The sequence below is a fragment of the Tateyamaria sp. genome (assembly GCF_039945315.1).
Lineage (GTDB): Bacteria > Pseudomonadota > Alphaproteobacteria > Rhodobacterales > Rhodobacteraceae > Tateyamaria.
Genome location: NZ_JBDUXB010000031.1, coordinates 1 through 57020 on the forward strand (window position 1 = coordinate 1; position 57020 = coordinate 57020).

The following is a 57020-nucleotide window of genomic DNA, read 5'->3' on the forward strand; positions in this document are numbered from 1 at the left end:
TTGATATCTTTGACGATCTTCTCGCCTGGGCTCTTCGTTGTCTTTCTCATCGTCCACTCCTCGGTGGCTACGATGAGCAACAAACACTCTCTTAGCAAATAACCCTATTTGGACCCATAAGCGCTGACGTCAGACAACCTATGGCCTAGAGCGTGTGAAGATAGGTCACACAATCGGCCTAGACGACTCAGATAGTGAAATTGAACCACCAAACCCAAACCCCAGAGGTGTCACGTTGATCCGGAAAAAGACCTTCTGGATATGATCGTCGCTGCGTTCAACGACCGTTATTTCAATGGTTGGGATGCGACGCCGGAAGAGCAGAAAATCAAGCTAATCAACATCTTGAATCACGCGATGAGTGACCCTGAATTCCAAGAAAAAGTTGTATCTAATCAAGATCAACAAAACCGTCGGATTGCCAGTGAAGCACTGTTTGAAAAAGCTATGCGTAACGAGCGTCGGCGAGAAATCGACCTTTATAAAAAGTATGCTTCAGATGACGACTTCAAGTCGGGTCTGCACGAGGCTCTCATGCGCATGATGGAGCAAGTTCTGAAGTCAGGAGACCACAGGCCTGCGAGCTAGAGTCGCTGGCCTATCGAGCTCAGAGAAACGTAAAATTCATCGGCAACATAGAACGGCATCTCTGTTCTTGCCTGAAGTATAGAACCCAAGAGATCTACCTGTGGGAGATACTATAATAACTTAAAGCACCCTTGAGTTGAAAGGGTGCAGACTTTTGCGCAAATTGTGCAAACTTATGGGGTACGTGCAGCAATATGCGCGTCCCTACACATGATCAGAAATCCAGGTTTTCGACGCTCAGCGCATTCTGTTGGATGAATTCACGGCGCGGTTCCACAACGTCGCCCATCAGTTTCGTGAATAGGTCGTCTGCTTCGGCCATGTCTTCGACTCGCACTTGCAGCAGCGTGCGCGCATCCGGGTCCAGCGTGGTTTCCCAAAGCTGGTCAGGATTCATTTCGCCCAAACCTTTGTAGCGTTGCAGGGACAGGCCCTTTTCCCCTTCGGAGAGGATGGCATCGAGTAAGTCCATTGGCCCCATGATCTCGACGCTTTTGTCCTTGCGGTGCAACGTGGCTGGGGTTCCGTAAACGTCCTGCAAGGATTGCGTGAATGTGCCGGTCTTGCGCGCCTCACCCGAGCGCATCATGCGGCCGTCAAGCGTGCGTACCTCTTCGACACCGCGTAGGATACGGGCCAACCGCACACCTTGGTCTTGCGTGATCCGCCCGGCCCAGCCGCGTTCCCATTCGAGCGCGATGAGATTAAGCCGTTCGGCCACCTTGTCGGCAACGCCTTGCAGATCACCGTCAACAGCGCCGGGCACAAAGGCCCCCGCAATAGCCGCCTGTTCAAGGATGTGGCGCGGATAATGCGTTGGGAAGGCATTTAACACACGGCGCAATTGGCGCGCCTCATCGACGACACGGACAAGGTCTTGCCCCGCGATCTCTTCGCCATTGCCCTGACGCAGCATAGCTCCGTCGATGCCCTGCTGGATCAGGTAGTCCTGCATTTCGGCCTCGTCTTTGAGGTACACCTCGGACTTGCCCCGCGCGACTTTGTAGAGCGGCGGTTGCGCGATGTAGAGGTACCCGCCTTCTATCAACTCGGGCATCTGGCGATAGAAGAACGTCAGCAACAGCGTGCGGATGTGCGCGCCGTCTACGTCCGCGTCCGTCATGATGACGATCTTGTGGTAGCGCAGCTTTTCGATGTTGAACTCGTCCCGCCCGATCCCGGTGCCCAGCGCCATGACCATGTTGCCGATTTCCTGAGAGCCGAGCATACGGTCAAAGCGTGCCCGTTCTACGTTCAGGATTTTACCTTTGAGCGGCAGGATGGCTTGCGTCTTGCGGTCGCGCCCTGTCTGGGCAGAGCCGCCAGCGCTGTCCCCCTCCACCAGAAAGATTTCGGTATTGGCGGGGTTCTTGTCGGAACAGTCTTTGAGTTTCGAGGACAGGAAGTTCATGTCCATCGGGTTCTTGCGCCGGGTCAGATCGCGGGCCTTGCGCGCCGCCTCGCGGGCGAGGGCTGCTTCGACAATCTTCCCAACAATGATCCGGGCCTCGTTCGGGTTTTCCTCGAACCATTCGGATAGCTTTTCGTTCACCAATCCTTCGACTGCAGGACGGACTTCGGAGCTGACCAGTTTGTCCTTGGTCTGGCTGCTGAACTTGGGATCCGGGACCTTGACGGACAGCACACAAGTCAGCCCCTCGCGCGCGTCGTCGCCGGTAAAGCTGACTTTTTCCTTTTTGGCGATGCCGCTGGTCTGGGCATAGTTGTTGATCGTGCGTGTCAGCGCACCACGAAAGCCCGCCATGTGGGTGCCGCCGTCGCGCTGCGGGATGTTGTTGGTAAAGGGCAGGACGTTCTCGTGATAGCTGTCGTTCCACCACATGGCGACTTCGACACCGATGTCGTCTTTCTCTCCGGTGATAAAGATCGGTTCGGGCATCACGGATGCTTTGGAGCGGTCGAGGTATTTGACGAACTCTTTGACGCCTCCCTCGTAGTACAGCTCTGAGCGCAGCGTTTCCACTGGCCGCTCGTCCGTCAGAATGATGCGCACACCCGAGTTGAGGAACGCCAGTTCCCGCAGCCGCTTTTCCAGCGTTTCGAACGAGTATTCGAGATTGGAGAACGTGTCGGTGGACGCCATGAACCGCACCTCGGTGCCAGTCCGGTCGGTGTCGCCGACGACCTCAAGATGCTTGGCGGTAAATCCACCTTCAAACCGTGCCACATGTTCCTTGCCATCGCGCCAGATGCGGAGTTCGAGCCAATCCGACAGGGCGTTTACAACCGACACACCCACACCGTGCAGACCGCCCGACACTTTGTAGGAGTTGCTGTCAAACTTACCGCCTGCGTGCAGTTGGGTCATGATGACTTCGGCGGCAGACACGCCTTCTTCTTCGTGAATTCCGACTGGAATCCCACGGCCGTTGTCGCTGACCGATACGCTGGAATCCGCGTGAATTGTGACTGTGACGGCGTCCGCATGACCGGCCAAAGCCTCGTCAATGCCGTTGTCGACGACCTCGTACACCATGTGATGCAGACCGCTGCCATCGTCCGTGTCGCCAATGTACATCCCCGGACGTTTACGCACGGCTTCCAAGCCCTTGAGAACCTTGATGGAATCTGCGCCGTATTCTTCTGGGACTTGCCCGTTCTCTGCCATTACTGGGCCTCTTGTTCTGTTCCCCTAAATGTACCGTTTTTTGGGGGGAATGTCACGCCACTGACACAAGATTTTGCGTTTCAGGTCAGAGGGATGACGAGGCCAACGCAGATCAGCAAAACACCCGCTGTTATGTTCATGCGTCGCAGCGCCTCGGGGCGCTGCATGAGGCGGCGTGCACGGTCGACGAACAAGGCCAGAGCGAGGTTTCCAATCAGAGGGACAACCATTGAAAGCGCGGCGATCACGACGATATCGAGAGCTGTCAGACGCGTCAGATCAAAGAAGCCGGGCAGCATACCGGCATAGAACAGAATGGCTTTCGGATTGCTGAGGATTATCACCAGTCCGGCCAAAAACCCTGCCCACATGCCAGGTCGGGTCAGACGGTTGTCCGTGCCGATTTGTTTGTCCGCGGTGCGGATCACCAGCGCACCCATCACCACGAACATGATCGCTGCGACCCATTTCAGCGCTTCCAGAAACCCACCGTAGATGGACAGAACCCAAGTGATGCCAAAGATCGCCAGCAGCGACCACATCACGTCGCCGACAACCACGCCAAGGGCCAGCGGCCACGCGGCATGAAACCCGCCCGACAGGCTGCGCGCGATCAAACCGACCCAGATAGAGCCGGGGGTCAGGAACAGGATCGCCAGCGCGCCTGCATAAAGTGCGACGTCCCATGCATCCAGCGTCATGGCCCCGATACGGTGCTGGCACCGTCCTCTTCTGTCACTTCAAAGTATTGTGCACGCTCGCCCAGGTGTTCGAACAATTGCGTTTCGGTTCCTGTCATCCAGGCCTGTGCACCGAGTGCACAAATCTCATCATAAAGGGCCGCACGCCGGTCCGCATCCAAATGTGCGGCAACCTCGTCCAGCAACAAGAGCGGCGGCGCTCCGAAATCTTGGGCCAGTGCGCGCGCATTGGCAAGGATGAGTGAAACCAGCAGCGCCTTCTGTTCGCCCGTCGAACAGTCTTTGGCGGGTACGTCCTTGGCCGCATACACGCCGTACAAGTCTGCGCGGTGCGGTCCAATCAAGGTCCGCCCTGCCGCCAGATCACGGGCGCGCCCATCGGCAAGGGCTTCACGAAAGTCCTCGGCTGTGTCTGGGAGGCCCAACTCACCGGGTTGTAGGGTCAATGTGGCGGCTGGAAATGCGGTCTGCGCATCCCCTTGAGCCTCGGCCAAGGCAGCCAAAGCGTTCAGGCGGTTGGCATGTATGGCAGTCCCGGTTTCCGCCATGCGCGTCTCAAGCGCTGCGTACCAATGTGCATCGCGCACCATGTCCTTGAGCAACCGGTTCCGCTCACGCATGGCCTTTTCATACTCAAGCGACAGTTGCGCATGATCGGGAATGAAACTGAGCGTCATGCGATCGAGAAACCGGCGACGCCCCTCTGCCCCTTCGATCCACAGCCGGTCCATGGATGGGATCAGCCACAGCACACGAGCAATGCGTCCCAACGCCGTCTGTGCGGCGGACTTGTCATCAATGCGGACCTGACGTGCGTTACCATTCTCGGACCACGTCTCGACCTCATGCACCTGATGCAGAGAGTGCAGCACGCAAGACAGTTTCCACCCCAACGCTTCAGGACGGCGTGTCATATCCTCGGCAGAGGATCGGCGTAGCCCGCGTCCGGGGGAAAACAAAGACACGGCTTCCAGAATGTTTGTCTTGCCCGCACCGTTGGGTCCGTAAATCGCAACAGGTCGCGCATCTAGTGAAAGGCGCGCTATCTTGTGCGAACGGAAATGCGACAATGTCAAAGAGGATAGGGACAACATGTTTTACGCCCCCACGCTTCTTCTGACCAAAAATACCACCATCGGAGGCGCGATTTCTGTAGAAATCGTTATACCCGCATCGGCATGACGACATAGACTGCGGACAGGTCATTGCCTTCGCGCATCAGCGTGGGATCACCCGACGAGTTGAACAGGAACACCGCGTTTTCGCGATCGACTTGCGATGCGATCTCAAGCAGGTACTTGGCGTTAAAACCGATCTCGAGCTTTTCGTCGGCATAAGCGACGGCCAGTTCTTCTTCGGCGGCGCCGGAGTCTGGTGCGTTGACAGACAGGATCAGACGGTCTTCGTCCAGCTGTAGCTTGACTGCACGAGAGCGTTCGGAGCTGACGGTGGCCACACGGTCGACGGCCTTGGCGAAGTCTGACGCGTCGACTTCCATTTTGCGGGTGTTGCCAGCTGGGATTACCCGTGTGTAGTCGGGAAATGTTCCGTCGATCACCTTGGACGTCAGTGTGATGTCAGGCGTGGCAAAGCGTACTTTGGTTTCAGACACAGACACAGCGATCTGCATTTCGTCGTCATCCAGCAGCTTGCGCAATTCACCAACTGTCTTGCGAGGTACAATCACGCCCGCCATGTCAGCTGCGCCTTCGGGTAATTCGCTGTCGATACGTGCCAGACGGTGGCCGTCGGTTGCCACACAACGCAGCGCGCGGCCCTCATCCCCATCTGCAATGTGCATGTAGACGCCGTTCAGATAGTACCGCGTCTCTTCGGTCGAAATTGCAAACTTGGACTTGTCGAACAGGCGGCGCAGCTTGGGTGCGGGAACCGAAAAGTTCGAGGCGTATTCGGACGAGGCCATGACGGGAAAGTCTTCTTTTGGCAGTGTCGCCAGCGAGAAATTCGAGCGCCCGGCCTCGACTGTCAGACGGCCTGCTGCACTATCGGCTGTCAAAGACACCAACGCGCCATCGGGCAATTTCCGTACGATTTCATGGAGCGTCGTGGCCGAAACAGTTGTTGCCCCGGCGCGTTCGACTTGGGCAGGCGCCTTGTCGACCACCTCGATATCAAGGTCCGTCGCGCGAAAGGTCACATCAGAGCCTTCGGCCTCGATCAGCACATTGGCGAGGATCGGGATGGTATTGCGCCGTTCGACCACGGATTGAGCTTGGGCAACTGCCTTGAGCAGGACGCCGCGTTCGACACTGATTTTCATGGTCCGTCTCCCAGATATCCCCGACCGCAGTGCAGGGACGAGCACCCTAGCCCAAACACGCGGCATCACAAGCATTTTGTTGGTTTGTCCGCCGGATCGAAGGGGGCGTCAAGTCAACGCCGCCTCAGAGCGTGGCAATTTTGCGCAACAGCAGAGAAAGTGAAAACTATTTCGCACTTAGCAGGGGGAAAACCTGCAGGAATTCCCATTGTCTGTCTTATTGTGCGATCCATGCAGGGTTCATACATCATCAGGTATTGTTTTAGAGTTTCGATAAACAGGAGCAATTTTATGGATGTCACGGTTTCCGGCGGAATCTCAGCATGATCCGTTTTCTGGATGCGACCCTGGGGCGCTGGCTGCGCCACTTTTTGTTCGTCCTTGTGCGCAGCTATTATGCGCTTTTTTACAATGTCAGTTGTTCCGGTAAGCATCTGTTACAGGACCAGCCTGGCACGCTGATCCTTGCCACCCATGTCAGTCGCCATGACGGGCCGATGATTGCGGCGCTGTTGTACTCCACCAAGCGAATTCGGCCCACCGTGCACTACGACGAATACTACAATTGGGGTCAGTTTCTGCCGATGTACGTCGCCTCTGCCATTCCGATGAGCTCGCCCAAATCATGGCCTGATGAAAAGCGCAAAGAACGCAAGGCGACAATCCTCGAGATTGTGCACAAGGTTTTGGCCAAAGGAAATTCGGTCCTTCTGTTTCCAGCGGGAAGGGTCCGGCGAGAAGAACATGAACGTGTGCCCGCCTATCTGAGCGGCGTGCACGAAATTCTGCGCTTGGAACCCGACACGCCTGTCATGTTGCTGCGGCTTGACGGTTTGGGGCGGTTTCAGGAAGCTCAGTATGATGGCTTTTGGAGCTTTGTTGGGATCAAGAAGGGGCGGCGGCATGTGGCCATGGACCTGCGCCCTTTGAACGACCTTGATCCGGCGCAGGATTTGGAAGCATTCAATGCACAGCTTGAAGAGTTGTTGAACAAGCCGATTTCCTACGAGTTGTAAGCTCAGGTCAAACAAACAAACGGCGCCCTAGGGCGCCGCATTTTTTCAGAGATATTGCTTCGTCTTACGCTTCAAGCGCGCGGCGCAGCAGTTCCAGGTCCTCTGCGATCTGGCCATCCTGCTGGCGCAGCTCATCAATCCGTTTGACCCCGTGCATGACCGTTGTGTGATCGCGCCCGCCAAAACGGCGGCCAATCTCGGGCAGGCTGCGCGATGTCAGATGTTTGCACAAATACATCGCCACTTGCCGTGGTCGCGCATAGCTACGCAGCCGTTTGGGGCCGATCATGTCGCTGAGACGAATGTTGTAGTGCTCGGAAACCTTACGCTGGATTTCTTCCACAGTGATTTTGCGCTCGGAGGCGCGCAGCACATCCGCAAGGCAATCTTGTGTAAGGTCGAGATCGATCTTGCGACCAACAAGGCTGGCAAAAGCAAATAGACGTGTCAAAGCTCCTTCGAGCACACGAACGTTGTTGGAGATGCGCAGAGCGAGGAATTCAAGTACGCCGTCTTCGACCTTCAGATCGGGATAGACCAGCTGTTGCTGTTCCACTTTGGACTGAAGGATCCCCAGACGCAGTTCATAATCGGTGGGGTGCAGGTCAACGATCAGGCCGCATTGCAGGCGCGACTTCACACGCTCTTCGAGGTCTTTGATCTCGCCCGGGGCACGATCTGCGGAAATGATGATCTGTTTGTTTTGGTCCACGAGCGCATTGAAGGTGTGAAAGAACTCTTCTTGGGTGCTGTCTTTGCCGGCGATGAACTGTACGTCGTCCACCATCAGCACATCGACAGAGCGGAACATTTCTTTGAAGTCCATCATCTTGCGGTCGCGCAGGGCCTGCACGAAGCGATACATGAACTGTTCGGCAGACAGATAAAGGACGTTCATGCCGGGTTTCCGGGCGCGCAGTTCCCATGCGATGGCATGCATCAAGTGAGTTTTACCCAGACCTACGCCTCCGTACAGAAACAGCGGGTTGAAGGTGACGGGCCCACCTTCAGCTACACGGCGAGCGGCGGCATGGGCCAGTTCGTTGGGCTTGCCGACGACAAAACTGTCAAAGGTAAATCGCTTGTCCAGCGCCGCGGCCGCCAATCCTGATGTGGAGGATCGTGCGGCAGGTGCTGTCGGCGCAGGCATAGGTGTATCCAGTGCAGTTGGGCGGGATTGAGAGTTGGCAGCCACAGAGAAGCTCAGGCGTCGCACGGTATCATATTCGGATTTCAATTCGTGCAAAATCAGATCCGAAAAGTTCTGGCTGACATAGTTCCCCATGAAATTTGTCGGCACATCAAAGGTGACGATCCCGTCGCTCAGTCCCCGAAATTCAAGCGGTTCGATCCACGTTGTATAATTATTTTGACCTACAGTCTTCAGCAGCCGTTTTCTCAGCTGTCTCCATTCTTGTTGTGTCATATGTGCACTATTACCTTTCCGCCACCTCTGTCCGGCGATCATCGGCTCGCCGGGAATGCCCATCCCATGTTGTCACTCGAGGCAAACCGATTGTGTTGCGCTGTATTGTTACAGCACATCGGTCCGGTTGGAATTTACAGTCTTCGCCCGCAACTGGCCCCGATTTTTCGAGTGCCTTTCACGTGCTGCCTGCACACCAATCCATTTTCGACAGGTTCAGCAGCAGCACCACAGTGTGCACCAAAACACGAGGTATCCTCACAAAAGTATATCCCCGATCCAGTCACAGATGCACCGCAGCGTGCACCCGTTTCCAGCCTGTTCCCCCAAGGCGATTCCCGATCGCACCTTTGGTGGTATCAATTTCGTTTGCGGCCCGTCTACTGAACTTGAGACTTGACTCGAGCTTTCTCGAAAAAGAATCTGTCCGTGCCTTGTTTTCATAGGAAAAACGAAAAAGGCGCCGCAAATTGCGACGCCTTGTGTTTGCATGTTTTGGTTGTGTTAGCCCAGTGCTTTCACCCGAGCCGACAGTCGGGACATTTTCCGCGACACTGTATTCTTGTGGTAAACACCCTTGGTCACACCGCGCATCAACTCGGGCTGTGCCGCCTTGAGTGCGGCGCCTGCTGCGTCTTTGTCACCCGAGGCAATCGCCTCTTCGACATTGCGCAAGTAGGTGCGGATGCGCGACCGGCGCGCCTTGTTTACTGCAAAGCATTTTTCGTTTTGACGGGCCCGCTTTTTGGCCTGAGGCGAATTTGCCATATTATCTCGTCCCTATATAGGTGCGGTAGTTTCAGAAGAGGCGTCTTTAGGCGCGACTCGGCGACCAGTCAAGAGGGTAGAGGTGACTATGCCCCGGCTGTCGCTTCCCCGTGATATTTTCAGTCAGAAGAAACCTATTTGTCGCGAAACTGTGGCGTGCGCTTTTCGAGGAACGCTTCCATGCCTTCTTTCTGGTCTTCTGTGGAAAAGAGCGAGTGGAACACCCGCCGTTCGAACACCAGGCCTTCGTGCAGCGGCACCTCGAAGGATTTGTTGACCGCTTCTTTGATCGCCATGGTCGAGATCATCGACTTTTCCGCGATCTTGTGGGCCGCGGCCATTGCCTCTTCCAAAAGCTTTTTGGGTGGCACCACACGGCTGACCAGCCCGGATCGCTCAGCTTCGGCTGCATCCATGAAACGGCCCGTCAGATTCATATCCATCGCCTTGGCCTTGCCGACGGCTTGGGTCAGTCGTTGCGTACCACCGATCCCAGCCATAACGCCCAGATTCACTTCGGGCTGTCCAAACTTGGCAGTCTCAGATGCGATTATAAAATCGCACATCATCGCAAGTTCGCATCCACCGCCCAGCGCGTAACCTGATACGGCGGCGATGATCGGTTTGCGTACGCGATTGATGGCGTCAATTTCGGGGCCAAACAGATCTTCAGTAAAGACTTCGACGTAAGTCTTGTCCTTCATCATCGCGATGTCAGCTCCGGCGGCGAATGCTTTTTCCGACCCCGTCAGCACGATGCAGCGTACCTTGCTGTCGTTCTGGGCCGCTGCCATCGCGTCCGCGAGTTCCGTCATCAATTGATCGTTGATGGCATTCAGCGCGTCAGGCCTGTTCAGGGTGACTTTCGCGATGTGGTCTTCGACTTCGACGATAATCGTCTCGTAGGCCATAAGGGTCTATCCAGTTGTTGCCGTTGAGAGGGGAGCATTACCATGGGTGGCTCGTGTTTCAAGCTAAGTTTGGCAGGACCTGCAGTAGAACGAGGACCGGCCTGATTGCACGATCCGCAGGATCGCATTGCTGCAGTCCGGGGTGCGGCAAGCCTCGCCTTCGCGCCCGTAAACGTCGAAGCTGTGCTGAAAATATCCAAGTTCTCCATCGGCTTGGCGGAAATCACGCAGGGAAGAACCACCTGCCTCTATCGCTTCGCTCAGCACATCGCGGATGATCGGAACCAGCGCGGCGACGCGCGTTTTCGCGATCCGACCCGCTTTGCGTGTCGGAGAGATGCCGCCACGGAACAAAGCCTCACAGACATAGATATTGCCTAATCCTGCGACGATTCTCTGATCGAGAAGTGCGGATTTGATGGGTGAGTTCTTGCCATCGAAGGCGTCGATCAGGTGGGCCTCGTTGAATGCGTTACCCAGTGGTTCTGGCCCAAGAATTCTCAGCAACTTGTGTTGATCCGCAGTCGCCGTATCCATGAGGTCCATCGCCCCGAACCGGCGCGGGTCGTTGAAGGTGATGCGTGCGCCATTGTCCATGTGCAAGACCACATGGTCGTGTTTTTCGGCCCGTGGATGTTCGTGTGCGAATTGCCCCAATGGATCGCCCGATACCAGCATCCGCCCAGACATGCCCAAATGAATCAGCAGCGTTTCACCCCCACTGAGGTCCGCAAGGATGTATTTCGAGCGCCGCCGCAGGCCCAGAACGGTCTGCCCTGTTAGCCGCTCCGCCATACCAGTGGGGAACGGCCAGCGCAGATCGGGCCGGTTCACGTCGGCTTGGGAGATGACAGCTCCGGTCATGGCGGGTGCGAGGCCACGACGGACCGTTTCGACTTCGGGCAGTTCAGGCATGCTAGATTTAATCCATTGTCAGGCGCCCACAGATAGTGCGCCCGAACTGGGGGTGCAATCACTGCCCGTTGGTATCCAGTCGTGCGATGATCAGCGCTTTGAACGCGTCATGTCCTTCGATGAATCGAGGTACTGAAATCTTGCGGTTGTTTGTGAAGTACAATGTGTACCCGTCTCGGGTTGTTTTGGCAGCCGTTAGATCCCAAAGGTCAAACTGTCGTTGGGTGAGCAGCGCGGATGTGCAGGACATGTCGTCAACATCGATCTCAAGCCGGAAAATCCACATATACGCGCCGGCCCAGATCAAAAACCCCACCATGATCAGGTAGTAAATCGCCGGGGTCTGTCCGGCCAGATTCGTTCCCGTTTCCAGATAGACTATGAAGCCGATGACTAACGGAATCAGCGCCAGATATCCGTATCGCCACCCAACAGTCGCACGAAACACCAGAGTGTCGTCCACCTGCTGAGGTGTTTTGCGCCCAACTGAAAAGACATTGCCAATCGCCTCTTCGGGATTGCCAATGGGCGACCAGAAACCAACGAGCGCGTTCAAAAGCCGCATCAGCATCGTTCGGTCTTCGCGAATGTCGTGTGGTCCGGTCAGTTTTCTTGCCAGGCGCCTGCTCAACAGGAACACTCCCAAAGATGTGGCGACTACCAACAACGTAACGAGATTCATGCCTGCGACCTTTGCGCTGATTTGTCTGTTTGTCTCTTGTCCCCCGAGTCTTTAAGCACAAATGCGACACAACTGAGACGGACCCGGATCATTCGCATGACTGAAGCCTCTGAAAAGAAAACCCATTTTGGTTTCTCCGAAGTCCCAGAGGGTGAAAAAGCGGGCCGGGTGCAGGGTGTGTTCAACTCCGTTGCATCTAAATACGACATCATGAACGATGTGATGAGCGTCGGTATTCACCGCATCTGGAAAGAGGCGATGATGGATTGGCTGGCCCCACGCGCTGGGCAAAAGCTGCTCGATGTGGCTGGCGGGACCGGGGATATCTCGTTCAAGTTCCTCAAACGCGCGGGCCATGGCCATGCAACAGTTCTGGACCTGACCGAACCGATGCTGGTGGAAGGACGCAAGCGCGCCGAAGCGGACCAGATGGCCGACAGCCTCGACTGGGTTGTGGGTGATGCGATGGCACTACCGTTCGAAGACAACAGTTTTGATGTCTACACAATCAGCTTTGGCATCCGGAACGTTACTCGTCCTCAAGAGGCATTAAACGAAGCATACCGAGTTCTCAAACCCGGCGGGCGTTTGATGGTGCTTGAGTTCAGCCAGTTGCCCAATGAGGGCATGCAAAAGCTTTACGATCTCTACAGCTTCAATGTCATCCCACGTATGGGGCAGATGATCGCAAATGACCGGGAAAGCTATCAGTATCTTGTGGAATCCATCCGCAAATTTCCCGATCAGGAAACCTTTCTGTCCATGGTTCGCAACGCGGGGTTCGAACAGGCCAAGTACCGTAACCTGACCATGGGTGTGGCCTGCCTGCATTCGGGGTGGAAAATCTAAGGTGCGTGGTCCCCACAACATAATAAGGTTGATCCGCACTGGTGCGACCCTCGAACGCACTGGCGCGATGAATGTCGTGCTGGATGCGTTTGATGCCCCACCTGCCTTGCGGTTCGTCGCAAAGGCGCTGGGCAAACCGTTTCAATGGCTGGGCTATCAGGGTGATCCAAGCATGCCGCCCGCGACCCGCGCACTCACCGCCCTTGGACCTGCCTACATCAAATTTGGTCAGGTGCTGTCGACTCGGCCCGACGTGGTTGGCGACGAACTGGCCGTTCAATTGCGTGTGTTGCAGGACAAGCTGCCGCCATTTCCCGTCACGCAGGCCAAGGCCGAGGTGGAAAGGGAATTGGGTCAGCCAATAGACACTATCTTTTCCGAATTCAGCGAGCCCGTCGCCGCCGCGTCCATCGCGCAGGTGCACCAAGCCCGATTGGCCGATGGTGGAGACAGTGTGGCGGTCAAAGTGCTCCGCCCCGGTATCGAAAAGGCGTTTACCCGGGATGTCGATGCATTCTATCTCGCAGCCCGCATCGTAGACCTGTTTGCCCCCGGAGCGCGCAGACTGCGTCCGATGGAGGTGATCGAGCATTTTGACGGTGTGGTTCAGGGCGAGCTGGACTTGCGTCTTGAGTCCTCTGCCGCCGGTGAATTCGCAGCCAACACCAAGGATGACGCCGGTTTCACTCTGCCCAAAATGCGGTGGGAGTATTCAGCGCGCCGCGTCATGACGCTGGAATGGGCGGACGGCGTGAACATGGGTGACAATGCGGCTCTTGATGCCGCCGGCCACGACCGTGTCGATCTGTCTGAACGAGTGCTGAAGCTGTTCTTGCTGCACGCGCTGCGCGACGGGTATTTCCACGCAGATATGCATCAAGGCAACCTCAAGGTTGCGCCGAACGGTGACATCATCGCCTATGATTTCGGGATCATGGGGCACATCGACGAATACACGCGCCGGGTCTATGCCGAGATCCTGTTTGGGTTCATCCGCAAAGACTACAAACGCGTCGCCGAGGTGCACTTCGAGGCTGGGTACGTGCCTGCTGACAAGGATGTCGACGAATTCGCCCGCGCACTTCGTGCTGTTGGCGAGCCGATCTTTGGCATGGATGCCTCCAAAATCTCGATGGGTCGGCTACTGAGCTACTTGTTCGAAGTCACCGAACGGTTCGGTATGGAGACACGAACTGAACTGATCCTTCTGCAACGCACCATGGTTGTGGTTGAAGGCGTTGCGCGTTCGCTCAACGCCAATATCAACATCTGGCAGGTCGCATCTCCGATCGTGACCGACTACATCCAGAAATCGATTGGGCCCAAGGCGATTGTCACCGATCTATATAAAACTGCGCGCGTCCTGACCCGCTTTGGCCCACGCTTGCCTGGATTGGTCGAGGCTGCGCTGATCGCACAATCCAACCCCCAACCGGAAAAACGGCGTGGTTTCTGGCGATGGATTGCGCTTGCAGGTTTGGTTGGCCTGTTGGCTGGCGGTGGTGTGGCGCTTTTGATCGAAGCGCTGGCCTAGACTTCATATTGCCAGAAAAGCTGTGGGGTCTGAGGTCGAACCTTAGAGCGTTCGATCCTCAGCTCATGCGCTCAATAGCAAGTGCGATGCCCTGACCCCCGCCGATACACATAGTGATGAGAGCCTTCGAACCGCCGATCCGCTCCAATTCATAGAGCGCTTTGATCGTGATGATTGCACCTGTTGCCCCAACCGGATGGCCCAGCGCGATGGCGCCACCATTTGGGTTCACGCGGGCGGGATCGAGGCCAAGGTCTTTGGACACAGCGAGAGCTTGCGCCGCAAAGGCTTCGTTTGACTCCACAACGTCGAAATCCTCGGCCGACAAGCCCGTGCGCTCAAGCAGGTTACGCACCGCTGGGATCGGGCCGATCCCCATCACCTCGGGTCGTACCCCGGCATGGGCATAGCCAAGCACCCGGGCGCGGGGTTTGAGTCCGGCCTTTTGCGCCGCCTCAGCCGTCGCAAGCACAACAGCGCCTGCGCCGTCGTTTATGCCTGACGCGTTGCCTGCGGTGACTGAGCCATCTTTTTGAAAGACGGGTCGCAATCCGCCCAGCGCCTCAAGGCTCGTGGCCTTTGGATGTTCATCGACTTCAAAGGCAACGGTGTCGCGTTTCACGCGCACCTGTACAGGCGCGATCTGACTATCGAAACGCCCGTCTGCAATTGCCGCTGCCGCCCGTTCTTGGCTATGCATGGCAAAAGCGTCCTGATCTGCGCGTGTGATCTGATGCTCTGCGGCCACGTTTTCTGCAGTGACGCCCATATGCCCCGTTCCAAAGGGACAGTTGAGCGCTCCCAGCATCATATCAAGCGTGCGCACATCCCCCATCTTGGCACCCCAGCGCTGGTCCGGAATGATAAACGGCGAGCGGGACATATTTTCGGCCCCACCGGCAAGGCCAAATTCCGCATCGCCCAACATCAGTGACTGAATGACAGACACAATAGCCTGCACGCCCGACCCACACAGACGGTTCACGTTCATCGCCGGAACACTGTCGGGCACCCCGGCCTGCATTGCAGCGACGCGGCTGAGATACATGTCGCGCGGTTCGGTGTTAATGACATGGCCAAAAGCAACATGACCGATCTGGCCGCCGTCCACGCCTGAGCGTTCAAGCGCCGCCTTCGCGGCCACAGTGCCAAGGTCAATTGGTGTGGTCCCGGCAAGAGCGCCACCGAATGTGCCGATGGCTGTGCGCGCGCCGTCCAAAATGACGATATCTTGGGTCATGTTGATCCTCCTGAGTTGGGGCCATGATGACGGTGCGCGCAGGGCAAAGGAACCCCTGCACCTTGACACCGACGCAACGGCACGGGCATCTCTCTGTTATGACGGATGAAACCGACGCTATCTTATCCCTGTTGCCTGCCCGCCTGAAAGAGGCGCGGCGTGTCCAAGGTCTGTCTTTGGACGCGGTCGCTAAATTGTCTGGCGTCAGCCGGTCTATGGTCAGCCAGATTGAGCGAGGCGAGTCCTCGCCCACCATCGCGACACTCTGGAACCTGACAAAGGCATTGCAGGTGGATTTTGCCGGATTGCTCGAAGAGCAGGGCAGCGCGTTTATCGAAGTGTTGCGCGCGGCTGACGTACCGCAGATCGAAGCCTGCGGCACCGGGTGCGCCATTCGCATCCTCAGCGCCCCGGAAGACGCAGGCATGCACGAAGTCTACGAGCTACGCTTTGCGGATGGCGGTGTGCTGGACAGTCAGGCCCACAGACGTGGGGCCCGCGAACATTTGACGGTGATCGAAGGTGTGGTTGATGTCATGTCAGGAGAGTCTTCTGAACGGATTTCCGCAGGTGATACGGCGCGATATGCAGCGGATGTCGTGCATCGGATTAGTGCTGTGGGTGCGGCGAGGGCTTTTTTGATCGTGAAGAATGCCTAAGTATAGAAGATGTAGGCGGCTTTGATTGCAAAGGAGTTTACCCATGGCCGACGACCCAAACGGACTGGTTTTTCTTGACTTCAACGACCCGGATGCTGGCTTGCTCGCTTATGCGATTTACGGCGGTGATCTCGAACCGGAGTCGGTTCAACCCATATGGGATTGCATCGACGCAGCTCGGGAAAATGGCACCAAACTGCGCCTATATTGTGAATTACACGCTATGCCCAAACCGAACCTGAGCGTGATCGGCGACAAGCTGAAGCGACTGGGAACGATCTGGACACACATTGAACGAATGGCGATCGTCGGGGATCAGGGCTGGTTGGAATACTACGAAAAGATTGTCGATCCGATCACCCGTTTTGACGTTCGCTGGTTTCCGCTTGTCGATGCAGAAGAGGCGCGCGCCTGGGCGTCTGCGCCGCCTGCCATAGCTGCTGATCCGTAATCGCGGATTTTTGTGCGGTAAGATAGAAATCCTCTATTTAGGAATCATATCCGATATGTTAGAGATGCGGTAAAGGAGCCGCATCATGACCACTGCCTTTCTCTCTCAGATCACTGACACGCTTGCTCAGATCGAAGCAGACGGGATGACCAAGCGCGAGCGCATGATCACCTCGCCCCAAGGCGGAAAAATTGCGGTTGGGGATCGCGAAGTACTGAACCTCTGCGCCAACAATTATCTGGGTCTGGCAGATCACCCTGACCTTGTGGCGGCGGCGGGTGGTGCGATGCGAAGTCATGGGTTTGGTATGGCTTCTGTGCGATTCATTTGCGGCACGCAAGATCTGCACCGGCAACTGGAACAGAGGCTCGCTGGCTTTCTGGGCAAAGACGACGCTATCTTGTTTGCCGCCTGTTTTGACGCGAACGGAGGGCTGTTTGAACCCCTTTTGGGCCAAGAAGATGCGATCATATCGGATGCGCTGAATCACGCGTCGATCATCGATGGCATCCGTTTGTGCAAGGCGCAGCGGTTTCGCTATGCCAACAGTGATATGGACGACTTAGAGACACAATTGAAGGCCGCCCGTGCCGCTGGTGCGCGTCACATCATGATCGCTACGGACGGTGTGTTTTCGATGGATGGGTATCTGGCGAAGTTGCCTGAGATTACCGAACTCGCGGCGCGCTATGACGCTCTGGTCATGGTGGATGACTGCCACGCGACCGGGTTCATGGGACCAAAAGGAGCAGGCACCCCAGCCCATGCCAATGTCGATGTCGACATTCTGACGGGCACACTGGGCAAGGCTCTTGGCGGGTCCATCGGTGGTTACATTGCAGGACCCCAGCCGGTGATCGATCTGTTGCGTCAACGCGCACGACCCTACCTGTTTTCGAATTCCTTGCCGCCTGCAATTGTCGCTGCAGGGATCGAGGCGATCCGGTTGGTTGAAGAGGGCGACGCACTGCGCGCGCAATTATTTGACAACGCAGCCTACTGGCGCACTGGCCTGACGGACCTTGGGTTTGACCTGTTACCAGGCGAACACCCTATCATCCCCGTAATGTTGGGCGAAGCGCAGGTGGCGCAGGACATGGCGGCGCGGTTGTTTGAGGTAGGCGTGTATGTCTCCGGTTTTTTCTTTCCCGTGGTTCCGCGCGGGCAGGCCCGCATTCGCACGCAAATGAACGCCGCCTTGACCAGAGATGATCTGGACCGGGGACTTGCCGCGTTTAAGGCCGCGGGCAAAGCTGTGGGCGTGTTGTAATGACCAATGAAATGATCGCTCTTGAAAAAACGCATCCACGCGAAGGGCTGTGGCAAGTCACCGCTCCGGTGCCCGAGATTGGCCCAGATGACGTGCTGATCCGCGTGAATAAAACTGGGATTTGCGGCACGGATATACACATTTGGAACTGGGATGAGTGGGCGGCCGGTACGGTACCCACCCCGATGATCACCGGGCATGAGTTTGCCGGAGAAATTGTGGAAATCGGCTCTAATGTGCGGGATCTGGACCTTGGTCAGCGGTGTTCGGGAGAAGGGCATCTGATCGGAAAGACATCCCGCCAAAGCCGTGCGGGCAAATTCCACCTTGATCCGGCGACGCGCGGGATCGGGGTGAATGAACAAGGGGCGTTTGCAGAATATTTGCGGCTGCCTGCCTTTAACGTAGTGCCTCTGCCGGACGAGATCAGTGATGATATTGGCGCGATCCTCGACCCGCTTGGAAATGCCGTACACACTGCGCTCAGCTTTGATCTGGTGGGTGAGGATGTTCTGGTGACGGGTGCAGGCCCCATTGGAATCATGGCTGCCGCTGTTGCCCGCCATGTGGGTGCGCGCAATGTGGTAATCACCGATGTGAACCCTGATCGCCTCGCGCTGGCTGCACAGGTGGCTGATGTGGTCCCGGTGAACGTCACTGATACAGATCTCGCCAGCATCATGCCGGGCTTGAAGATGAAACAGGGCTTTGACGTTGGACTTGAGATGTCGGGCAATCAGATCGCACTGGATCCGATGGTCGAAGCTATGACGATGGGCGGACGAATCGCGATGCTGGGTATCCCGCCGGGCAAAAGCCCAGTGGATTGGGGCCGCATCGTATTCAAAGCCCTTACGATCAAAGGGGTCTACGGGCGCGAGATTTTTGAGACGTGGTACAAAATGATTGCCATGCTGCAAAACGGTTTGGATGTGTCAGGCGTGATCACGCACCGCTTCGCCGCGCGTGACTTTGCCAAAGGGTTTGAGGCGATGAAGTCTGGGTCCTCGGGCAAGGTCGTGCTGGACTGGACCTAAGCGACGGTTGCGACACTGTTAATGGGTTGGCGGCCCTGTTCGGTCAGGATCCACGCCTCTTTGCCCTCGAACACGGCGGCTGTCAGCGGTTCACCATACCCCGCAGCGATGTCCAGATTGACGCGATTTCCGTAGTGCGTGGCATGACGCACTGGCGTATGGCCGTGCACGATAAGCTTTGGGTGCGCACCGGTAAAATCGTGGAACTCGTTCCGGATCCAAAGCATGTCTTCTTCGGTTTGTTTCTTGAGCGGAACGCCGGGGCGGATACCGGCATGAACGAACAAAAGATCGCCGACCGTGTGAGACAGTTTGAGGTTTTCCAGGAATTTCACGTGTTCTTTAGGCACCGAGGCGCGCGCGTCGGCCTGCACGTCTTTCTCGCGCCTTTGGGGTCCGGCATCAACGCCATAGGACCCAAGCGTCGTATCCCCGCCCAACCGCGGGTGCAGCCAGTAGAGTTCGACCATCATATACGGATCATGAAGGAGCGGGTGCTGCATGAACCACTCAAACATGCGGTCATGATTGCCCTTGAGGAAAGTCCAGTTCCGCTTGGCCTGTTGCCCCGCCACTAGAGTTTCCAGAACGCCCTTACTGTCTGGTCCGCGATCCGCATAATCACCCAGGAAAACCACTTGTGCGTCGATACCCCCATCGTCCTCGATCAAGTCGAGGACGCGGTGCAGTTCTTCGGTTTGTCCGTGGATATCGCCGATGGCATAAATGGGGTCTGACATAATATTCCGGCAGCAAAATTGAATTGCTCATCGCCTACCGGGATTCGGTGGCAGATGTAAGGCGAAGGCATGGTCACAATTTAGTTGTCGTGGGCGTTGCCGTGAAATTGGGCAATCCCTGAGCCGGGTCCGGATCTTAATTTTGTTCTGACGTGAAGCACGCTGAAACGTAAAGCAGAGGTGTGCTCCGCCTTACGCACTTGCAGTTATCCCGCGACGTCGAAGGCCAGCGGTTTTACTTGGGTGAACATGCCAGTGTTTTCGAGTGTTTGCAGCACATCGTTCGGGATTGGATTGTCCACATACAATAGGGCAATCGCCTCGCCCCCGACGGAGTTCCGCCCGAGGGTAAAGTTCGCGATGTTGACGCCGTTCTTGCCCATCGTGTTGCCAAGCAGACCGATGATACCGGGCACGTCCTCGTTGGTCGTATACAGCATGTTTTCCCCGATCTCGGCGTCGATGTTGATGCCTTTGATCTGGATAAAGCGCGGCTTACCATCCGAGAACACGGTGCCCGCAACGGAGCGTTCGCGTTTGGAGGTCACGACGGTCACTTTGATGTAGCCATCAAAAGTGCCAGATTTGTCCTGATTGGTGGTCGAGATCTTGATCCCGCGTTCCTTGGCGACAACTGGCGCGCTGACCATGTTCACGTCCGGGTTGGCCCGCTTCATGATGCCTGCAATCACGCCACAATTAAGGGCCTCGAGGTTCATCTCGGAAACGACACCGTCATAGAGGATGTTGATCGCCTTGATCGGCTCGTCTGTCATCTGGCCGACAAAGCTGCCCAAATGCCCTGCCAATTTGACCCACGGACCCATCACTTTGGCCTCTTCGGCTGTGACCGACGGCATGTTGAGCGCGTTTTCGACAGCGCCCGTGAGCAGGTAGTTCGCCATTTGATCGGCCACCTGAAGGGCAACGTTCTCCTGTGCTTCGGTCGTCGCTGCGCCCAAGTGCGGTGTGACGACGACGTTGGGCAAGTTGAACAGCGCGTTTTCTTTGGCGGGTTCTTCGGCGAAAACGTCGAAGGCGGCACCCGCGACATGGCCGGATTTGAGGGCTTCGGCCAGCGCCGCCTCATCTACCAGACCGCCGCGCGCGCAGTTGATGATCCGCACGCCGGGCTTCATCATCGCGATGCGTTCGGCGGTGATCATGTTGGCGGTCTGCTCGGTCTTGGGTACGTGCAAGGTGATAAAGTCGGCGCGGGCAATCAGGTCATCCAGTTCGACCTTTTCCACGCCCATCTTGTTCGCCTTGTCAGTGCTCAAGAACGGATCAAAGGCCAGCACCTTCATCTTGAGGCCACGGGCGCGATCGCACACGATCCCGCCGATATTACCTGCACCGATCACACCCAAAGTTTTTCCGGTCAGTTCGGTGCCCATGAATTTCGACTTTTCCCATTTGCCAGCATGGGTCGATGCAGAGGCTTCGGGGATTTGACGCGCCACGGCGAACATCATCGCGATGGCGTGTTCCGCTGTCGTGATCATGTTGCCAAAGGGTGTGTTCATGACGATCACCCCTTTTTTTGAGGCGGCTTCCTTATCGATGTTGTCTGTGCCGATACCTGCGCGTCCGATGACTTTCAGGTTGGTCGCGTTTTTGAGTATCGTCGGCGTCACGCGCGTCGCTGAGCGGATCGCGAGGCCGTCATATTGGTCGATGATTTCGGCCAGTTTGTCCTTGTCTTTGCCAAGGTCGGGTTGGAAATCCACCTCGATCCCGCGGTCCTTAAAGATTTGGACGGCGGCAGGAGAGAGTTTGTCGGAGATGAGTACTTTGGGAGCCATATCTGTGGTCCTTTGATATCGGGGAGGGCGGACGATACGTCCGCCTTACAGGTGATGGGTGGGGATAAAGAGCAGGTCTACTGCGCCTCGATTTCGGCTTGGAAGGCCCAGTCGAGCCAGGGCAGCATTGCCTCGATGTCCGAGGTTTCGACGGTGCCACCACACCAGATGCGCAGGCCCGGAGGGGCGTCGCGATAGGCGCCGATGTCGAGGGCCACGTCTTCGTCTGCAAGCCGTTTGGCCACAGCTTTGGCAAATGCAGCACCGTCCTTGATCCGGTCGTCAGTGAATTTCAGGCACACGGACGTTGTCGATTGCGTTGCCGAGTCTGTGGCAAGGTTTGCGATCCAATCATGTGTCTCTACAAAGGCGGAAATGGCAGCAGCATTGGCACTCGCTCGTGTGATCAGACCCTGCAGACCACCAACCGAACGCGCCCATTCCAGCGAGAACAGGTAATCTTCAACCGCCAGCATAGAGGGCGTATTGATCGTCTCTCCGACAAAGATGCCTTCGATCAGCTTGCCACCTTTGGTGAGGCGGAAGATTTTGGGCATGGGCCATGGCGGCGTGTAATTTTCCAGCCGCTCAACGGCGCGAGGTGACAGGATCAGCATGCCGTGGGCTGCTTCTCCGCCAAGCACCTTTTGCCAGCTGAACGTGGTCACATCCAATTTGTCCCAAGGCAGGTCCATCGCGAAGGCGGCAGAGGTAGCATCGCACAGCGTCAGCCCAGCACGATCCGCCGGGATGGCGTCGCCGTTTGGCATGCGCACGCCGGACGTCGTACCGTTCCATGTGAAGCAAACATCGTTGTCGTAGTTCAGCGCGGCCATATCCACGATCTCGCCATATTCGGCGGTGTGGACGGTGTGATCGATCTTGAGTTGCTTGGCCACATCCGTGACCCAGCCTGCGCCAAAGCTTTCCCATGCGACCATTTCTGCGGGCCGTTCGCCCAGCAGTGACCACATCGCCATTTCGTAAGCGCCAGTGTCGGAAGCCGGGACGATCCCGATGCGGTAATCGTCCGGCACCCCAAGAATCACACGGGTGTCTTCGATCGCCTTTTTCAGCTTGGCCTTACCAACGGCGGCACGGTGCGAGCGCCCAAGGGGGGCGTCGGCCAGAGCGGTCAGGTCATGTGTGGGGGGTTTGGCACATGGGCCAGAAGAAAAGCGCGGATTTGCCGGGCGCGCGCCCGGTTGTGTCATAGTCATTTCTGCTATCCTTACAGATAATCGCCCTTCGTTGGGGAAGGGTGTCCCACGGACGCATCTACGGGTGTGGCCGGGGTGGTGCAAGCGGGGATTGGGGGCTATAGCGCCGCTTGGGCGTTTATTTGCGACAGGCCCGTCGCCTTTCGGAAACTCGGCTCATGTTCGTTTGCACCCTTTTGACTGATCCTGCTGGTCCACCTTTGGACCCTGCGTTGGTCGACAGTTTGCGTAATGCCTGGGGTGGCGGTGACGCTCAGTGGTTGGCGCCGGATGAGGCGGCAGCGTTTTCTCTGACGTCTATTCCGGACAATCGGTGGGATGTCTGGGCGGATGTTCAGGGTCTGGGTGTTGATCTGGTGATCTTGCCGCTGGCAGGGCGGCGCAAGGCCATGCTGCTGGCGGATATGGACAGCACGATGATCCAGCAGGAGTGCATTGACGAATTGGCGGATGTTGCTGGCGTGGGCGCGCGGGTCAAGGACATCACCGCGCGTGCGATGAACGGCGAGCTGGACTTTGAGGCCGCCATTCGCGAGCGCGTCGGGTTGCTGAAAGACCTGCCCGAGACTGTGATTGGCGACGTGCTGGCCACGCGCATCAGTTACATGCCGGGCGGCGCGACCTTGCTTGCCACGATGAAGGCGCATGGGGCCTATGCAGCCCTTGTGTCGGGTGGATTCACGGCCTTTACATCCTCGGTTGCGGACGAGCTGGGTTTTGATGAGAACCGGGCAAATACATTGTTGGCGGACGGTGGCGTTTTGACCGGAGAGGTCGGGATGCCAATCCTTGGGCAACAGGCCAAGGTGGATGCGCTGAATGAGATTACGGATCGCCTTGGGCTGGCAACGTCGGATGTGCTCGCGGTCGGTGACGGCGCCAATGATCTTGGCATGTTGCAGCGCGCCGGAATGGGGGTGGCCTTGCATGCCAAGCCAAGCGTGGCGGCCCAATGTGATGTGCGCATCAACTTTGGCGATCTGACGGCCCTCTTGTACTTGCAAGGCTATGCCCGGTCTGAATTTGTGAGCGTTTGAGGGGGCTCTGCCCCCGTCCTTCGGACTCCCCCGGGATTTTTTAAATCAGAGAAGTGGTGGATCTACGCGCTGTGGGGCCGCCGGGTAATGTGATATACTGCACATATTCAGCACGGAGAGGGAGCCTTGTTATGCCGAAATTCGTTTTTGCCTATCACGGGGGCGGGATGCCCGAGACGCCGGAAGAGGGTGCGCGGATGATGGCCGCGTGGAATGACTGGTATGCTGTGATGGGGGGCGCCGTCGTGGACGGGGGTGCACCGGTTGGTCAGTCCATGACAGTGTCGCAGGGCGGCGTGACAGGGGATGGGGGTGCCAACCCGCTGTCCGGATTACAGTCGTCCAAGCCGATACGATTGATGCCGCCTGCGAAATGGCCAACGGATGTCCAATGATTGCCGATGGGTCCGGCTCAGTCGAAGTGGCCCCTGTGATCGATATGTAAGGCGAACGCGTCGCCAACCATCATAGCAGTGCCGGGGCCGCCCGCAGGTATCCGGTTTCAAGGCCATCCCAGTTTTTGATCACACCGTTTGTGTAGGCCAGTGCCTCTGGGTGGTTGGGATTTAGCGCGCCGAGTTTCACGAGGATTTGCGCCATGGCGCATTCGCTGGCCCGCGTCGCACCATCGTTGATCTTGAGCGCGACGCCCAATTTCTGTTCGGGCAGAATGGCGATAAAGTACCCTTCGGCCCCAGTTTTTATCGCAACCTTTCCGCCCGCCGCGCGCATCAGGCGGGTACAAGCGCGCCCTTCTCCTGCCACCAGATCCGGATGCAGCGCCATGGCGTTGCGCAATTGGCCTTGTGGGCTGTCGTCGCCAGCGGAAGCATACGTTGCCATGGCCCGGGCCATGCCATGCATCGTGCAGGCAAAGTTCGGGGCAGAGCAGCCATCGATACCGTGCCCGGCGGACGACTCCTGCGTCATTCGCTCGAACGCTTCGAGGCAGGCAGTCTGTACCGGATGATCCAGTGCCACGTAGTTTGGGCCTGCGCCCAAATGCTTGGCCAAGGTGAGGAATCCGGCGTGTTTGCCTGAGCAGTTGTTGTGTATGCGGCACGGTTGTTCATGGGCCCGGATCATCGCAACCCGCAGATCGGCGTCGCGTGATGCTTGGGGTCCGCAACAGAAATCATCATCGTTGCGCCCGATATGATCCAGCCAAGCGCCGACTTTTTCGACGTGGATTGGCGCACCCTGATGGGAGGCGCAGGCCAGTGCCAGATGTTCCGTGTTCAGGTCAAAAGCCATTGCCGCGCCGCTTTCGATCAGAGGCAGCGCCTGTAGCATTTTGGAGGATGAACGCGGCAGCACGATCGCCTCGGGCACACCCCAAGCATGTACGATCTGACCTGTCTCGTCACAGACGACAGCATGGCCCTGATGGGCGCTTTCAAGAAACGGTCCACGCCACACTTCGGCCAGTGTGACAGCGCCATGGGCTGGATGCGTCATAATTTCCCTCACATCTGCGCGAAAACCTGCCAATTGCCCATTCCCGCGTCGCGCGTTTCGCGCTACTGTGCCACTTGTCGAGAAGAATTGCCGCCCTTGCAAGAGAATGCGCCGAAAATGGCGCGCCATGAGGAGCGGTGCAGTGATTGAGGTTTGGACAGCTTGGAGGCTGTAAAAATGGGATTAAAGTCTAAGATCGCAGTTGGACTGGGGGCACTGTCGCTTTTGGCCGGTGGTGCAATGGCTCAAGAGCAAAGCACGAACCGTGTGGCCGCCAAAACGGACTGGAGCGTCTTTGTCGAAGACGACCCAACGGAGTGCTGGGGCGTGGCCACTCCGAAAGAGACGGTGAACACCCGCGAAGGCCGCGTTGTCGCCGCCACGCGCGGACAGATTTTGCTGATGGTGTTTTATCGCCCCAGTGCTGAGGCCAAGGGGCAGGTTGCCTTTACTGGCGGATATCCGTTTCGCTCGGGATCTACGGTCAACATCAACATCTCGGGCAACGAGTTTGAACTGTTTACGGATGGCGAATGGGCATGGCCTGCGACTCCAACTGATGACAGCAAGATTGTAACTGCAATGAAGCGTGGTGCAGACGCAATTGTGACGGGTGTTTCAAGTCGCGGAACGACGACGAAGGACACGTTTTCCTTGCTTGGGTTTACCGCGGCCGTCGAGGATGCCGAGGCCCGCTGCAGCAGCTGAGCCTGGTCTGGCAAATCAAAAACGGGTGAGGGGTTGTGCAGATTTGCACGACCCCTTTCTGCTTTTGGAGAGTATGGAACTGATCAGTTCCATACTAGGTGGACTGTCATGCAACCCGAAAAGGAATCTGACATGGTTAACACCACAGTTCATACACTCGACACTGCCCCTGAAGCGTCAAAGCCACTTCTGGAAAACTCGATCAAAGCATTTGGGCGCCTGCCCAGCTTGCATGGCGTGATGGCGACAAGCCCTGGTTTGCTGGAAGGCTATCAGCATCTGCATCGCCTCGCGATCCACGGCACCGCCTTTACCCCGGAAGAGCGCACCGTCGTCTGGATGACCGTCAACGTGGCCAACCGTTGTCACTACTGTGTGCCCGCACACACGGGTATTGCGAAGATGGAAAAGATTGACGAAAGCATTGTGAATGCACTGCGTGATGAGACACCACTTCCGGAAAAGTTGGAAGCGTTGCGCACGTTCACTTTGGCCATTCGCGACACCCACGGCCGACCGGGTGCGGACGCAATTGCTGCGTTTGAGGCGGCCGGCTACGGCGAACGCGCGATTCTCGACACGATTTTGATTTACGGTCAAAAGGTTCTTTCGAACTTTACCAACGCGTTGTTTGACACGCCCACAGACGCGGCCTTTGCCCCTTTTGCATGGGAACCCAAGGCCATTGCAGCTGAGTAAGAGGTCGATGGGGCGCTGCTGCGCCTTTCGAACCTTGGCAGTAATTCTCGCTAAAAGAAGGCGCGGGCGAATCCTTTTGATCGCCCGCGCTTTTCCTATATAGGAGCCCATCACCTTATCTGTTTGGACCTCGCCATGGCTGACGCGCCGATTACACAAGATGTATTGACGATCCCTCGGAAGCTGCCGGAGGGACCTGTGAACCTTGTTGGTTTGACCCGTGCGGCCATGCGTGAGGCGTTGATCGCTCACGGAACCCCAGAAAAGCAGGCCAAGATGCGTGTGGGCCAGATCTGGCAGTGGATTTACCAGTGGGGTGTTCGCGATTTTGATGTGATGACGAACTTGTCCAAAGCCTATCGCGCCGAACTGGCCGAAAAGTTTGTGATCGAGATTCCTGAGGTTGTGTCCAAGCAGGTCAGCGAAGACGGCACCCGCAAGTGGCTGGTTCGCATAGCGGGCGGTCATGAGGTCGAGGTTGTCTATATTCCTGAAGAAGGGCGCGGCACGTTGTGTATTTCCTCTCAGGTCGGATGCACGCTCACTTGTTCATTCTGCCATACAGGCACGCAAAAACTGGTTCGTAACCTGACGGCCGGAGAGATTATCGGGCAGGTTATGATGGCGCGTGATGATCTGGAGGAGTGGCCCGTGCCGGGTGCGCCCAAGGATGAAACGCGGTTGCTTAGCAATATCGTTCTGATGGGCATGGGTGAGCCGCTTTACAACTTTGAAAATGTGCGTGACGCGATGAAGATCGCGATGGACGAGGAAGGCATTCAACTTAGCCGCCGCCGCATCACGCTCTCCACCAGTGGCGTCGTGCCCGAGATTGAGCGTACGGCGAACGAGATCGGATGTCAGTTGGCTGTGTCCTTTCACGCCACGACGGATGAGGTTCGCAATCGGTTGGTGCCAATCAACAAACGTTGGAACATTGAAACATTACTTGAGGCTTTGCGGGCCTATCCGCGTGGCCGCAACTCGGAACGCATCACGTTCGAATATGTGATGCTGCACGGGGTGAATGACAGCGACGAAGACGCCCACCGTCTGATCAAGCTGATTGAGGGCATCCCGGCCAAGATCAATCTGATCCCATTCAATGAATGGCCGGGCGCGCCTTATACCCGCAGTTCGAACAACCGCATCCGCGCCTTTGCCGACATCATCTACAAGGCCGGTTATGCCAGCCCGATCCGCAAACCTCGGGGCGAAGACATCATGGCAGCTTGCGGCCAGTTAAAGTCTGCGACTGAACGCGCGCGCAAAAGCCGTGCGCAAATTGCGGCAGATGCAGGCCTGGGTTGAATCCGTTCAGATACCGGCCACAATTGGTCCTAACAATTTCCAGATCGTGAACGATTGTCTCCATTCTGCGTTGCGATGATCATTACATAGAATTTGAAAATCTGGAGAAAACCCATGTCGATCATTGTTGACCAAGACCAATTTGCAGAAGCGCAAATTTTTGATTTTGTCATGAGCGAACGAAGCAAAGCGCTGTCGCGTCGCGAATGGAAACACCGTCTGGCCGGTTTTGGCTATAGTATCCGCGAAACGGAAGCCGGTGACATTGTCGAGACAATGCTGAACCGCGTCAAAGTGTGCGTTCTCCCTGCCAAAGCATTGGCCTAACGCATCAAGCCTCGGCGCTTTTGCTAGGCGCCTCGTTTGGAACCTGAAGTGACCCACGTCCCAGAACACGCATCAGCTTGATCGTTCTGTGAGTCGGTAAATCGAGTTTCTGTACCCGCGCCGCGTCCACGATAACAGTCGAACCGGACCATGCTGACGGCGCGCCGGGCAGGAAAATAACAACTTTGGTGCCTTCGCGCTCGATCTCGAATGCGATTTGCTCATAATCGTCGAACCGCACAACAACCGGGAGCAGCATGGCTGCCAAGTCTTCCTTTTTGGAAACACTGCCGAGTACGCCCTTGGCAACGGCATAGCCGGGGATTGTATCGGTCAGCAAACCATCAACCACTCCAACCTTTCCTGACAGGAACGCGGTTTTTGCCAGCAAGCCTGCGATATAGCAGACGGCAAGGATCACAATGATTGCAAGGAAGTTCACGAACGCGACGCCCGCAACGCTGCTGATCGGGATGATCTGGTCGATTGGTTCCGCCACAACCATGCTTAGCTGAAAAATCTTGGCAAGAAGGATCGCTATGACAGCGACTGGAATAAGAAAAATGATACCGCCAAGCATGGTCGTTTTCATTGTATGTTTCTCCGTAAGTTTTGCGTCCACCGACTTTGATCGGGTGAGGTATTAGCGCCCCGGCACTTCGCCGCATTTCTCGGTTGGACCCCAAGTGTCGATGATATCAATGGCCTGTTCGGCCGTTTCAACAAAGCGGAACAAGTCCAGATCGTCCGCCGATATGGTACCAGCATCGGATAGGGTTTCCCAATTGATAATCCCCTCCCAGAACGCGCGGCCAAACAGCAGGAAAGGCACACGTTCCATGCGCCCGGTCTGGATCAGGGTCAGTGATTCAAAGAGTTCGTCCAGCGTCCCAAACCCGCCAGGAAACACACAGATTGCACGGGCACGCATCAGAAAGTGCATCTTGCGAATGGCAAAGTAGTGGAAGTTGAACGCAAGATCGGGTGTGACGAAAGAATTCGGCGCCTGTTCGAATGGCAGAACGATATTTAGTCCTATGGAACGTCCACCGGCGTCGTACGCACCGCGGTTGCCTGCCTCCATTACGCCGGGGCCGCCTCCTGTCACGATGATGTTTTCGGTTCCACCAGTGGCCACGGATTTTTCGGTCATCAGGCGTGCAAATATACGCGCCTCGTCATAAAAGTGCGACAGATCTGCGAGCGTTTTAGTCCGCGCTGAATCCTTGTCTACAGGGTCCGGGATGCGCGCGCCGCCAAACATGACGATGGTGGATTCCACGCCAGCTTCGTTCATCATCAGTTCGGGTTTGAGCAATTCAAGCTGTAACCGGACCGGCCGCAATTCTTCCCGGCACATAAATTCCTCGTCCGCAAAGGCAAGCGCATAGGCGGGCGAACGGGTTTGGGGCGTGTCTGGAACCCCTTCGGCGGCAGTGCGGTCTGTATGGGCGTCCCGAAACGGGCTGTGTCGGTCGTCTTTCATCAAGGCGTGCTCCTGTGGCCAGTCCGCAGCGTACCCGGCGAACACGGGCTTGCCCAGATGTGATTGCAAGGTGCTTCGGATTGTTGTCTAAGCGCCGCGATCATTTGGGGAGACGACGCGATGTCCAACGCACAGCTTGAAACCGCCATCGAAGCCGCTTGGGAGGCCCGTGACACGATCACACCCGCGACCACCGGAGAAATGCGTGAGGCGATCGAAGACACATTGAACGCGCTGGATAGCGGTCAGTTGCGCGTAGCCGAACGGCAGGACAGCGGTGATTGGCACGTAAACCAGTGGGCCAAGAAGGCCGTGTTGCTGGGTTTCCGGATCAAGGACATGGAACAGCAGGATGGCGGTCCGCAGGGCGGAGGCTGGTGGGACAAGGTCGATTCCAAATTCAAAGGCTGGGGCGATAACCAGTGGCGGACCGCTGGTTTCCGGGCTGTGCCCAACTGCGTCGTGCGAAAGTCTGCCTTCATCGCGCCTGGCGTGGTGCTGATGCCGTCATTCGTGAACCTTGGCGCTTATGTCGACAGCGGGACCATGGTCGATACATGGGCTACGGTCGGTTCCTGCGCGCAGATTGGCAAGAATGTTCACCTGTCAGGCGGCGTTGGCATTGGCGGCGTGCTTGAGCCAATGCAGGCGGGTCCAACCATTATTGAAGACAACTGCTTTATCGGAGCCCGCTCTGAAGTGGTTGAAGGCTGCATCGTGCGCGAAGGCTCGGTTCTGGGCATGGGTGTATTCATTGGTCAGTCGACCAAGATCGTAGATCGCGAAACCGGTGAATTCACCTATGGCGAAGTACCCGCGGGATCGGTTGTTGTCGCTGGGTCCATGCCGTCCAAAAACGGCGTGAATCTGTATTGCGCGGTGATCGTGAAAAAGGTCGATGCACAAACGCGCTCAAAAACATCCATCAACGAGTTGCTGCGTGACTGACACGGGCAAAAAGCCCAAGAAACCGTCGCGCCAGCAGGTCTACACTCTTGTGGTGCAGATTGGCCGCAAGACTGGTGACGGCCTGCCCGAAGGCGCGACCGGGGCAGCATTGATTTGTTTTGCCAGTGGCGTGGACGAGGCGGAGGCTGTGCGCGAAACCGTGGCCCTGCTTAAGCAGGCGGACACTGCCCCTTTGGACGTGACGGGATATGGCACATTGGCTGATCGAGAAGCCGAGGGTCACGAGATTGGCGCGGATGAACGTGAATTGATGCAACGTACTCTGGACGAGAATTCAGTCATCGTGGCCCAAATGACCCCGTTCTTTGGCGATGAACCTGAGACGGACTAAGCGGCGCGCTGATCCAGCAATGTAATAGCTTCGAACGGGCGCAACACCTGGTGATATGGTTTGGCGTGTTCTGGAAGCAGTCGACTTGGTACATCGTGTAGCACACTGGCTGCCAACCGCGACTCATCCCGCCTGATCCGCCCTATATAGAGACTTTCTACCGCGCATCCGGCTGCAAACAGGACCTCATGCCCCGGCAGGACAACCTGCACATAATCTACAAGGGCTCCGCTGGTGGCCCAAGTTGCGGCATAGCCATTGACCACGTGACGTGCGGGAACCAGCACCGCTTCTTGTCCGAACATGTATTCAACCTCGGACCCTCGTAACACCAGCCGTTGTTCTGGAGCTACGATGATGTCTTGGGTAAGACCGAAGTAGGGCGCGCGGAGGCGCACAGGAGCAAAACTGCCTCGTGCGGGAACGCGCGTGCGTACTGCATTCAATACCGGCACGATGGCGCCGGTATCTGTGATTACTGTGTCGCCACGTTGCAGACGTCCTGCCTCTTTGTAACCGCCGGGCGTTGCGATAGGTGTTGCAGGATGCAGTGTCGGCATTGGTCCAATTGGTGTGATCTTGGTGGATAATCCGGCGAAGACCACATCCCGCGACAGAGTCCTCTCTGCCGTGCCCAACATCAAATCACGCGTGTCGTCGGTCAGCTGAGGGTGCGCGGCGTACATCGTGTTAGTGATCGTTTGCGCCCCCTCGGGTTTTTCCAGTGCCAGCCGGCCCCAATTCTGGCGCGTGTCCCATGAATAGGTCACACGCAAGGTATATGCCCTGCCATCACTCGACCATTTTAGCGCAGAATGGATCAGGTCGTCCTTGTGGCGGTGCACCATGGCGATGCCGCCGCCGGGGAGTGCGCTGAACATCAGAGCGCGTGGCCATGGAGAAAGGTGCGTGGTCCCGAAAAGGTCGTGCGGGCGCACCTGTCCGGGTACATGTGTCTCAAACATAAATGTCCCGCGTTCTAGCCGCTTCGGCAAGGTCGCCCCCGAATGATCGCGGTCCAAACCCGAACGGGCAAAACGGCCGTCCAGGTGATCTGTCAGCCCGACCCAACTCATGCAGCGGCCTGTGCTGTACGCCACAACGTGGCCTCATACCCTTTGAGCATACGGCGTGCTGCAGGGCTGTAACCATCGCCTGTATGTGGGTCTAATTCAGGGAAAATGGCACATATTTCATCGACCACTTCAGCTTCCATACTTTTCACCGTCTGCGGCCCTGGCAGAAAGCTCTCGGTCGCAAGCCCATCGGAGAAAACCACCTGATGCTTATCGAACATCAGATGGACGTAAGTAACTTCGCCGCCGTTGCGCCGGGTGACAGAATGATCATTCACAAGGTCTTTAGCGGCGATGAGCACTTCTGCCTCGCCAAACAACAACTCGGACAGGCTGTCGCGGATCAGAACACGGTGTAGCGGTGACACCATCACATCGTCATGCGGCCCAAAGGTACCAGCTCGTATCAGTATGGGTGCAAAGGCACCTACAGCGGCAACTGATCGCTTACCGATCCACCGCAAGGCTTGTGGGCCATCATCCTGCGTCAACACCAGATCGTCCGGGCGCAGATCCTCCACTGCCACATCACCGCGCGGGGTGGCAATGCGAGTTCCGGCCACAAAACAGGGAATGGACGTTGCGTTGACGAATCCGGTATCTGTATTCACTCCATCCGAAATGGCATAGGTGAAGTTGAATTCGTCTTCATCACCATCGCCCTCGATGGTGAGTTCACCGTTCTCGCCGACAATGACTTTCTGCCCGGTCGACAAAATAACTTCGCTGTTGAGGGTGACTGGTTGGCCGTTGATATGGGTTATGGTCAGTGTCGAATTTGACGGACTGAGATCGTTATCAAGGACATTGATGGTGTTGGACCCGTTCGGGTTCACGTTCAACGTGTCCGTTATGGCAACCAGTTCTGTTTGAACGGAATTGGCTGCAATCAGCAAGTTCGAGTCAAAAGAGCTGTCACCGACATCTGCAATCCCCAGCCGGATCGTATTCAACTCCCCTGGATTCACAACCATCGTCAGGCTGAGTGTCACGGTAAACCCGTCCATCTCTGTATTAAAACCATCGTTGGTGTTGTCGACGTAGAGATTTTCGTTTGTGGCGTTGTTGACGTTGCCCGGGTCGATGTCGCCATTGCCGACTTCCATTTCGACCAATTGCCCGTTGACCCAGACTCCGACAAGATCCTGAAAAATCGAATTCTGGAACTCGGGGAATTCATCCGAACTGAACGTGAATTGCATGGTCATCACGTCGTGATCGGGTATGAAGTCGACGTCAAGATAAGACGCATCATAGGTGCGCAGGCCCGCGGCAGCGTTGAAATCACTGTTGTTGTTTTGTCCGCGGGTGTTTGTAGAGGTGAAATTTGACTGGTTCGCCTCGCCGGAGGAATTGGTATAGTCCTCAGCATCGCCAGTAGACAGAATAACGCCGGTTCTTCCCGGTGTTGCGCCCAAGGCGTCATCGTTGTCCACGTTGAAGATACCAGCGCTGTCGATATCACCAGTGTAGGACGCAGACTCGACAGAGACGCCATTCCCGAAAATGGCGTTAGCCATATCTTCAGCGCTGGTGCCTTCTCGCACGGTTGTGACGGGGATTTCTATTGCTGAAACCATGTTCTGCCTGCTTCAAGACCGAACGCAGAACAGGCGCAGTGCACGCGGTTTTCCGCGTGTCATAACGTGCAGATATTGCACTTTGGTATGGTCGCACGTTGGCGACCGAACTGCTGTTACCCTGCCTCGGGCTGTACTATTATCCTAGGAGTCTAGCACAGGAGTTAACCTGTTGTTAACTGTGTTGTCGGACCAAAGCCCCGGAAACGCGACCTTTTCGCCACAACCTGCGGTAGGAGTGACCTATGTCAGATATTGATCCCGTCGCGCTGACAGCTGATCTTGTGCGCTGTCCGTCTGTGACCCCTGCAGATGGTGGGGCGCTGGATGTATTGCACGAACTTTTGGAGAATTCCGGTTTCGAGTGCGTTTGGGCTGATCGTGGCGGTATCCGCAATTTGTTCGCCCGATGGGGCCCCAAAGGACATGCACGCAGTCTCGGCTTCAACGGTCATACGGATGTTGTGCCGGTGGGTGACGCGGCCGCGTGGTCGATGGATCCGTTCGGGGCTACGATACAAGATGGCATTATGTACGGACGGGGCACGACGGATATGAAATCCGGTGTTGCCGCTTTTGCCGCAGCCGCCGTGGACTTTGTTTCAAACACACCTCCGGACGGGGCCATCATCCTTACTATCACTGGAGATGAGGAAGGTGATGCGACCGACGGGACCACGGCCTTGCTCGACCAGATGACTGAAACAGGCGAGGCGATGAGTGTCTGTCTGGTAGGGGAGCCAACCTGCCCTGAAACCATGGGTGAGATGATGAAGATCGGGCGACGTGGCTCAATGACCGCATGGTTTACGGTGACGGGTGTACAGGGCCATTCGGCCTACCCGCACCGTGCCAACAATCCTTTGCCGCCTCTGATCCGGTTGATGGATCAACTCGCCAGCCACGAGTTGGATCAAGGCACCGATCATTTTGATGCGTCGACGCTGGCGATCGTCACCGTGGACACGGGCAATCCGGCGACCAACGTGATCCCAGCCGAGGCCCGTGCTGCCTTGAACATCCGTTTCAATGATCTCCATAGTGGTGACAGTCTTTCTGCTTGGCTCAATGCACAGGCCGAAGCGATCGCGACCCAATATGGCGTCCAAGTTGACGTGCGCATCAAAGTGTCGGGCGAGAGCTTTCTGACACCACCCGGCCCATTGTCTGATCTTGTGGCCCGTGCGGTTGAGGCCGAGACAGGTGTCGTTCCAGTGCTCAGCACCAGTGGCGGGACATCGGATGCTCGTTTTGTCAAAAACCATTGCCCGGTCGTTGAATTTGGTCTTGTTGGCCAGTCGATGCACAAGGTTGATGAACATGTTCGTGTCGACCACATCCACCAGCTCAAGGCGATCTATGGGCGTATCTTGCGAGACTATTTCGCATGAATTGGACGATTTCGCAGACTGACGACGTGGCGGCCTGTCTTGCATTGCGCCGGACCGTGTTCATGGAGGAACAGGGCGTAAGTCTAGCGGACGAAATAGATGGTCGCGACGAAGAAGCGTTGCATGTTCTGGCTACTATGGACGGAGAACCTCTTGGCTGCGCACGGATACTGATCGCTGAAAATGTAGCGGCGATTGGGCGCGTTTGCGTTTTGAAGGACGCGCGGGGCACGGGCCTTGGTGCAGCGATCATAATGGCGTGTATTGAAATAGCGCGGCAGCAACCGGGACTAACACGTGCAAAGCTGGGTGCGCAGACCCACGCGATGGCATTCTATGAGAAACTGGGGTTTGCGGCATTTGGGCCCGTCTATGACGATGCAGGAATCCCACACCGGGACATGGAACGCGCTCTTTGAGATCCACTTTGGTGATCATGGTCAAGGTACCGCGTCCGGGTCGGGTCAAGACTCGACTGGGGCGCGACATTGGAATGGTTCCTGCAACGTGGTGGTTTCGTCATCAGGTTAGGCGTTTGTTGCGTCAGACTGAGGATCCGCGCTGGGATGTGGTTCTGGCGGTTGCGCCAGACATCGAAGGCGTTTCGTCGCGCTGTTGGCCTGCGCATTTCGCGCGTTGGCCGCAGGGTCGGGGCAATTTGGGAGACCGGATGGTACGCATGATGCGCAATGCGGGCGGCCCGGTTTGTGTGATCGGGGCCGACGTTCCAGGCATTACACGTGCACATATCGCTGACGGATTTGCAGCACTTGGGCGCCATGACGCAGTGTTCGGACCGGCCCCAGATGGGGGATACTGGCTCATCGGGGCCAAGTTAAGCTCTGTTTTGCATCCTCGTGCGTTGGATGGAGTGCGCTGGTCCAGCGAACACGCGCTGGCGGATAGCCGTGCGGCGCTTGCCGGGAAACGGATCGCGCTGATCTCAACGCTCGCCGATGTTGATACAGGCGACGATTTGCCATGACGTCATATGGCATGCGTGCTACCTGATCCGGCATGAGCCGCATCCCATCCAAGCCCGAGATCCTTGACTGGATCGCCGCAAATCCGACCCTCACAGCCAAGCGCGATATTGCCAAGGCCTTTGGCATAAAAGGGGCTGCGCGGATTGACCTCAAGCGTTTGCTCAAGGAACTGGCTGAAGAAGGCCATCTTGAAAAGCGCAAGAAAACCTATTCTGACCCAGACCGTCTGCCGCCAGTCAGCGTGCTGCTTGTGTCCGCCCCGGACGATGATGGCGATTTGTTCGCTCGGCCCATGGAATGGCACGGTACCGGGGTTGAACCCAAAGTGCTGGTGATACCCCGCGCTTCTGATCCTGCCCTTGGCGCTGGCGACCGCATCCTCGCGCGCTTGACGCTAGTACAGGCCGATGACCACCACTACGAAGCTCGCCTGATCCGCCGTATCGGGTCCAACCCAGCCCGTATTCTTGGTGTTTTTCGCCAAGGTGCCGAAGGCGGTCGGATCGTTCCGGTGAACAAGGGCAACCAGAACGAATGGTCTGTGCCAAGTGATGCGACGGGTGGGGCGAAGGACGGCGAATTGGTCGAGGCCGAGCAGGCTGGCCCCAAGTCGCGCATCGGGCTGCAACGCGCCCGCGTGGTTGAACGCCTCGGTAATCCGGGCGCACCTAAGGCCGTGTCGCTGATCGCCATCCATGAACACGGCATCCCGGATGCCTTTCCCGATGATGTGGTTGCCGAAGCAGATGCGCAAAAGTCAAAGGGGTTGAAAGGGCGCACCGATCTGCGCGACATGCCCCTGATCACCATTGATCCATGGGATGCGCGCGATCATGACGATGCCTGTTACGCACATGCTGATGACGATCCCAAGAATAAGGGCGGGCATGTCATCTGGGTGGCGATTGCGGATGTGGCGGCCTACGTCACGCCCGGTTCTGCGTTGGATCGCGAAGCGAAAAAGCGAGGAAATTCGACCTACTTCCCGGATCGTGTTGTGCCGATGCTGCCAGATCGATTGTCGGGTGATCTGTGCTCGCTGCACGAGGGCGTTCCGCGGGCATGTATCGCCGTGCGCATGCAGATCGATGCGCATGGGGAAAAGATTGGGCATGAATTCCACCGGGGCCTCATGCGTTCGCCTGCATCGCTAAATTATGAAGAGGTTCAGGCGGCCATAGACGGTACTCCGAACGCACGCACTTTGCCTTTGTTAGAGCCTGTTTTGAAACCACTCTACGCCGCCTACGCCGCGTTGCTTGATGCGCGTCACCGGCGACAACCGCTTGAGCTGGACCTGCCGGAACGTCAGATCGTGCTGGAGGAAGACGGCACGGTTTCATCTGTCGCGTTCAAGGATCGTCTGGATGCGCACCGCCTGATCGAAGAGTTCATGGTCTTGGCCAATGTCGCCGCGGCCGAGACGCTGAACGCGAAGAAATCACCCCTCCTGTTTCGCAACCACGAAGAGCCTGCGCCAGAAAAGCTGGAAGCCTTGCGTGAAACTGCGCAGGCGGCTGGCCTCAACCTTGCCAAAGGGCAGGTCCTGAAGACGGCACACCTGAACCGTCTGCTGGGACAGGCGCGCGATACGGATGATGCGGAGTTGATCAACCTGTCCACTTTGCGTTCGATGACGCAGGCCTACTACGGACCTACGAACTTTGGTCACTTCGGGCTGGCATTAAAGAACTATGCGCATTTCACCTCGCCCATCCGGCGTTACGCTGACCTGATCGTGCACCGCGCGCTGATTTCGGTGCATGGCTGGGGCAATGACGGGTTGCGCGCCGAGGATGCGGACACGCTGGAAAAAACGGGCACGCATATCTCGGACACCGAACGGCGGTCTATGGCCGCTGAACGGGACACGACAGACCGGTATCTGGCCGCGTACCTTAGCGAACGGGTTGGGGACGAGATGGAAGGGCGCGTGGCTGGCATCGCCAAGTTCGGCGTGTTTGTGAAGCTGGATGACAGTGGCGCAGATGGGTTGGTGCCCATGCGCTCCATCGGTGCAGAGTATTTCCACTTTGATCGTGAGGCGGGCACGCTGATGGGAGCAGACACCGGGTTGACCATCAGTGTGGGCCAACGCGCCACCGTCCGTCTGGCCGAAGCGGTGCCAGTCACGGGCGGCATTGCTCTCGAACTTTTGGCGCTGGATGGGCAATCGCTGCCCAAAGGCCGGACCAGCCCCGCGGGCCGCAGTCCGCGCCGCAAGGCCGTCAAGTCCAAGCGTCGCGGCGACAAGGTCAAGCGCAAGGTCAGCCGTAAGCGCTAGCGCATTCTTACTGCCATTTTCTGACAGGATGTATGGTAAGGTCATGTCATGACCCGTACCCATCGCCTGTTCCAATTGATGCAAACCCTGCGCCGCCTGACGCCACCTATTACGGCGCAGTCGCTGGCATATGAAATGGACGTGTCGCTGCGCACGATCTATCGCGACATCGACGAATTGCGCGGCCTTGGCGCGGTAATTGATGGCGAGGCTGGGTTTGGCTTCACCCTGATCGAAGATGCGACCCTGCCGCCGCTTGGATTTGAGGATGATGAGCTTGAGGCACTTGTGCTTGGGTTGCGGGATGTTGCGGCGATTGCAGACCCTACTTTGGCAAAAGCAGCAAGCTCGGCACTAGCCAAGATCCAAGCACGTGTGCCCCCGAAACAGGCCCATCGATTGCAGCATGCTGTGCTGGACGCGCGCCGTTACAGACAGCGTCTAGAGCCGCGCATAGATGTCGCGGCCCTACGGCAAGCCGCTTGGGACGAGGTGAGCGTGCGCTTTGCGTATCGCGATGCCAACGGAGTTGCGACGGAACGGGCGGTCAAACCGCTGGGCATCGTCTATTTCGACGAAACCAATGTGCTACTTGCGTGGTGCCACCTACGGCAGGATTTCAGGATTTTTCGCCTCGATCGGATGGACGACCTGTCTGTCACCCAAGACAGTTTTCGCCCGCATCGTGTATCTCTGCTGCGTGATCACCTTGCGCATCTGCGTGCCGAGGACGATCGGCGGGCAAGGGACCGCACAGGCACAGATTGAAGCCTTTCGCGACAGCGCTATTTTCGATACAATAACAGAAACGCGAAAAAGCGAGTATGAGGCAAAAATGCGGTGGGCAGTCACCTTTGGGGCCATTGTTGGCGCCCTTTTGATCACGCAATCGGCGTTGGCACAAAGCCTCAGCGGGTCGCTGAGACCTGAGGTGCGCCCTAGAGGCGACGAGGTGACCAGGGCCGCTTCGCTTACAATTCTTGTCGTCCCAGGTCCGTCCGTTTCGCGCCCCAAGTTGCGGCCATCGGCGGTTTCAGAAAAGGCGCCGCCCTTAGTCGCGCCTTCGGCCAAAGACGTTGGGTTTCAGGATTGGCGTGTCGGCCTGCGCGCCCGCGCGCAGGCTCAGGGCATTCGTGGCGACGTGTTTGATGGTGCTTTCCGGGGTGTGCACTATGACCCGGACGTGATCAAACGCGACCGCAACCAATCTGAATTTAGCAAGACGATATGGGAATATCTGGACAGTGCTGCATCGAGCACGCGGGTCGAAAACGGCCGCGCAGCGCTGCGTAAACATCGCCGCGTGCTCGAGGCCATCGAGGCCCGTTATGGCGTCGATAAGGAAGTCGTTGTTGCCGTCTGGGGACTGGAAAGCAATTACGGGACATTCCGTGGCCAAAGTGATGTGATCCAAAGCCTCGCCACACTGGCCTATGATGGTCGCCGTGGAGAGTTCTTTGAGCAGCAACTGATTGCTGCCCTCAGGATTCTGCAAAGTGGCGATACCAGCCCGCGTGAGATGACGGGATCATGGGCTGGGGCTATGGGGCATACGCAGTTTATTCCGACCTCATATCTCGACTATGCGGTGGACTTCACTGGCGACGGCAAGCGTGACATCTGGTCGGATGATCCGACCGACGCACTCGCCTCAACCGCTGCGTATCTGTCGAAATTTGGGTGGGTAAAAGGCCAACCCTGGGGTGTCGAAGTCAAACTGCCGCGCAATTTCGATTACGCGCTGGCTATTCGCACGGTCACCCGGACACCGGCCCGCTGGGCGAGGATGGGGGTCGTGGGTATGGACGGAAAGGCAGTTTCGAACCATGGGCAAGCGTCGATCCTGTTGCCAGCGGGCAGTCAGGGCGTTGCGCTGATGATATTTGACAACTTTGGTGTGATTGAGCGGTACAACGCGGCGGATGCTTATGTGATCGGTGTCGGGCATCTGAGTGATCGCATCGTAGGCGGATCAGAGTTCAAGGCAGGTTGGCCACGCAGTGATCGCGCGCTCACCTTCGCCGAACGCCAGGAGATGCAGCAGCGTTTGAGTACCGCTGGCTTTGATACCCAAGGTGTCGATGGCAGGATTGGGCCCAAGACGCTTGAAGCGGTACGTGGATTTCAGCGCGCGCAAGGCATGACACCGGACGGCTATGCTTCTCTCGAACTGCTGCAACGGTTGCGCTAGCCTTTGACTTTCAAACATTGAACTTCATCCTCGGCCGGGTGCCGCTTTGATCAATTAACTCGAAGGTCTAGGGCCAGATTGAGCCTAGTGAATGCCTGCCGCTATTGGCACCGGAGACACGTCCGCCGCCAAGCATACGTCTCGACAGATGGCCAAATTGCACAAACCCAGGTTGGGATAACAGTCCGGCGCTGCGGTCATCATTACGACAACGACCAGCGCAACGAAGGGATTCAGGCTGGCTTACCCCGGGCTCATCCCCCGTAGCCGCTCTGAACGGCGGCGCAACAGCTCAACCGTTGTGAGTAAGAGGATGGAAATTACCACGAGGATTGTCGCGACGGCCAGAATCGTCGGGCTGATCTGCTCGCGCAGGCCGATGAACATTTGCCATGGCAGTGTCTTTTGGCTGGCGGACCCCACGAACAGCACAACGACCACCTCGTCAAAGGATGTGATGAATGCAAAGAGACCGCCCGAGATGACGCCGGGCAGGATAAGGGGCATTTGCACGCGGAAGAACGTGGTGACGGGACCTGCGCCCATGTTGGCTGCAGCCCGTGTCAGGGAGCGGTCAAAGCCTACAAGCGTGGCCGTGACGGTGATGATCACGAATGGGATGCCAAGGACGGCGTGGGCGAGGATAACTTTGATATAGCCCACGAACCCTTTGTCGAGACCCAGCGTGTTTTCCATCCAGTTCCCGAGGGATGAGTAGAAAAAGAACATGCCCGTGGCCGAAATGATCAGAGGAACGATCATCGGTGAGATCAGGATCGCCATGATCGTCCCTTTGAAAGGGACATGGGACTGCGAAAGCCCGATGGCGGCAAGGGTACCAAGGCTGACAGAGATGATCGTAGCGATAGGCGCGATGATCAGCGAATTCTTCATTGCCAACTGCCATTGCGGATTGGTGAAGAAGTCTTCGTAGTGTTTGAGCGAGTAGCCTTCCGGGTCCAGTCGCAGCATTTCAGGCGTAAAGGTAAAGAAGTCCTGCGCATTAAACGAAAGCGGCATGACCACGACGATGGGCGCGATCAGGAAGAAGAAGATCAGCCCGCAGATCACCCGAAAGCTGTAGTACCAGATCCGCTGACCCAGCGTGGCATATGGTGGAAGGCCCATGTTTCTTACCCCAGCTTCACGTTGTCGATGCCTACGATCTTGTCATAAGCCCAGTAGAGGATCAGCACCGCCACCAGAAGGATGGTGCCCAAGGCGGCTGCCAGTCCCCAGTTCAGCGATGATGAGATGTGGTAGGCGATCCGGTTCGAGATAAAGACGCCCTTGGTCCCGCCCACGATTTCAGGCGTGATGTAGTACCCAATGGCCAGAATGAAGACGAGGATCGACCCCGCTCCGATCCCCGGAATGGATTGTGGGAAATAGACCCGCCAGAAGGCTGTCCAGTTGGTCGCCCCAAGCGATTTTGCGGCGCGCAGATAGCTTGGTTGGATCGTCTGCATCACCGAATACATCGGCAAGATCATGAACGGCAGCAGGATATGCGTCATCGATACAATCGTGCCGAACTGGTTGTTGATAATGATCAATCGATTGTCGTCTGCCACAAGTCCGATCCAGACCAGCACGTCGTTTATCACGCCTTGTTGCTGCAGCATCACCTTCCATGCGGAGGTGCGCACCAGAAGGGACGTCCAGAACGGCAGCAGGACGAGGATCAGCAACAGGTTTGCTTGCCGCATCGGCAGATTGGCGAGCAACCACGCGATTGGATAGCCGAGCAGGATGCATGAACACATGATAAGCATGGACATCCAGATCGTGCGCCCGAACAGAGTGATCAGAATTTGTTTGTTCTCGGGCTGCCATGCCATGCCATCAGCGGTTTTCTGAGCGTCCACAGCGTTGAGGAAATAGCCGCTCGTAAACTTGCCGGAGTGGGTCTTAATGGTTTCCCACGGAACGGCTGTACCCCAGTCTTCGTCGATATCTGCGAAAGCGGCGGTGAATTCGGGCACAGGAAAATTGGCGTCTTGGGCAGCACGTAGCATATCTGCGGCAGGGCCGTCATATCCGCTCAGGTCCGACGTCTGCAGGTCGAGGGCAAGGGCAGGCGCAACAGCCTCCCACGGATCGCGCTCAGCGGGGTCCCGTCCATCTTGAGTGGCGACATAAATGGCCCAAGCGGTGTATTCCCGAGCCGCGAGTGGCAGGAGCGCCGCCACTTCGGCGTCTGGAGCGAAATTTATGTCGCCGAGCGTTTCTGAGTCGGTCAGACGTGCTACGCGTCCACGTTGTTCGGTCAAAAGTCTTTCATCGGTGCCATCACGCGCGTTCATCAGCGCGTACCAGGTCTCACCATCGTCCCAGGCCTTATCCAGATCTTCGAGCGGTTCGTAAGAGACGTCCGCAATATCATCTAGCTTCCGACCGGATTGACGAAAGAGCGAAGACAGGCCCGTGGTTTCGTAGTTCAGGCGGGTGCCAAGGCGGGTGTGCCGCTTGGCCTCGGCGGCGATGAACATGTCAAAGAACATGGCCTGAAAGGTGTCTTCAGAAGGCAACGCGTCTTGCTCTGCATCCCAACTGGAAAGGGCTTGGACAGTGTAAGGAAGTGTGTTGCTGACGATCTCGTTCTCGACGGAACGGAACAGCATGGACCCGATGGGGATTATGAAAGTAATAAGCACAAAAAGTAACAGCGGGGCGATCAGGCCCAATGCGCGTATCTTTTGACGCCTCAGCGCGCGGGCAAGGCTGCGCTTGAGGGGCGTGCCATCAGCGGCAAGCATCACTTCAGCCATGGCTTAAACCCCCTCGACCACAATTATTGTGCTGGTCGCAGAGCTGTGACGGATTTTGGCCACTTCCTGATATTCGGGGTCATTAAAGGCGGTCAGTGCAGCCTCATAAGACGGGAATTCGAATACGACGTGCCGGTTTTGCGTCTCGCCTTCCATCACTTGTGCCTGTCCACCGCGCACGATGGGTACAGCGCCCATAGCCAGCAAGATCGGTGTGTCCCTTTCGATGTACTCTTTGTACGCCTCGGGATCGTTCACGGTGATGTGGCCGATGATGTAACCTTTGGGCATCGTCGTCTCCGGTATTTTGGGGTGGCAAGGCGATAAACGTACCGCCTTGCCAATAGGTTGTTGCGGTAGGGCGAGGTTACCTCTGCCCTACAGACTTATTGAGCCAGCCACGCCTGGAATTTGGCGTCGATGTCGTCACGGTAGTCAGCCCAGAACTCGTAGTTGTAGAGGAACGTGTTCTTTGCGTTCTCAGGATCGGTTGGCATGTGTGGTGCCATATCGATACCCAGTTCCGCGTGCTGACCAACCAGTGGGGCCGAGGACAGGCGCGCAGGGCCATAGCTGATGTACTTGGCCTGATCTGCAAGACGCTGTGTGTCTGTCGCGAACTTGACGAAGTCCAGTGCGCGCGCTTCACGCTCGGGGCTCAGACCCGTTGGGATAATCCAACCGTCGAGGTCAAACACCTGCGCGTCCCAAAGCATGCCAATAGGCTGGTCTTGCTCTTCGATCGCAGCAAACAGACGACCGTTGTAGGTCGATCCCATGACAACTTCGCCATCGGCGAGCAGTTGGGGCGTATCCGCACCAGCGGACCACCAGATCACGTCGTCTTTGATGGTGCCGAGCTTGGCAAGCGCCTGATCCTGGCCTTCTGAAGTGGCCAGAACGTCATAGACGTCTTCTTTGGCAACACCATCACAGAGCAGAGCCCATTCCATGTTGTTGATCGGACGTTTTTCCAGCGAACGCTTGCCGGGATAAGCGTCTGTGTCGAACACGGCGCAGACTTCGGTCGGAGGCGTGTCGCCAACGAGGTCGGTGCGATAGCCGAAAGTGGTCGAATAAACGATCTGCGGGATGAAGCAGTCGGAGACCAAGAGGTCACCAAAGTCGTCAGATGCAGATGTGCCATCGGGTGCGGCAGCCAGTTGTTCGTCCGCGTCGATTTCCAGCGCAAGGCCTTCGTCGCACAGGCGGATCGCGTCAGCGGCGACGACGTCAACGACGTCCCATGTGACGTTGCCCGCTTCGTTCATAGCGCGCAGTTTCGCCACAGCTTCGGCCGAGCTTTCGTCCCATACAGCTGTCACGCCTGCGTTCATTTCAACGTAAGGTGCCACGTATGCGTTTTGCTGGCTGGCTTGGTATGCACCGCCCCAGCTGACGAGTGTCATGTCGCTGGCCATGTGGCCGTCGGCAAATGCAGTTCCCGAGGCGACGGTGAGTGCCGTCGTTGCCATAAGGGTCTTTGCGAGTTTCATTATGTTACTCCCATTGTTTAAGCCCGTAGTTGAGTGTGAAAGACCAGACGTCGGGCTTCGCCCCGGTCTTGTTACCTTGCTTAGGCGTCGAGCGCCCGGCAATCGTTTGGCATCCAGCCGATGTCGATCTGTGCGCCCGGTTGCAGGCGGATCTGATCGGGTGCGTTGCGTGTTTTGATGACGAAATCATCGCTACCCGCAACACGCAGGCGCGTCCGGAAAATATCACCCATGTAGATGAATTCGAGCACCTCGGCTTTGAGCGTGTGCGCATCCGGATTCAGCCTTGTCTTGTCCATCTCGACCCGTTCAGGGCGGATGGACACGCGCGTGCGCTGGCCTTTTTCACTGACATTGATGGGTTTGGCATCAATCAGGCTGCCATCATCAAGGCGCACAACGCATGTTTCTCCCGCTATCTCGTCGATCACACCCATCAAGGTGTTATTCTCACCGATGAACTGCGCGACAAAACTGTTCTGCGGCTCTTCGTACAGCGTGTCAGGCGGCGCGAGCTGTTGGATTCGGCCGTCATCAAATACCGCAACTCGATCAGACATGGTCAGTGCTTCGGTCTGGTCATGCGTGACGTAAACTGTGGTGATCCCGAGATCATGAGCAAGGCGGGTGATTTCGAACTGCAAGGTCTCGCGCAGTTGTTTGTCAAGCGCGCCCAGAGGTTCGTCCATCAAAACCAGCTCAGGCTCAAACACGAGCGCACGCGCCAGCGCGATACGCTGCTGTTGACCGCCGGACAGTTGCGCTGGGCGACGCCCGGCAAAGTCCTGCATCTGCACCATACCCAGAGCACGCATCACTTTTTTCTCGCGCTCGTCCTTGCCGATCTTGCGCACTTCAAGCGGGAAGCTGAGGTTTTCGGCGACCGTCATATGTGGAAACAGAGCGTAGTTCTGAAACACCATGCCAATTCCGCGCTTGTGCGGAGGGATGTTGTTGATCGACACGCCGTCCAATCGAATATCGCCATGCGTTGCAGTTTCGAAACCGGCTAGCATCATCAGACAAGTCGTCTTGCCGGACCCCGAAGGACCAAGCATTGTCAGGAACTCGCCCTTGGGCATGGAAAGGTTCAGGTCTTTGACGACGAGGTTCTCGCCATCGTAACTCTTCTGCACGCGCTCGAATTCAACGAACGCCTGATCGGTTGCAGTATCGGCCAATAATTGGCTCCCCGTTATTGCCTTCGTGGTTACCCACTTGTTGCCACATGTAAATCCGGACAGGTCCCATCTTGCAACCAGCAAGCACCGAAAATGATCCAAGTCAGGTCATTCTGGTCGATTTCACTGCAAAAATTCGGATTTTTGGGCAAGTGTGCTGTCATCCAGAGCGAGAAAATGAATGGGAATCGGCAAAGCAGCAGTCGATTTGTCCGAATATTAGAAGTGTTTGTCGATGCTACGGGCAGCGATGACATGCGCTGATCTACGCCGTTTAACGCAGGTCAGTCGGCAGCTTTGAGCATGTCATGTTCTTTCAACTGTGCGTAACACTCGTCCAGTGCCTTCCGCGCGAGACGCCCCAGTTCGGAAATCTCTTCTGGGGTCATGACCAGAGGCGGCGACACGACCATGCGGTCATAGACATGTCGCATGATTAGATTGTTGGCAAAAGACCGTTCGCGGCACATGAATCCGGCGGTTCCGGCGTCCATCGCGAATTTGGCGCGGCTTTCCTTGTGCGGCGTTAGCGCAAGCGAGGCCATCATGCCGACAAGCGTCGTTTCCCCGACCAGTGGATGATCGGACAGGCCGTGCCACGTCTCGGCAAGCGCGGGGGCGGCCACATTTTTCACATGCCCCACGACATCTTCCTCTTCGAGGATGCGCAGGTTTTCCAACGCAACTGCACTTGCCACAGGGTGACCGGAATAAGTGTAGCCGTGATTGAACTCGTCCGATCCGATCACCTCTGCCACTTCGTCGCAAACGACTGATCCGCCTATGGGCTGGTAACCCGAGCTTAGGCCCTTTGCGATTGTCATGATATGGGGTTTGATTCCCAGCGTTTGGGTCCCAAACCAGTTCCCGGTGCGACCAAAGCCACAGATGACTTCATCGGCAATCAACAGAATCTCGTACTTGTCGCAGATGCGTTGGATTTCGGGCCAATAGGTGTCGGGCGGAACGATGACGCCGCCTGCCCCTTGGATTGGTTCCGCTATAAAGGCGGCGATGCGGTCTTCGCCGTGTGCAAGGATCGCCTCTTCCAGCTCTTGAGCCCGGGCCAGTCCAAAGGCGTCGCGGTCCATATCGCCGCCTTCGGCCCACCAGTTGGGTTGGTTGATGTGAAGAATGTCAGGGATCGGCAATCCGCCTTGCGCGTGCATCGGGGCCATCCCGCCCAGACTGCCCGAGCCCACAGATGAGCCGTGATAAGCGTTCTTGCGACTGATGATGATCGACTTGGTTGGTTTGCCTTTGAGCGCCCAGTAGTGGCGCACCATACGGATATTCGTATCGTTCGCCTCGGACCCCGACCCGGCAAAGAACACGTGGTTCAGATCGCCGGGGGCGAGTTCCGCGATCTTCTTGGCCAGCGCGATGGCGGGGACGTGCGTGGTTTTGAAGAACGTGTTGTAGTACGGCAGCTCGCGCATCTGACGGGCGGCGGCATCGGCCAGTTCGGTGCGCCCATAGCCGATATTTACACACCAAAGGCCGGCCATGCCGTCCAGAATTTTGTTGCCGTCGCTGTCGTGCAGGTACACGCCATCCGCTCGCGTGATCACCTTGGTTCCTGTTTCGGCCAATTCGGTGTTGGCGGTGAATGGGTGCATATGATGCGCGGCATCCAGCGCCTGAAGTTCGGCGGTGGGCAGGTGATTGGTGATGGCGGGCATGGAAACCTCTGGCTGAAAAGATGTGCAGACAATATGGGCATCACCCGCGCCGTCAATGCAGCATGTGCAATCGCGCTGGACGAGTCTGATAAAACTTGTTTTCATAACGACTGACCCGGCAAACGGGCGATTTACGGGAGTATACAATGAAGAATCTTATGCTGAGCACGACGGCAGTCGTCGCCCTTGCGGGTGCCGCGTTGGCCGATGAAGTACGTGTTTACAACTGGTCGGACTATATCGACGAAGACTTGCTGACAAAGTTCGAGGAAGAGACCGGGATCGACCTGATCTATGACGTGTTTGACAGCAATGAAGTGCTGGAAACCAAAATGCTGGCGGGGTCCTCGGGCTATGATGTGGTGGTGCCTTCGGGCACATTCCTTCAGCGTCAGATTAGCGCGGGTGCGTTTCAGAAACTGGACGCAAGCAAGCTGCCAAACGCTGAGAACCTGTGGGACGTCGTCGAGGCGCGTACGGCGCAATACGACCCCGACAACGCATATTCGATCAACTACATGTGGGGGACCACGGGCATCGGCGTAAATGTCGGCAAGGTGCAGGAAATTCTTGGTGAGGATGCGCCGATGGGTTCGCTTGAACTCGTCTTTAACCCGGAAAACATGGAAAAGCTGCAAGCTTGTGGTGTGCACTTCCTCGATGCGCCGACTGAGATGATCCCGGCTGCGCTAAAGTTCATCGGCGAAGATCCCGACAGCCATGATCCAGACGTCATCGCAAAAGCAGAACCAATCCTGCTGGGCGTACGTCCCTATGTGACCAAATTCCACAGCTCGGAATACATCAACGCACTGGCCAATGGTGATATCTGTGTGGCCTTTGGATGGTCTGGTGACATTCTGCAGGCACGTGACCGCGCCGCCGAGGCCGAAAATGGAGTGGAGATTGCCTATAATGCGCCAAGCGAGGGTGCACTGATGTGGTTTGACCAGATGGCCATCCCTGTTGACGCTCCGAACCCCGAAGCGGCGCACGTGTTCCTGAACTTTATCATGGACGCACAAAACATGGCGCAGGCATCGAACTACGTCTATTACGCCAACGGCAATGAGGCTTCCAAAGAGTTTTTGGTTGAGGATGTAATCGGCGATCCGGCGATCTACCCGGATGAAGCAACGCTTGAGAACCTCTATACGACAACCCCTTATCCCGCCAAGGTTCAGCGAACAGTCACCCGTATGTGGACCAAGGTAAAATCGGGCACCTAAAACCTGACTTAATGGGCGCGGGGTCTCCTCGCGCCCATCTCAATTTTTGATCGGACATTCCCTTGGCAGAGACTGTATTCGCCCCCTGGGACGACCCGGAACAGAAGCCTCTGATCCGCTTTCGCAATGTGACCAAACGGTTCGGCGATTTCACCGCCATTGATGATCTGACCCTCGATATTTTTGAGCAGGAGTTCTTTGCCCTGCTGGGCCCGTCGGGCTGCGGCAAAACGACGATGATGCGGATGCTCGCGGGCTTTGAAAATCCAACCAGCGGTGCCATCGAATTGGCAGGGCAGGACATCGCCGGGATCCCCCCCAACAAGCGGGCCGTGAACATGATGTTCCAGTCCTATGCGCTTTTTCCGCATCTTTCGATTTGGGACAACATTGCCTTTGGTTTGCGCCGCGAAAGCAGTGACAAAGCGGCGATCGCGAGCCGCGTCGAAGAGATGCTGAAGCTGACCCGGCTTGAGAAATTCGCACGCCGCAAGCCGCATCAGATTTCTGGTGGGCAGCGGCAACGCGTCGCCCTAGCCCGTTCGCTGGCCAAGGCGCCCAAACTGTTGCTGCTCGACGAACCTTTGGGTGCGCTGGACGCTAAACTGCGCGAGGCCACGCAGTTCGAGTTGATGGACATTCAGGAAAAGACCGGGACCACTTTTGTCATCGTCACCCATGATCAGGAAGAGGCGATGACTGTTGCCAGCCGCGTGGCCGTGATGGACGAAGGCCGTGTGATGCAGGTGGCTACACCCCAACGCATTTATGAGGCACCCAATTCGACCTACGTCGCAGACTTCATCGGGGATGTGACACTGATTGAAGGGACTGCGCGTGCACGGGCGCAAGCACCTGAGGTGCCAGATACTGAGGCCGTACAGTCAAGTGCTCCGCGCGGACCAAGCCCAAACGCTCTTGGAGTATGGCTTCACGACAAAGTGCTGGCACCGGTGATTGGCACGCGCACTGACATACAACGCCAACTGCCTCCGCCGGACAATAGCGACGCCACCCTTTCCGTTTTGTCCAAGGACATACCCGAAGGTGGAATCGATATTGTCTGGGTTGAAGGTCAGCCTCCATTAATTGCCTTAGACGCGGACGCCGGACTTGACGGCGCGCAAGTGACGCTCGCACTGCGTCCCGAAAAAGTGGGCATTTCCAAAACCCGGCCAGACGGGGCAGTGAATGCCCTGAAAGGGAAGGTGATCGACATTGCTTATCTTGGCAATCTGTCCACTTACCATGTGGAATTGGCAGGCGGGGTGATGATCAAGGCTCAAACTGCGAATACTCGGCGGGTGTCGCGGCGCGAGATTACCTGGGAAGACGAGGTCTGGGTCAGCTGGTCCGGCACGGCAGGCGTGGTGCTCAGCACGTGAGACGCAGGCTCCTCATAGCGGTGCCTTACGTTTGGCTTTTGGCGCTGTTTCTGATTCCTTTTGCTGTTGTCTTCAAGATTTCGCTGTCAGACATCGCGCTGGCCATTCCGCCCTACACGCCGACGGCGAAGGACGGCATCTGGAACATGCTGACGGGGCTCGATTTTGAGAACTTCGTGTTCCTGAGCGAAGATGACCTTTACTGGAAGGCGTATCTGAGCTCCCTGCAGATCGCGTTTATCTCAACGCTGCTTACGCTGTGCGTCGGATACCCGATGGCCTATGCCATGGCCCGCGCACCCGAGCAGTGGCGTCCGACGCTGTTGATGTTGGTGATCTTGCCGTTTTGGACGTCGTTTCTGATCCGCGTATATGCGTGGGTGGGTATTCTGTCTGGTGAGGGATTTCTGAACCAGTTCCTGCTTTGGATCGGCGTGATTTCAACGCCTCTGACGATCCTGAACACGAATACGGCCGTCTATATCGGGATCGTTTACACCTATCTGCCGTTTATGATCCTGCCGATCTATTCGGCGCTCGATAGATTGGACGGGTCGCTGATCGAGGCGGCCGAAGATCTTGGGTGCTCACGAATCAAGGCGTTCTGGCTGGTCACGGTGCCGCTCTCAAAGAACGGCATTATCGCGGGGTGTTTTCTTGTCTTTATCCCGGCGCTGGGCGAATTCGTGATCCCATCTCTGCTGGGTGGGTCCGGAACGCTGATGATTGGGAAGGTTCTGTTTGAAGAGTTCTTCTCTAACCGCGATTGGCCGGTGGCATCGGCAGTGGCCGTGATTCTGCTTCTCATCCTGATCGTTCCAATCGTGCTGTTCCAGCGCAACGAACAGCGGCAGGCGGAGGCTGAGAAATAATGCGGCTTAGCCCTTTCAATGTCGTTTCCCTGACCCTTGGGTTCGTGTTCCTGTACCTCCCGATGCTGATCCTCGTGATCTACAGTTTCAATGCGTCCAAACTGGTGACAGTCTGGGCCGGGTTCTCAACGAAATGGTATGGCGAGTTGTTGTCCAATGACGCCTTTCTTGATGCGGCCTGGGTGACGCTGCAGGTGGCCGTTCTCTCATCAACGCTCGCTACCGTTCTGGGCGCGATGGCGGCCTATGTTCTGGTGCGGGGCGGGCGGTTTTTTGGACGGACGCTGTTTTCAGGGATGATCTATGCGCCGCTTGTCATGCCCGAAGTCATCACCGGTCTGTCGCTTTTGTTGCTGTTCATTGGCATCGGAATGGATCGTGGCGTGCTGACCATCGTTCTCGCGCACACCACGTTTTCGATGTGTTTTGTGTCTGTTGTCGTATCTTCGAGACTGATGACGTTCGATCAGTCACTGGAAGAGGCTGCCCTTGATCTTGGGGCATCGGCGTTTGAGGCATTCCGGTTGGTCACCTTGCCGATTATCGCGCCTGCGGTGATCTCGGGTTGGCTGCTGGCCTTCACCCTCAGTTTGGATGATCTGGTCATTGCATCTTTCACCTCTGGGCCCTCCGCCACCACATTGCCGATGAAGATCTGGTCGTCTGTGCGCCTTGGGGTCAGTCCGGAGATTAACGCGCTCAGCACGATCCTGATCGGGTTGGTGACCGTGGGCGTCATTGCCGCCTCTATCGCCAGCAAACAATCGGCGCTTCGGGCAAAGCGTGACGAACAGGCTGCAGCGCGCGCGCAATGAAGCGTATCTTTTCCCAATTCGCTTACAGTGATGACCCACGTCAGGGCTGCTGGTGGGATACAACTGTCGAGATTGGACAAAACCCCCGTCTTCAGGGTGACGTCACCTGTGATGTGGTGATCGTCGGGGCGGGATTTACGGGTCTTTCTGCAGCTTATCACCTTGCGCGGTCCGGTGCTTCCGTCGTGGTGCTAGAGGCAAATGCGGTTGGTTGGGGCGCTTCGGGGCGCAATGGCGGATTTTGCTGTCTGGGCGGCGGAAAGGCATCTGATGCGACGCTGGACAAGAGGGTCGGGCGTCCAGGTCGTCTGGAATGGAGGCTTGCCGAGAAAGCAGCCGTGGAGCTTGTTGACCAACTGATCACAGAATTGAACCTTGATGTTGATCGGCATTCGACCGGCGAAACCTGTCTGGCACACCGTCCAAAGGATGCACGTGGTTTTGAGCGCGCCGCCGTGACGGTAGAAGAGAACTATGGCGTTTCGCCGGAGATTCTGACCGACGCTCAATTGGGCGCCGTAGGAATGGCAGGGCCGTTTCATGGCGCGATGACGGTGCCGATTGGCTTTGCGCTTAACCCACGCAAATTTGTAGCCGGGCTTTATGCTGCTGCGACCGATCTTGGGGTGCAGTTTTTTGATCAGAGCGCCGTGACGAACATCAACGAAGCGGGTGTTTCAACCGCCGCTGGGCGCGTCTTTTCGGATCGCGTTGTCGTCGCCACAAACGGATATTCCAGTGAGGATACTCCGTATTGGATGGCAGGGCGATACATGCCGACGCAATCCACGGTGATCGTCACGCGACCGCTGACGCCAGATGAACTGTCTGCTCAAGGATGGACAAGCACCCAAATGGCCTATGACAGCCGGCATTTGCTGCACTACTTTCGGCTAATGCCTGACAATCGTTTCCTGTTCGGGATGCGCGGTGGGATCTTTTCGTCCAAGACGGCCGAGGGGCGTGCACAGGCTCGCGTGATCCAGGATTTTCGCAAAATGTTTCCAGCCTGGGCGAGCGTTGAAATTTCGCACGCTTGGTCTGGCATGGTCTGTATTGCCCGTGATTTAGTCCCGTTTGCCGGTGCGGTGCCGGGTGCATCTAATGTGCTGGCGGGTTTTGCCTACCATGGAAACGGTGTTGCGATGGGGACATTTACTGGGAAAACCCTCGCCCAACTCGCCCTCGATCAAATCCCAGACCTTTATCCGGCCGTAATGAGCAAGCCTGCACAAAAGTTCCCGTTTGGGTCTTTGCGGCGCTCTATCATGCCGCCGCTTTACGCGGCCTATCATTTGGACGACATCTTTTAGGCAAGCGAAACAATGTGATTGTTGGCTTCGATCAAGGGCGCAACATCATTGGTGGACAAGGCCAGAACCATAGCCCCTTGAAAAGCTCCGATTACTACGTTTGGCGTCAGGGTCGTGTCGGATTGGGCGAGAGAGGCACGGACCCAATCCTGTAGCTGCACATAGTAGGCCCGAACTTCCTTTGATGTTTCGTCTGGCAGGTGGTTCACCACTGACCCGAGGACGGCACAAAGGCATGTGGATGTATCCTGTTTGTATGCCTCAATGTACCCATCTGCAAGACGCCGCATGCGGTCAGAAGACGTTTCAGATGGGTCACTTGCTGATCCAAGTGCCTCGATAAAGCGGTTTGCATACCGGCGTGTCACTTCTGCGCCCAGATGTGCCTTGGTCGGAAAATGGTAATGGACTGATGCGCTTTTGACGCCAATGGCATCGGCGATGTCGCGGAAGCTGACGCCGTCAAAACCGTTCTTTCTAATTTCGCGCTCAGCAAAATCGAGTATCTGCTCGTTTCGGTCCTTCGGCACGTCCTATCTCCTTGCGCTATCAACCAGCTGAAAATGGTCAGAGTTCAGAGTGGATGCCGCGGCCTCAGCGGCTTCCAAAGCGCCCTCCAGATATCCGCCAAATTGGCATGCGACTTCGGTACCTGCAAAAACGATCTGCCTTTCCCACAGATTTTGGAGTGAAGATGGAAGCCCGTAAGCTGGGTGGCTGAACAAAGGTTGGCGGTCTTGTTGGGTGGCCGTATGCGGGTCGAATGCCCAGTCTTTGACCAGGAGTTCGATAGGCTCAGCGGCGGCTGGACCAAACAACCGTACAAGTTGCGCCAGAATATGTGCGCGTAAGGCTTCTTTGTTCTGCCGTTGATCGGGCGGCACACCGATGAACCCGAAAAGAGCGCCGCCCGGGCTGGACGCAGGTGACGCATCATGGATTTCGACCATAGGCCCATGACGGCTCATCGCATCTCCGGAAAGACCCTCTGCGCGCCAAAAAGGTTTTTCATAAACGGCAAGTGCCTTGGCCTGGCCAGCCATCCAGGTTGGAGTGGCGGACATTGCCTGCATCGCCTCTGTCTTTAGCGCAGGTGCAAATTCAATGGACTGTGCGGCCAAGCGTGGCGGGATCGCGAGCGCTATGCGGTGCGCATAGACTTCCGTTCCATCGTTCAGCATTGCGGTGACGCCGTTGGCAGAGTGTTCAAGCCGCATCACCTTTGTGTTCAACCGTTTGCGGTGTTCGGGCAGCATTGCCGCCAAGCCTGTGATCAACTGTTGCAGGCCGCCATCCAGCCGCCATGACCCCTGCATTGATGCGTATCCCCGGCCACGTTCAACGCGACCTGACTCGTCCTCAAAACTCAGGATGCCTTCATAGTGCTGGTCAAACCGGCGTAGGCCGAGGCGGGTGATCAAATGTGCGATGCGGGGTTGGCCGGGCCAGAACCATGCGGGACCCATGTCGTAGTGCCCCTCATCGACCACCTCGGTCTTGATCCGACCCCCAAAACGATCGCGTGCTTCCAGCAACAGGAAATCTGTTCCTGCCCGTTGAAGCGCGTCGGCGAGGGCCAGTCCGGCCAGCCCGCCACCTATGATCAGCACGTCTGTTTCCACCTCAGAACCCTTCTGTCGCTGGTCGCAGGTCCAGTTCATGCGTCCATGTGGACTTTGCTTGGTGCGCAAGGGTCCAATAGGCCTCGGCGATATCGAGCGGTTGCATCATTTTCGTGGGATCCAGACTGTGCAGATCGCGCGAGCGGGGCGTGTCGATGATCCCATCGAGGATGGCATGGGCGACGTGGACGCCTTGTGGCTGGAATTCACGTGCCAGCGATTGCGTCAGACCCCGCAAGGCAAATTTGGCGCTTGCGAATGCCGAAAACCGGGCACCGCCGCGCAAAGACGCGGTTGCGCCTGAAACTATGAAGGTGCCTCCTCCGTTTTGCACCATCGGGTGCAGTGTGGATTGAGCCAATAACACCGCACTTTGAACCATGGAGGCCCACGTGCGTTGGTAGTCTGTGAGGGACGTGTCGGAAAAGGAAGAGATCACAAGTTCAGCGACATTGTGGACCACAACTTGGGGCGGCCCTGCGTCACGCAAAATATTGGTGAGACAATCTGGCACCTGATCCGGATCGGACAGATCGAGAGTGTGAAAGTCACCAACCGTTTTCTCTGGTCGGGTTCGGCCAAGACCCACAGCCCGGTAGCCACCTTCTGCAAAGCGGGAAAGCAGGGACTGACCAAGGCCTGCCCCAGCACCGGCTACAATAACAAGCGGTCTTTCAGCAGCCATTGTTCATACCACCGGTGGCTGTGCGAAGGGCAGGTGCCCCGTTTTCATCCACACCTTCGTACCATCTTCGCCTGCAATTGCGGTCAAGCTCTGGCCTTCTGGTATGCGCAACCATGATCCTTTTCGTAGCGTATCGGTTTTGTTGGACATGCTGCCCGCAATCATCAGCACTTCAATCCCGCCCGCGGTCGTCACATCCAAAGAGGCACCCGCATCTAGGTGATGAAACGAGACTGTTTCACGTTCATCTTTGTGCAAGATCGCGCTGGAAACTCCATCGACTTTTGCGCCCAATTCGTCCGCCATGTTCTTGCGGAACTGGTTGCGGTCATCCATGTCGAACTGCCACAATTTGACGAAGATTGTGCAGCCCGGTTTAGAGCCGGGCGTGTGTTTCGTAGTGGGCGGGTTGCGCACGTAGGTGCCTGCGGGATAGTCGCCATGTTCATCCTGAAACACTCCGTCCAGCACGATAAACTCTTCGCCACCAGAATGAGTATGCGCGGAAAAATGACTGTCCGGTGCATAGCGGACAATAGTAGTGGCGCGGGCCACCTCGCCTCCAATCCGGTCAAGCATCCGCCGGTCAACGCCTTTCATGGGTGAGGCTTGCCACTCGAGCGCATCCGAATGGACAACAACGCGTTCAGAAAAGTCAGCATTCAGTTCCATATCAAAAGGTCCTTTTTCTCAAGTGTGACAGATCGTACTGGCGTGATTGATCTACAATGATCATAGCGATATTCATCAAGCTAGGAATCTATCTATCATTAGGTAGGCAAATTGTCAAGATTCTGTGCAGCCCCACTTATGGTCATAAGCGTCTGCGCTTCCGGTAATTCTCAGTGCTTCGCGTTTCAGCCTACTGTTACACGACAACCTCTTGAGCCGGCGGATAGTTTCTTCACGCAGGAGTGTTTGCGAAAATTTGTTTTGGAGAGTTCGAGTGGCGCAACTAATGGGAGCACCAGTACTCAAGTTCGTATTGCTCAAAAGCAAAAGCTTGCTTTGATCTCAGCCTGAATCGCTTCAGACCGGCTCGCGCAGACCGAGTACGTTAGTCGCAGCAATCAAGTAACCGCTGTCGAGAGCCAAAAGGGTTTCCCCACTGTCAACACGCGCTTCGGTCACTCGGGAATAGACCATGGCCGGATCAACAACAAAAATCTCGCCGTTTGATTTGCTTTCAATCTCAAAGCTGTACTTCCCAGGGTCCAACATCAATCCATCGACGGTGCGTCCGTTCCACTCAAAAGGTGCCGCCCCAAGTGGCATCGCCTGTCGTTGCACTTCTGTTCCTTGAGCGTTCGTCACGATCAGAGTGACTTCATCGGCGGTGATTGGTGGATTGGGTGCAATGGTGACTGGGGATCCGTCAAACTGAGCGGGACCCTGTACCAAAGCTTCCATTCC

Annotated in this window: 54 protein-coding genes and 2 pseudogenes (1 of these 56 running past the window's edge); 27 read left to right on the forward strand and 29 right to left on the reverse strand. The window is 56.8% G+C overall.

What is annotated here, in order from left to right:
- The first annotated feature begins 261 nt into the window (after positions 1–261).
- Positions 262–588, forward strand: coding sequence for a hypothetical protein (locus tag ABJD00_RS08985; RefSeq protein WP_348184321.1), 327 nt, complete (start codon positions 262–264; stop codon positions 586–588).
- A gap of 214 nt (positions 589–802) precedes the next feature.
- On the opposite strand, the gene gyrB is transcribed toward ABJD00_RS08985, so the two are convergent.
- The 4 genes from gyrB to dnaN form a co-directional block, all read right to left on the reverse strand.
- Positions 803–3217, reverse strand: coding sequence for a DNA topoisomerase (ATP-hydrolyzing) subunit B (gene gyrB, locus ABJD00_RS08990; protein WP_413834119.1), 2415 nt, complete (start codon positions 3215–3217; stop codon positions 803–805).
- Positions 3218–3297: 80 nt separating this feature from the next.
- On the reverse strand, positions 3298–3918 hold the full coding sequence (locus tag ABJD00_RS08995) for a LysE family translocator (RefSeq protein WP_413834122.1): 621 nt from the start codon (positions 3916–3918) through the stop codon (positions 3298–3300).
- A complete protein-coding gene (recF, locus tag ABJD00_RS09000) occupies positions 3915–5012 on the reverse strand; it encodes a DNA replication/repair protein RecF (RefSeq protein ID WP_413834125.1) in 1098 nt (365 codons plus the stop codon). Before recF ends, ABJD00_RS08995 begins: the two co-directional genes overlap by 4 nt.
- Before the next feature lie 68 nt (positions 5013–5080).
- On the reverse strand, positions 5081–6199 hold the full coding sequence (gene dnaN / locus ABJD00_RS09005; RefSeq protein ID WP_108836895.1) for a DNA polymerase III subunit beta: 1119 nt from the start codon (positions 6197–6199) through the stop codon (positions 5081–5083).
- A 323-nt stretch (positions 6200–6522) separates the two neighbouring features.
- Between dnaN and ABJD00_RS09010 the strand changes: the two genes are divergently transcribed.
- On the forward strand, positions 6523–7215 hold the full coding sequence (locus ABJD00_RS09010) for a 1-acyl-sn-glycerol-3-phosphate acyltransferase (protein WP_413834129.1): 693 nt from the start codon (positions 6523–6525) through the stop codon (positions 7213–7215).
- A 64-nt stretch (positions 7216–7279) separates the two neighbouring features.
- Here ABJD00_RS09010 and dnaA read toward each other — a convergent pair whose 3' ends face one another.
- From dnaA to ABJD00_RS09035, 5 genes are all read right to left on the reverse strand, one after another.
- Entirely contained in the window at positions 7280–8641 is a 1362-nt protein-coding gene (gene dnaA, locus ABJD00_RS09015) for a chromosomal replication initiator protein DnaA (protein ID WP_413834132.1), read from the reverse strand.
- Positions 8642–9145: 504 nt separating this feature from the next.
- Entirely contained in the window at positions 9146–9409 is a 264-nt protein-coding gene (rpsT, locus tag ABJD00_RS09020; RefSeq protein WP_413834135.1) for a 30S ribosomal protein S20, read from the reverse strand.
- Between the two features lie 134 nt (positions 9410–9543).
- Positions 9544–10320 carry an enoyl-CoA hydratase gene (locus tag ABJD00_RS09025; RefSeq protein WP_413834138.1) on the reverse strand — a complete coding sequence of 259 codons (777 nt, stop codon included), beginning with the start codon at positions 10318–10320 and terminating at the stop codon, positions 9544–9546.
- A 63-nt stretch (positions 10321–10383) separates the two neighbouring features.
- A complete protein-coding gene (gene mutM, locus ABJD00_RS09030; RefSeq protein ID WP_413834141.1) occupies positions 10384–11235 on the reverse strand; it encodes a bifunctional DNA-formamidopyrimidine glycosylase/DNA-(apurinic or apyrimidinic site) lyase in 852 nt (283 codons plus the stop codon).
- A 58-nt stretch (positions 11236–11293) separates the two neighbouring features.
- Positions 11294–11866 carry a hypothetical protein gene (locus ABJD00_RS09035; protein WP_413834144.1) on the reverse strand — a complete coding sequence of 191 codons (573 nt, stop codon included), beginning with the start codon at positions 11864–11866 and terminating at the stop codon, positions 11294–11296.
- A 147-nt stretch (positions 11867–12013) separates the two neighbouring features.
- Between ABJD00_RS09035 and ubiE the strand changes: the two genes are divergently transcribed.
- Positions 12014–12766 (forward strand): bifunctional demethylmenaquinone methyltransferase/2-methoxy-6-polyprenyl-1,4-benzoquinol methylase UbiE, encoded by a 753-nt coding sequence (gene ubiE / locus ABJD00_RS09040; RefSeq protein WP_413834147.1) that lies wholly within the window; start codon positions 12014–12016, stop codon positions 12764–12766.
- 1 nt (position 12767) lies between these two features.
- Positions 12768–14300 (forward strand): 2-polyprenylphenol 6-hydroxylase, encoded by a 1533-nt coding sequence (gene ubiB, locus ABJD00_RS09045; RefSeq protein ID WP_413834150.1) that lies wholly within the window; start codon positions 12768–12770, stop codon positions 14298–14300.
- Positions 14301–14358: 58 nt separating this feature from the next.
- Here the strand turns inward: ubiB and ABJD00_RS09050 are convergent, their stop codons facing one another.
- Entirely contained in the window at positions 14359–15540 is a 1182-nt protein-coding gene (locus ABJD00_RS09050; protein WP_413834153.1) for an acetyl-CoA C-acyltransferase family protein, read from the reverse strand.
- Positions 15541–15638: 98 nt separating this feature from the next.
- Between ABJD00_RS09050 and ABJD00_RS09055 the strand changes: the two genes are divergently transcribed.
- From ABJD00_RS09055 to tdh, 4 genes are all read left to right on the forward strand, one after another.
- Positions 15639–16199, forward strand: a complete 561-nt coding sequence (locus ABJD00_RS09055; RefSeq protein ID WP_413834371.1) for a helix-turn-helix domain-containing protein — start codon at positions 15639–15641, stop codon at positions 16197–16199.
- Between the two features lie 43 nt (positions 16200–16242).
- Positions 16243–16650, forward strand: a complete 408-nt coding sequence (locus ABJD00_RS09060) for an STAS/SEC14 domain-containing protein (RefSeq protein WP_413834155.1) — start codon at positions 16243–16245, stop codon at positions 16648–16650.
- 85 nt (positions 16651–16735) lie between these two features.
- On the forward strand, positions 16736–17920 hold the full coding sequence (locus ABJD00_RS09065) for a glycine C-acetyltransferase (protein ID WP_413834157.1): 1185 nt from the start codon (positions 16736–16738) through the stop codon (positions 17918–17920).
- Complete coding sequence (tdh, locus tag ABJD00_RS09070; protein WP_413834159.1) at positions 17920–18957, forward strand: L-threonine 3-dehydrogenase; 1038 nt, start codon at positions 17920–17922, stop codon at positions 18955–18957. The genes ABJD00_RS09065 and tdh overlap by 1 nt, the downstream gene beginning before the upstream one ends.
- Here the strand turns inward: tdh and ABJD00_RS09075 are convergent.
- The 3 genes from ABJD00_RS09075 to ABJD00_RS09085 all read right to left on the reverse strand — a co-directional run bounded on the left by ABJD00_RS09075 (position 18954) and on the right by ABJD00_RS09085 (position 22722).
- A complete protein-coding gene (locus tag ABJD00_RS09075; RefSeq protein WP_413834162.1) occupies positions 18954–19697 on the reverse strand; it encodes a metallophosphoesterase family protein in 744 nt (247 codons plus the stop codon). The genes tdh and ABJD00_RS09075 overlap by 4 nt on opposite strands.
- Before the next feature lie 206 nt (positions 19698–19903).
- Entirely contained in the window at positions 19904–21502 is a 1599-nt protein-coding gene (gene serA, locus ABJD00_RS09080) for a phosphoglycerate dehydrogenase (RefSeq protein WP_413834165.1), read from the reverse strand.
- A gap of 77 nt (positions 21503–21579) precedes the next feature.
- The gene (locus tag ABJD00_RS09085) at positions 21580–22722 is read right to left on the reverse strand and encodes a phosphoserine transaminase (protein ID WP_413834167.1); all 1143 of its coding nucleotides are present in this window, start codon (positions 22720–22722) and stop codon (positions 21580–21582) included.
- A gap of 158 nt (positions 22723–22880) precedes the next feature.
- Here ABJD00_RS09085 and serB point away from each other — a divergent pair, with 158 nt between their 5' ends.
- Entirely contained in the window at positions 22881–23759 is an 879-nt protein-coding gene (gene serB / locus ABJD00_RS09090) for a phosphoserine phosphatase SerB (protein ID WP_413834170.1), read from the forward strand.
- A gap of 131 nt (positions 23760–23890) precedes the next feature.
- A pseudogene (locus ABJD00_RS09095) lies at positions 23891–24204 on the forward strand (hypothetical protein).
- Between the two features lie 20 nt (positions 24205–24224).
- Here the strand turns inward: ABJD00_RS09095 and ABJD00_RS09100 are convergent.
- Entirely contained in the window at positions 24225–25217 is a 993-nt protein-coding gene (locus tag ABJD00_RS09100) for an asparaginase (protein ID WP_413834173.1), read from the reverse strand.
- Between the two features lie 177 nt (positions 25218–25394).
- Between ABJD00_RS09100 and ABJD00_RS09105 the strand changes: the two genes are divergently transcribed.
- The 4 genes from ABJD00_RS09105 to ABJD00_RS09120 all read left to right on the forward strand — a co-directional run bounded on the left by ABJD00_RS09105 (position 25395) and on the right by ABJD00_RS09120 (position 28262).
- A complete protein-coding gene (locus tag ABJD00_RS09105) occupies positions 25395–25925 on the forward strand; it encodes an invasion associated locus B family protein (protein WP_413834176.1) in 531 nt (176 codons plus the stop codon).
- Between the two features lie 132 nt (positions 25926–26057).
- Entirely contained in the window at positions 26058–26624 is a 567-nt protein-coding gene (locus ABJD00_RS09110) for a carboxymuconolactone decarboxylase family protein (protein ID WP_413834178.1), read from the forward strand.
- Between the two features lie 135 nt (positions 26625–26759).
- On the forward strand, positions 26760–27935 hold the full coding sequence (gene rlmN / locus ABJD00_RS09115; protein WP_413834180.1) for a 23S rRNA (adenine(2503)-C(2))-methyltransferase RlmN: 1176 nt from the start codon (positions 26760–26762) through the stop codon (positions 27933–27935).
- 114 nt (positions 27936–28049) lie between these two features.
- Entirely contained in the window at positions 28050–28262 is a 213-nt protein-coding gene (locus tag ABJD00_RS09120) for a hypothetical protein (protein WP_413834183.1), read from the forward strand.
- A gap of 4 nt (positions 28263–28266) precedes the next feature.
- On the opposite strand, the gene ABJD00_RS09125 is transcribed toward ABJD00_RS09120, so the two are convergent.
- Together ABJD00_RS09125 and ABJD00_RS09130 are read right to left on the reverse strand one after the other, a co-directional pair.
- Positions 28267–28854, reverse strand: coding sequence for a hypothetical protein (locus ABJD00_RS09125; protein WP_413834186.1), 588 nt, complete (start codon positions 28852–28854; stop codon positions 28267–28269).
- Between the two features lie 51 nt (positions 28855–28905).
- Entirely contained in the window at positions 28906–29748 is an 843-nt protein-coding gene (locus tag ABJD00_RS09130) for an LOG family protein (RefSeq protein ID WP_413834188.1), read from the reverse strand.
- Between the two features lie 120 nt (positions 29749–29868).
- Here ABJD00_RS09130 and dapD point away from each other — a divergent pair, with 120 nt between their 5' ends.
- Positions 29869–30696, forward strand: coding sequence for a 2,3,4,5-tetrahydropyridine-2,6-dicarboxylate N-succinyltransferase (dapD, locus tag ABJD00_RS09135; RefSeq protein WP_413834190.1), 828 nt, complete (start codon positions 29869–29871; stop codon positions 30694–30696).
- Positions 30689–31048, forward strand: a complete 360-nt coding sequence (locus ABJD00_RS09140) for a hypothetical protein (protein ID WP_413834193.1) — start codon at positions 30689–30691, stop codon at positions 31046–31048. The genes dapD and ABJD00_RS09140 overlap by 8 nt, the downstream gene beginning before the upstream one ends.
- Here ABJD00_RS09140 and ABJD00_RS09145 read toward each other — a convergent pair.
- Together ABJD00_RS09145 and ABJD00_RS09150 are read right to left on the reverse strand one after the other, a co-directional pair.
- Entirely contained in the window at positions 31045–32124 is a 1080-nt protein-coding gene (locus ABJD00_RS09145) for a Hint domain-containing protein (RefSeq protein ID WP_413834196.1), read from the reverse strand. The genes ABJD00_RS09140 and ABJD00_RS09145 overlap by 4 nt on opposite strands.
- Positions 32121–33704, reverse strand: a complete 1584-nt coding sequence (locus ABJD00_RS09150) for a Hint domain-containing protein (protein WP_413834199.1) — start codon at positions 33702–33704, stop codon at positions 32121–32123. Before ABJD00_RS09150 ends, ABJD00_RS09145 begins: the two co-directional genes overlap by 4 nt.
- 245 nt (positions 33705–33949) lie before the next feature.
- Between ABJD00_RS09150 and dapE the strand changes: the two genes are divergently transcribed.
- From dapE to ABJD00_RS09180, 6 genes are all read left to right on the forward strand, one after another.
- Complete coding sequence (gene dapE / locus ABJD00_RS09155; RefSeq protein WP_413834202.1) at positions 33950–35095, forward strand: succinyl-diaminopimelate desuccinylase; 1146 nt, start codon at positions 33950–33952, stop codon at positions 35093–35095.
- Positions 35092–35514, forward strand: coding sequence for a GNAT family N-acetyltransferase (locus ABJD00_RS09160; RefSeq protein WP_413834205.1), 423 nt, complete (start codon positions 35092–35094; stop codon positions 35512–35514). Before dapE ends, ABJD00_RS09160 begins: the two co-directional genes overlap by 4 nt.
- The gene (locus tag ABJD00_RS09165; protein WP_413834208.1) at positions 35511–36080 is read left to right on the forward strand and encodes a TIGR04282 family arsenosugar biosynthesis glycosyltransferase; all 570 of its coding nucleotides are present in this window, start codon (positions 35511–35513) and stop codon (positions 36078–36080) included. The genes ABJD00_RS09160 and ABJD00_RS09165 overlap by 4 nt, the downstream gene beginning before the upstream one ends.
- Before the next feature lie 32 nt (positions 36081–36112).
- Entirely contained in the window at positions 36113–38365 is a 2253-nt protein-coding gene (rnr, locus tag ABJD00_RS09170) for a ribonuclease R (protein WP_413834211.1), read from the forward strand.
- Positions 38366–38413: 48 nt separating this feature from the next.
- The gene (locus ABJD00_RS09175; protein WP_413834214.1) at positions 38414–39133 is read left to right on the forward strand and encodes a helix-turn-helix transcriptional regulator; all 720 of its coding nucleotides are present in this window, start codon (positions 38414–38416) and stop codon (positions 39131–39133) included.
- Positions 39134–39200: 67 nt separating this feature from the next.
- Positions 39201–40556 (forward strand): lytic murein transglycosylase, encoded by a 1356-nt coding sequence (locus ABJD00_RS09180; RefSeq protein ID WP_413834217.1) that lies wholly within the window; start codon positions 39201–39203, stop codon positions 40554–40556.
- A gap of 243 nt (positions 40557–40799) precedes the next feature.
- On the opposite strand, the pseudogene ABJD00_RS09185 reads toward ABJD00_RS09180, so the two are convergent.
- From ABJD00_RS09185 to ABJD00_RS09210, 6 genes and pseudogenes are all read right to left on the reverse strand, one after another.
- Positions 40800–41678: pseudogene (locus tag ABJD00_RS09185) on the reverse strand (ABC transporter permease); the annotation flags it as partial.
- A gap of 11 nt (positions 41679–41689) precedes the next feature.
- On the reverse strand, positions 41690–43327 hold the full coding sequence (locus ABJD00_RS09190; RefSeq protein ID WP_413834220.1) for an ABC transporter permease: 1638 nt from the start codon (positions 43325–43327) through the stop codon (positions 41690–41692).
- A 3-nt stretch (positions 43328–43330) separates the two neighbouring features.
- Positions 43331–43618: a DUF1330 domain-containing protein gene (locus ABJD00_RS09195; protein WP_413834223.1), complete on the reverse strand. Its 288-nt coding sequence runs from the start codon at positions 43616–43618 to the stop codon at positions 43331–43333.
- A gap of 95 nt (positions 43619–43713) precedes the next feature.
- The gene (locus ABJD00_RS09200) at positions 43714–44823 is read right to left on the reverse strand and encodes an extracellular solute-binding protein (RefSeq protein ID WP_413834226.1); all 1110 of its coding nucleotides are present in this window, start codon (positions 44821–44823) and stop codon (positions 43714–43716) included.
- Positions 44824–44903: 80 nt separating this feature from the next.
- The gene (locus ABJD00_RS09205; protein ID WP_413834229.1) at positions 44904–46004 is read right to left on the reverse strand and encodes an ABC transporter ATP-binding protein; all 1101 of its coding nucleotides are present in this window, start codon (positions 46002–46004) and stop codon (positions 44904–44906) included.
- Between the two features lie 284 nt (positions 46005–46288).
- Positions 46289–47686 (reverse strand): aspartate aminotransferase family protein, encoded by a 1398-nt coding sequence (locus ABJD00_RS09210; protein ID WP_413834232.1) that lies wholly within the window; start codon positions 47684–47686, stop codon positions 46289–46291.
- Positions 47687–47832: 146 nt separating this feature from the next.
- Between ABJD00_RS09210 and ABJD00_RS09215 the strand changes: the two genes are divergently transcribed.
- The 5 genes from ABJD00_RS09215 to ABJD00_RS09235 all read left to right on the forward strand — a co-directional run bounded on the left by ABJD00_RS09215 (position 47833) and on the right by ABJD00_RS09235 (position 53300).
- Positions 47833–48915, forward strand: coding sequence for a polyamine ABC transporter substrate-binding protein (locus ABJD00_RS09215; RefSeq protein WP_413834235.1), 1083 nt, complete (start codon positions 47833–47835; stop codon positions 48913–48915).
- A gap of 62 nt (positions 48916–48977) precedes the next feature.
- Entirely contained in the window at positions 48978–50300 is a 1323-nt protein-coding gene (locus ABJD00_RS09220) for an ABC transporter ATP-binding protein (protein WP_413834238.1), read from the forward strand.
- Positions 50297–51172, forward strand: coding sequence for an ABC transporter permease subunit (locus tag ABJD00_RS09225; RefSeq protein ID WP_413834241.1), 876 nt, complete (start codon positions 50297–50299; stop codon positions 51170–51172). The genes ABJD00_RS09220 and ABJD00_RS09225 overlap by 4 nt, the downstream gene beginning before the upstream one ends.
- On the forward strand, positions 51169–51987 hold the full coding sequence (locus ABJD00_RS09230) for an ABC transporter permease subunit (protein ID WP_413834373.1): 819 nt from the start codon (positions 51169–51171) through the stop codon (positions 51985–51987). Before ABJD00_RS09225 ends, ABJD00_RS09230 begins: the two co-directional genes overlap by 4 nt.
- The gene (locus ABJD00_RS09235) at positions 51984–53300 is read left to right on the forward strand and encodes an NAD(P)/FAD-dependent oxidoreductase (protein WP_413834244.1); all 1317 of its coding nucleotides are present in this window, start codon (positions 51984–51986) and stop codon (positions 53298–53300) included. The genes ABJD00_RS09230 and ABJD00_RS09235 overlap by 4 nt, the downstream gene beginning before the upstream one ends.
- On the opposite strand, the gene ABJD00_RS09240 is transcribed toward ABJD00_RS09235, so the two are convergent.
- The 5 genes from ABJD00_RS09240 to ABJD00_RS09260 all read right to left on the reverse strand — a co-directional run.
- Positions 53297–53830: a TetR/AcrR family transcriptional regulator gene (locus ABJD00_RS09240; RefSeq protein WP_413834247.1), complete on the reverse strand. Its 534-nt coding sequence runs from the start codon at positions 53828–53830 to the stop codon at positions 53297–53299. The two genes, ABJD00_RS09235 and ABJD00_RS09240, sit on opposite strands and share 4 nt — an antisense overlap.
- A 3-nt stretch (positions 53831–53833) precedes the next feature.
- Positions 53834–54922 carry a flavin monoamine oxidase family protein gene (locus ABJD00_RS09245; RefSeq protein ID WP_413834250.1) on the reverse strand — a complete coding sequence of 363 codons (1089 nt, stop codon included), beginning with the start codon at positions 54920–54922 and terminating at the stop codon, positions 53834–53836.
- A gap of 1 nt (position 54923) precedes the next feature.
- A complete protein-coding gene (locus ABJD00_RS09250) occupies positions 54924–55607 on the reverse strand; it encodes an SDR family NAD(P)-dependent oxidoreductase (protein WP_413834253.1) in 684 nt (227 codons plus the stop codon).
- Between the two features lie 3 nt (positions 55608–55610).
- Entirely contained in the window at positions 55611–56279 is a 669-nt protein-coding gene (locus tag ABJD00_RS09255) for a cupin domain-containing protein (protein ID WP_413834256.1), read from the reverse strand.
- A gap of 357 nt (positions 56280–56636) precedes the next feature.
- On the reverse strand, positions 56637–57020 hold the 3' portion of the coding sequence (locus ABJD00_RS09260) for a flagellar hook capping FlgD N-terminal domain-containing protein (RefSeq protein WP_413834259.1). 276 nt of this gene lie beyond the right edge of the window; 384 of the gene's 660 nt are visible here — the last part of the coding sequence; its start codon lies off the right edge, out of view; its stop codon occupies positions 56637–56639.

Bases quoted from the DNA above. Each gene is read 5' to 3' on its own strand.
- ABJD00_RS09210 (WP_413834232.1), bottom strand. From the start codon at position 47,686: ATGCCCGCCATCACCAATCACCTGCCCACCGCCGAACTTCAGGCGCTG.
- ABJD00_RS09110 (WP_413834178.1), top strand. From the start codon at position 26,058: ATGGTTAACACCACAGTTCATACACTCGACACTGCCCCTGAAGCGTCA.
- ABJD00_RS09150 (WP_413834199.1), bottom strand. From the start codon at position 33,704: ATGGTTTCAGCAATAGAAATCCCCGTCACAACCGTGCGAGAAGGCACC.
- ABJD00_RS09065 (WP_413834157.1), top strand. From the start codon at position 16,736: ATGACCACTGCCTTTCTCTCTCAGATCACTGACACGCTTGCTCAGATC.
- dnaA (WP_413834132.1), bottom strand. From the start codon at position 8,641: ATGACACAACAAGAATGGAGACAGCTGAGAAAACGGCTGCTGAAGACT.
- recF (WP_413834125.1), bottom strand. From the start codon at position 5,012: ATGTTGTCCCTATCCTCTTTGACATTGTCGCATTTCCGTTCGCACAAG.
- ABJD00_RS09160 (WP_413834205.1), top strand. From the start codon at position 35,092: ATGAATTGGACGATTTCGCAGACTGACGACGTGGCGGCCTGTCTTGCA.
- rnr (WP_413834211.1), top strand. From the start codon at position 36,113: ATGAGCCGCATCCCATCCAAGCCCGAGATCCTTGACTGGATCGCCGCA.
- ABJD00_RS08995 (WP_413834122.1), bottom strand. From the start codon at position 3,918: ATGACGCTGGATGCATGGGACGTCGCACTTTATGCAGGCGCGCTGGCG.
- serB (WP_413834170.1), top strand. From the start codon at position 22,881: ATGTTCGTTTGCACCCTTTTGACTGATCCTGCTGGTCCACCTTTGGAC.
- ABJD00_RS09105 (WP_413834176.1), top strand. From the start codon at position 25,395: ATGGGATTAAAGTCTAAGATCGCAGTTGGACTGGGGGCACTGTCGCTT.
- ABJD00_RS09120 (WP_413834183.1), top strand. From the start codon at position 28,050: ATGTCGATCATTGTTGACCAAGACCAATTTGCAGAAGCGCAAATTTTT.
- tdh (WP_413834159.1), top strand. From the start codon at position 17,920: ATGACCAATGAAATGATCGCTCTTGAAAAAACGCATCCACGCGAAGGG.
- rlmN (WP_413834180.1), top strand. From the start codon at position 26,760: ATGGCTGACGCGCCGATTACACAAGATGTATTGACGATCCCTCGGAAG.
- ABJD00_RS09130 (WP_413834188.1), bottom strand. From the start codon at position 29,748: ATGAAAGACGACCGACACAGCCCGTTTCGGGACGCCCATACAGACCGC.
- ABJD00_RS09075 (WP_413834162.1), bottom strand. From the start codon at position 19,697: ATGTCAGACCCCATTTATGCCATCGGCGATATCCACGGACAAACCGAA.
- ubiE (WP_413834147.1), top strand. From the start codon at position 12,014: ATGACTGAAGCCTCTGAAAAGAAAACCCATTTTGGTTTCTCCGAAGTC.
- ABJD00_RS09195 (WP_413834223.1), bottom strand. From the start codon at position 43,618: ATGCCCAAAGGTTACATCATCGGCCACATCACCGTGAACGATCCCGAG.
- mutM (WP_413834141.1), bottom strand. From the start codon at position 11,235: ATGCCTGAACTGCCCGAAGTCGAAACGGTCCGTCGTGGCCTCGCACCC.
- ABJD00_RS09100 (WP_413834173.1), bottom strand. From the start codon at position 25,217: ATGACGCATCCAGCCCATGGCGCTGTCACACTGGCCGAAGTGTGGCGT.
- ABJD00_RS09175 (WP_413834214.1), top strand. From the start codon at position 38,414: ATGACCCGTACCCATCGCCTGTTCCAATTGATGCAAACCCTGCGCCGC.
- ABJD00_RS09050 (WP_413834153.1), bottom strand. From the start codon at position 15,540: ATGACCCAAGATATCGTCATTTTGGACGGCGCGCGCACAGCCATCGGC.
- dapE (WP_413834202.1), top strand. From the start codon at position 33,950: ATGTCAGATATTGATCCCGTCGCGCTGACAGCTGATCTTGTGCGCTGT.
- ABJD00_RS09190 (WP_413834220.1), bottom strand. From the start codon at position 43,327: ATGGCTGAAGTGATGCTTGCCGCTGATGGCACGCCCCTCAAGCGCAGC.
- ABJD00_RS09060 (WP_413834155.1), top strand. From the start codon at position 16,243: ATGGCCGACGACCCAAACGGACTGGTTTTTCTTGACTTCAACGACCCG.
- ABJD00_RS09055 (WP_413834371.1), top strand. From the start codon at position 15,639: ATGACGGATGAAACCGACGCTATCTTATCCCTGTTGCCTGCCCGCCTG.
- ABJD00_RS09180 (WP_413834217.1), top strand. From the start codon at position 39,201: ATGCGGTGGGCAGTCACCTTTGGGGCCATTGTTGGCGCCCTTTTGATC.
- ABJD00_RS09085 (WP_413834167.1), bottom strand. From the start codon at position 22,722: ATGACTATGACACAACCGGGCGCGCGCCCGGCAAATCCGCGCTTTTCT.
- serA (WP_413834165.1), bottom strand. From the start codon at position 21,502: ATGGCTCCCAAAGTACTCATCTCCGACAAACTCTCTCCTGCCGCCGTC.
- ABJD00_RS09145 (WP_413834196.1), bottom strand. From the start codon at position 32,124: ATGAGTTGGGTCGGGCTGACAGATCACCTGGACGGCCGTTTTGCCCGT.
- ABJD00_RS09215 (WP_413834235.1), top strand. From the start codon at position 47,833: ATGAAGAATCTTATGCTGAGCACGACGGCAGTCGTCGCCCTTGCGGGT.
- ABJD00_RS08985 (WP_348184321.1), top strand. From the start codon at position 262: ATGATCGTCGCTGCGTTCAACGACCGTTATTTCAATGGTTGGGATGCG.
- ABJD00_RS09025 (WP_413834138.1), bottom strand. From the start codon at position 10,320: ATGGCCTACGAGACGATTATCGTCGAAGTCGAAGACCACATCGCGAAA.
- gyrB (WP_413834119.1), bottom strand. From the start codon at position 3,217: ATGGCAGAGAACGGGCAAGTCCCAGAAGAATACGGCGCAGATTCCATC.
- ABJD00_RS09125 (WP_413834186.1), bottom strand. From the start codon at position 28,854: ATGAAAACGACCATGCTTGGCGGTATCATTTTTCTTATTCCAGTCGCT.
- ABJD00_RS09235 (WP_413834244.1), top strand. From the start codon at position 51,984: ATGAAGCGTATCTTTTCCCAATTCGCTTACAGTGATGACCCACGTCAG.
- ABJD00_RS09010 (WP_413834129.1), top strand. From the start codon at position 6,523: ATGATCCGTTTTCTGGATGCGACCCTGGGGCGCTGGCTGCGCCACTTT.
- ABJD00_RS09255 (WP_413834256.1), bottom strand. From the start codon at position 56,279: ATGGAACTGAATGCTGACTTTTCTGAACGCGTTGTTGTCCATTCGGAT.
- dnaN (WP_108836895.1), bottom strand. From the start codon at position 6,199: ATGAAAATCAGTGTCGAACGCGGCGTCCTGCTCAAGGCAGTTGCCCAA.
- ABJD00_RS09250 (WP_413834253.1), bottom strand. From the start codon at position 55,607: ATGGCTGCTGAAAGACCGCTTGTTATTGTAGCCGGTGCTGGGGCAGGC.
- ABJD00_RS09200 (WP_413834226.1), bottom strand. From the start codon at position 44,823: ATGAAACTCGCAAAGACCCTTATGGCAACGACGGCACTCACCGTCGCC.
- rpsT (WP_413834135.1), bottom strand. From the start codon at position 9,409: ATGGCAAATTCGCCTCAGGCCAAAAAGCGGGCCCGTCAAAACGAAAAA.
- dapD (WP_413834190.1), top strand. From the start codon at position 29,869: ATGTCCAACGCACAGCTTGAAACCGCCATCGAAGCCGCTTGGGAGGCC.